The sequence below is a fragment of the Pseudonocardia sp. NPDC049635 genome (genome assembly GCF_040659795.1).
In the GTDB taxonomy this organism is placed as follows: Bacteria; Actinomycetota; Actinomycetes; order Mycobacteriales; family Pseudonocardiaceae; genus Pseudonocardia.
This window is the reverse complement of record NZ_JBFAON010000006.1, coordinates 54,514-110,733: the sequence shown is the minus strand read 5'-3', so window position 1 is coordinate 110,733 and position 56,220 is coordinate 54,514. Positions and strand designations below refer to the sequence as shown.

Below are 56,220 nucleotides of genomic sequence, written 5' to 3'. Positions count from 1 at the left end.
GTGAACGGGAAGGGCACCGTCACCAGCCTGGCCAGCGGGAAGCGGATCCCGGCCGACATGGTGATGTACTCGGCCGGCCGGCAGGGGATGACCGCCGAGCTGGACCTGGAGAAGGCGGGCCTGACGGCCGACCCGCGCGGCCGGATCACGGTGGACAAGCAGTTCCGGTCCGCGGTCGAGCACATCGCCGCGGTCGGCGACGTGATCGGCTTCCCGGCACTCGCCTCGACCAGCATGGACCAGGGCAGGCTGGCCGCCTACCACCTGTTCGACGAGCCGGTCCGCGAGCTGCACGAGCTGCAGCCGATCGGCATCTACACGATCCCGGAGATCTCGTTCTGCGGGCGCACCGAGGCCGAGCTGACCTCGGCGGCCGTCCCCTACGAGACCGGGCTCGCCCGGTACCGCGAGCTGGCGCGCGGTGCGATCGTCGGCGACTCCTACGGCATGCTCAAGCTGCTGGTGTCCGCGGAGGACCGGACACTGCTCGGCGTGCACGTCTTCGGGACGAACGCGACCGATCTGGTGCACATCGGGCAGGCGGTGATGGGCTGCGGCGGGACGGTCGACTACCTGGTCGACACCGTCTTCAACTACCCCACGCTGTCCGAGGCGTACAAGGTGGCCGCCCTGGACGCGACGAACAAGATCCGCGCGCTGGAGAGCGTGCAGGCCTCCTGATCAGGTGTAGGAGAAGCCCCTGGCGTCCAGCCACGGCTTGGGGTTGATCTTCTTCCCGCTCGGGTCGACCACCTCGATGTGCAGGTGCGGCCCGGTCGACTGGCCCCGGTTGCCGACCTCAGCGATCTGCTGCCCCGCGGCGACCCGCTCACCCACCGACACCAGCGAGCGGTTGATGTGGCCGTAGACGGTGATGGTCCCGTCGTCGTGCTGCACCCGGACCCACAGGCCGAAGCCGCTCGCCGGGCCGGAGCTGATCACGGTGCCGGCGATCGGGACGTTGATCGGGGTGCCGATCGGCGCGGCGATGTCCAGGCCCATGTGCTGGGAGCCCCAGCGCGAACCGAACCCGGAGGTGACCCGGCCCGCCACGATCGACACGGCGCCGCCTCCGGCCGCTGCGGACGCCTGCGTGGCGCTGCTGGCACCCGCGGCGCGGGCGGCCTCGGCGGCGCGGGCCCGCTCGGCGGCGGCCTCCTGCACCTTCGTGATCGACGCGACGGCACCGTCGACGGCGTCCGCGGCGCTGGAGTGCACACCGGCACCGGCGATGACGGTCTGCGCGGCGACCGAGGCACCGTCGGCCGCCGGGGTCGCCAGCGCGGCGATCGTGCCCGGATCGGCGATCGGGGCGGAGGCGGGGACCGCCTCGGGCACCGAGACGCCGGCCGCCGCGCCGCCACCGTTGAACGCCGCCGAGGCGGTGTCCAGCCAGCCGGTCACCGGTGCGCTGAGCAGGTCGCCGCCGACGGACGCGTGCGCGGCACCGGCGATGCCGCCGACCGCGACGACCGCGGCCGCGATCCGGGTGCCGGCCGAGTACCGGGAGCTCTCGTCGGACCGGTCGGCGCGGCGGGAGTGTCGCACGTGCGGACCGGACGGGACGCCTGCCATGCCTGCGACCCCTGCCACCGCGAACTGCGGTGACAGGAGCCCGAGGCTCGTGGGCCGACCCTGGGGGGAGCGATGCCGTGCCACGTCTTCCTTCCGGATCGCGGAGCGGCGGACAACCCGTGGGGAGCGGGGCAGCCCGTGGGGAGTCGGGCCGCGTCCGGTTCGTGACCGTTCCGTGATCTGGGGCCGACGTTAACCCGGCACGCCACGGCGGCAAACCCGAAGGAGTGATGACGAGACCACTGGAACCCGACGGGCGGTGAGCGGACGCTGCGTGACGAGAGCGGTCATCATCTGCCGTTCACCGCAGGGACGACCGGCCGATGCACCCGGGAACCGTCCCCCTAGCTGCGACGACGCACCCGCCTCTCGATCGGACGAGTGGTACGTCCGTTTGCCGATGAGTGTCGGTGGTCACTCGCAGTGGTCGCACCGGCAGTGCGTGGAGCGGGCCGGACCCGGGTGCCCGTCCCGGGCGGCGGGCCCGGCACACCCGTTCGGTCCACCCGTCCCGCACGTCCCGTACCGCCACTCACCCGGAACCGCGATTGCCCGGCCGTCCCCCGCCCGGTTGGCTGGAGCGCGTGCGCCGACTCCTGGTCCCCGTGCTGGCCGTGCTGCTGCTCGTCGGTCCCGCCCCCGTGGCGCTCGCCGCGCCGGGTCCGTCAGCGCGGTCCGCCACCCACTACGTCGCCCTCGGCGACTCCTACGCGGCCGGTGTCGGGGCCACGAGCGACCCGGCGAGCGGCGAGTGCCTGCGCGGGCCCGACGCCTACCCGGCGCTCTGGGCGCAGCGCCGTGCGCCGGCGTCGTTCACCTCCGTCGCCTGCAGCGGGGCGACCAGCAGCGAGGTGGTCGCGCGCCAGGTCAGGACGGTCGCCGCCGACACGACGCTGGTCACGATCACCGTGGGCGGCAACGACACCGGTTTCGGTCCGGTGCTGGCCACCTGCAGCACCGCCCCGGACGACGAGACCTGCCTGCGGGCGATCCGCGGTGGTGAACGGATCGCGGAGCTGTTCGCACCGGGCGGGCTGATCTCGGTGATCGTCGGGGTGCGGCTGCAGGCGCCGGATGCGCGGATACTCGTCCTCGGATATCCGCGGTTGTTCGAACCCGGCCCCGCGTGCGACGTCCCCGGCGTCCCGAACGCCACCCGCCGCGCCGCGCTGAACCGGGCCGCCGACACCCTCGACGACGCCCTTGCCGACGCAGCGCAACGCTTCCGCGGGCAGTTCGTCGACGTCCGCGACGCGTTCGCCGGGCACGGGCTCTGCGGTGCCGACCCGTGGATCAACCCGCCGGGTGCGGGCAGCCCGGCCGCCTACCACCCGACGGCCGCCGGGTACCGCGCCGGTTACCTGCCCGCCCTGGACGCGGCCGCCGCCCGGCCGTGAGCCACGCGCGGTTCGCCGCGGTGTCCACGGGGCGTCGACCGGCGTGCACCGGCCGGACCGTCCGGTCCGGCAGGGTCGCGGTATGCGTCGCCTCCTCGGCACCCTGCTCGTACCGGCCGCCCTGCTGGCCCTCTCCCCCGTCGCGTCCGCTGCACCGGACGGTGACGGCGGCGTCGAGGTGGTCGCGCACCGCGGCGCCTCCGCCGACGCCCCCGAGAACACCCTGGCCGCCGTGGACGAGGCGATCCGGCAGGGCGCCGACTCGATCGAGGTCGACGTGCAACGGACGGCCGACGGGCACCTGGTGTTGCTGCACGACACCACCCTCGTCCGCACCACCGACGTCGCGAGCGTCTTCCCGGGCCGCGCCACGGCGCCGGTCGGCACGTTCACGCTCGCCGAGCTGCAGCGACTCGACGCGGGATCCTGGTTCGCCCCGGAGTTCACCGGTGAACCGATCCCCACCCTCGACGAGCTGATCGAGCGCACCGCGGGCCGGGCCGGGTTGCTGATCGAGCTGAAGGACCCGTCGTCGTACCCGGGAATCGAGCGGCAGGTCGCCGACGCGATCGGGGCGCCGCGCCCCGACGTCGTCGTGCAGTCGTTCGACCACGACGCGATGCGCCGGTTCGCCGCGACCGCCCCGGAGGTCCCCGCCGGCTGGCTGTTCGCCACCCGGCCCACCGACGCACAGCTCGACGCCGCCGCGGCCGTCGCCGACCAGACGAACCCGAGCTTCCGCGTCACCGACGCCGCACTGGTCACGGCGGTGCGGTCCCGCGGCATGGAGGCCGGGGTGTACACGGTCAACTCCGAGACCGACATGCGCCGCATGATCGACGCCGGGGTGCAGCGGATCATCACCGACGTCCCGGCCACGCTGCGGGCCGTGCTCGGCTGACCGCGCGGCCGCCCCACCCGCCCGGGAGGACCGCGACACCCGCCACACAGCCCCGGACCTAGACTCGGGGCACCCCGATCGGTGGTGGTGAGTGGAGGGACCCGATGACGGCTGTGCGGCGGTTCGCGCTGCTCGTTCCGGTGGCGCTGGTGCTGCTCGCCGGCTGCGGCGGTTCACTCGCGACCCAGCCCGGGACCTCACGCCCGGCGCCGACCACCCAGGCCAGGGCGAGTACACCGTTCTGTGACGCCGTACAGGCCAGCCGCGATGCCACCCGGCCGGTCGGCGGGATCGGTCTGGGCCGCGCCGTGGAGGACGTCGAGTCGGTCGCCGCGAACGTCCGGCGGGCCAACCAGCAGGTCACCGGGCTGGCACCGCAGGAACTCAGGTCCGACTTCGACCGGGTGAACCAGGTCGTGGAACGTCAGCTGCAGCTGCTCGAGGCGAACGGCGGCGACACGATCGCCGTCGCCAGGGACCCGGGCATCGCCGAGGCCCGCAGCGACCCCGAGTACCAGGCGGCCAGCCAACGGATCAACGACTACGTCCGGTCGACCTGCGCGACCTGACCACCGTCGACGACGACCGGCGAACCGGTGCGCCACCCGAGGTAGCGGTCGGCCTCGACCAGCAGCGCGCCACCCAGCCACATCGCGACGATCGCGTCGTCGCCGAGGCCGAACACCGTCAGGAACGCCTCCGGCACCAGGTCCACCGGCGAGATCAGATAGGCCAGCGCGAGCAGGAACAGCGCGAGCCGGCCCTTCCCCAGGTGCGGGTAGCTGCCGCGCCAGGCGTCGCCCAGCATCGAGGGCAGTGCCCGCAGCCGCTGCGCGGGCCCGGGCTCACCGGATCCGCCACGGCGGGTGAGGGCACGGAAGAGCGTCGCGAACGCGGCCGTACGGCCGGCGCGACGACCCGCGGTCGAAGCAGATGCAGCGCTCATGTCGGGTGCAACGCCCGGGCCGCCCCCGGCGTTCCCAGGCGCCACGGTGACGCGTCGCTCCACCTGTCCCGCGCAGCCGTACCGCTCAGTGGTGCGATGCATCAGTGCGGTGCCGTGTGTCAGCGCGGTGCCGCGTGTCAGTGCGATGCGATGTAGATGTCGCGCAGCACACCGGCTTCGGTGGTCATCTCCGCCAGCCGCTGCTTCACCACGTCACCGATGCTGACCATGCCGCACAGCTTCCCGCGCGCCACGACCGGGAGATGGCGGTGCCGCCAACGGTTCATCAGGGCCATCATCTCGACCAGCGAGTCGTCCGGAGAGCAGGTGACCACCGACCGGGTCATCACGTCGGCGACGGTGAGCCGGGTCAGCCCGGCCCCCTCCGTGGCGAACCGCCGGACGATGTCGCGTTCGGAGATGATGCCGGCGATCCGTTCCCGGAACCCGTCGTCGGACACCACGAGGGCCCCGATCGCGGGCGGCCCGGCCAGCCGGGCGGCGGCCTCGCCGATCGTGTTCCACGGGAGCACCGTGTGCACGGTGTCGCCCTTGATCCGCAGGATGTCGGAGACCTTCATGTGACCCTCCGTCGCCGTCGCCGGACCACTGAGTGTCCGCCCACCGGACAGCGTTGCGAAAGCTAACGGGCGGGTCTCCTCCACGTCCGTGCCCTGCGCGCGCACCGCGTCACCAGCGCGGCACCGATTCCGACCACCACCGCCCCGCCGGCGAACGGAGCAACGGACCGCGCGATCTCACCGGCCCGCACGACGAGGGCCTCCCTGCGGTGGGCGATGCCCGCCGCCAGTCGGTCCAGGCTCGCTCGCAGCTCGGTGGCCGCCTGCACGACCCGGTCGTCACGGCCGTCGGCGTGTGCGGAGAGCCGGTCGCGCAACGCCGAAGGGGACACCTCGGTGAGGTCGAGCTCCTCGGCCGAGTCGGTGCCCTCGGCGGCCGCACCGGCATCGTCGGCCCCGGTGGGCTCCCGCCGGTCGTGACGTCCCACGGCGATCCTCCACTCGTCCGGCCCGGCCGGTCCGGGCCCGCCCGGCCAGTCAACGACATCGAGGCCGGTCCGGCCAGCGGTGGCCACGCCGGGCGCGTGGCCGACACATCTCGTTGCAACGCGATCGGTTTCGATATATCGTGATGGCACACGAGCCGGTCGAAAGGGAGGCTCCGACGAAAGGCTGCCCATCATGACGACGCGAGAAGGACACGTTCACCGGAGGCCGTTCGGCCGGTCCGGGCGGTTCGGGCGACCCGGCCCCTGCGGCCACGAGGAGGCACCCATGCACGACGAGCACCCGGACCACGAGGCCGGCGCGGCCCACGAAGGACACGGGGACCCGCACCGCGACGGACCGCGCAGGCGCGGACGCGGCCGGGGCGGCCCGGGGGGGCCGTTCGGCCGTGGCGGACCGGGCCCGTTCGGCGGTCCCGGCGGGTTCGGGCCCGGCGGCCCGTTCGGACCCGGCGGGCCGTTCGGACCGGGCGGGCCGGGGCGCGGCTTCGGCAGGCGCGGCAGGCGGACCGCCCGCGGCGACGTGCGGACGGCGGTGCTCGCCGTCGTCTCCGACGGCCCGCGACACGGCTACGAGATCATCCAGGAGATCACCGCCCGGACCGGCGGCCGGTGGAAGCCGAGCCCCGGCTCGGTCTACCCGATGCTCTCCCAGCTGGAGGACGAGGGGCTGGTCCGGTCCGAGCAGGCCGACGGGCGCCGCGTCGTCCACCTCACCGAGGAGGGCACCCGGCACGTCGCGGAGCGTCGCGCGGAGCTGGACGCGGTGTGGGCGCCGTTCGCCGACGACGCGGAGTCCGCGTCCGGGGACCCGGCCACCGGCCTCGGCGACGAACTGGCCCGGCTGCACGCCGCCGCAGCCCAGGTCGCCACCGCCGGCACACCCGCGCAGATCACCGCGGCGACCGATGCACTGGCCGCCGCCCGCAAGGCGCTCTACCGGCTGTTGGCCGAGTGACCGATCACGGGGTCCGCCGGCGCCGGCGCAGCACCTCGCGCAGCGGCGGGACGACCGTGCCCTCCTCCGCCAGAACCCGGCGCGCCTTGCGGCGGGTGATCAGCACCCCGGCGACGGTGACCGCCCAGATCGGGAACTGCACGAGCCAGGCGATCCGGAAGGCCTCCGGGGTGTATCCGCCCGCGATCCCGAGCACGGCGCCGACCAGCAGTGTCGTCAGCAGTGACGCGGTGAAACCGCCGACGTTGACGATGCCGACGGCCGTCCCGCGCCGGTGCTCGGGATTGAACGTGCGGGCGTAGTCGAATCCGACCGCCGAGCACGGCCCGTTCGCCGCGAGCACCACCACCAGCAGCACCAGCAGCCACAGCGGGGCAGGCGGCGGCACCAGCAGCACGACCGCCCACACCAGTGCGGTCGACCCGATGACCGCCAGCACCAGCCACGACCGGCGCAGCGGGTGCCGCGCGGTGAACTCACCGAACACCGGGCCGGCCACCGCGCCGGCCGCGACCAGCAGGGTCAGCATCACCGAGGCACCCGCGGGGCTCATGCCCTGCCCGGCGACCAGGTAGGGCACGCCCCACAGCAGCGCGAACACCAGCCCGGAGAACTGGGTCCCGGCGTGCGACCACAGTCCGAGCCGGGTGCCCGGATGCCGCCAGGCCGCGACCAGGCCGTCCAGTACCTCGCGTGGGCTCGCCGCCGGGGCCGGTGCCGGGCTGCCCGGCGGGCGGTTCTTGAACACGGCCAGCACCGCGATCGTCGCGACCAGCCCGGCCGCCGCGGCGGCGAGGAACGCGGTCGTCCAGCCGTAGCCGTGCAACAGGGTCGCCAACGGGACCGCCGACAGCACCTGCCCGAACTGCCCGAACAGTGCCGTCAGCTGCGTCATCAGCGGTACCCGGCGGGCCGGGAACCAGACCGACACCACCGAGAGCACCGAGATGAACGTCAGCGCGTCGCCGATCCCGACCAGCACCCTGGCCGCGATCGCCAACGGCAACGCCGTCGCCAGCGCGACCATGACCTGGGCGGCGGTCATGGTCACCGCGCCGGCCAGCACCATCGTCCGGGCACCGAACCGGTCGAGCAGCAGACCCACCGGAACCTGCAGCGCGGCGTACACCAGGAGCTGCAGCACCAGGAACCCGGCCAGCACGGTCGGGGAGGCGTCGAACCGCTCCGCGGCGTCCAGCCCGGCCACTCCGAACGAGCTGCGCTGCAGCACCGCCACCGTGTAGGCGAGCAGACCGGCGGACCAGACCAGGTAGGCGCCGCGCGGCGCCGGGAACGTTGCCATGACGAACGTCCATTCTGCGCCATCCGGGCCGGACGCACCCGCGGGGGCCGACCAGCGTCACACCGGGCCGGGGCCACGCCCCCGGCGGCACCGGCCGCCGTCGGGCTAGGGTCGGGCGGGCGGCGGACCCCGGCCGCCCGCGGACGCCACCACACGGAGGACCCGGTGCTCGATCCCGCTCAGCTCTACCAGGTCGATCCGGCCGCGCCGCGCCTCGACGAGCCCGTGCTCATCGTCGTGCTGGACGGGTTCGTCGACGCCGGCAACGCGGGCGCGCTGGCCGTCGGCGCGATGAAGGACGAGCGGGAGGTCAACCGGGTCGCGACCTTCGACGTCGATCAGCTCGTCGACTACCGGTCGCGGCGGCCGCCGCTGCGCTTCGAGACCGACCGCTGGGCCGACTACGACCCGCCCACGCTCGACGTCGTCGCGCTCTCGGACACCGGCGACACCCAGTACCTGCTGCTGGCCGGGCCCGAGCCGGACACCCAGTGGGAGCGGTTCGTCGCGGCGGTCGGCCTGCTGGTCGAGCAGCTCGGCATCCGGCTGGTGATCACCCTGCAGGGCATCCCGATGGCGGTACCGCACACCCGCCCGATCGGCGTCACCGCGCACGCGACACGGCCGGAACTCGTCGAGGGGCACCAGCCGTGGTTCGCCACCGCCGACGTCCCGGGCAGCGCGGCCGCGTTGCTGGAGTTCCGGCTCGGCCAGGCCGGACAGGACGCGATGGGCTTCGCGGTGCACGTCCCGCACTACCTCGCCCGCTCGGCCTACCCGCAGGCGGCGCGGGTCCTGCTCGACCACGCGGGCCTCGCGGCGGGCCTCTACCTGCCGACCGAGACCCTGACCCGCGCCGCGGAGCAGGCCGACTCCGAGATCGCCGAGCAGATGGCCGAGTCCGACGAGGTCGTCCAGGTCGTGAAGGCGCTGGAGGAGCAGTACGACCAGGTCGCCGCGGCGCGCGAGGCCGGCGACCTGACCGACGGGCTGGAGGGCGGCAAGCTGCCCAGCGGCGACGAGCTCGCCGCGGAGTTCGAACGGTTCCTCGCCGAGGGCGGCGAGGAACCGCCGCGCGAGCCGCCCACCACCTGACCCCGCGGGCGCGGCCGTTCCCTACAGCAGGTCCGTCGCCGCCCCCACGACGGCGTCCGCGTCCAGTCCGTGGTGGGCGTAGACCGATGCGAGATCACCGGACTGCCCGAACCGGGTCACGCCCAGGTGGGTCGCGGTCACCCGGTTGATCCCGGCCAGGAACGCCAGTGTGTGCGGGTGCCCGTCGAGCAGGGTGACCAGCGGCGCCGCCCGCCGCGCCGGGAACGCCGACTCCAGCACCCACGGCTCCGCCTGCGGCCGGGCCGGACGGCCCGCCCTGGCCTGCACGGCGTCGAACAGCAGCCCGGGTGAGGTCACGCAGACCACGTCCACCGCGTGGCCGAGCTCGGTGAGACGGTCCGCCGCGGTGAGCGCCTCGGTCAGCAACGGCCCCATCGCGGCGATCGTCAGGTCCGGTGCGGTGCGTGCACGACGCAGCGGGTAGGCCCCGGCGACGACCTGGCGGCGGCGCCGCTCGCGGGCCGCCGGGTCCGCCGGCACGGCGGCCAGCGACTGGTCCACCGGCCGGGTCGACAGCCGCAGGTAGGCCGACGTCCCGTCCGGGCGACCGAGCCGGGCCAGCGACGCCAGCAGCGTCCACTCGACGTCGATCGCGAACGCCGGCTCGTAGGTCACACAACCCGGCTGCTCCAACCCCACCGACGGGGTGGTGATCGACTGGTGGGCGCCGCCCTCCGGAGCGAGGGACACCCCGGACGGGGTCCCCACCAGGATCGACTGACCACCGGCGTAGATCCCGAACGACCACGGTTCCAGTGCCCGCTCGACGAACGGGTCGTAGAGCACCCCGATCGGCAGCACCGGACGGCCCCAACGCGACCAGGTGGCACCCAGCTCACCGAGCGCGCCGACCAGGTTCCCCTCGGCGATGCCCAGCTCGAGGTGCTGCCCGGTCGGGCGCTCGCGCCAGTGCAGGATCGTCTCCGGGTCGTCGTCGAACCAGTCCCGGCGCTCGTCGCTCGACCACACGCCGACCTTGTTCACCCAGCCGCCCAGGTTCGTCGAGGACGACACGTCCGGGCACAGCGTGACGACCCGCCCGGCTGCCTCGGGTGCCTCCCGGGTCAGGTCGAGCAGGGCCCGGCCGAGCGCGGCCTGGGTGGTGGCCCGCCCGGAGGGGGTGCGGCCGATGTCGGTCGGCAGCTCGGGCACCGGCTCCGGGACCGGGGCCTCGCGGTGCAGCCGCTGTGCGGTCCCGGTGCACAGCCGGCCGGCCGGGCTCGCCGGGTCGAACCGCTGCCACGGGTCGTCGACGTCGACGCCGACCGCGTCGGCCAGCTCGCGCATCTGCTCGGCGGACAGCAGCGAACCGTGGTTCTGCGGATGGCCTGCGGTCGCCAGACCGTGCCCCTTGACCGTGTAGGCGAGGATCACCGTGGGGCGGGTGTCGTCGATCGCCTCGAACGCCTCACCCAGTGCGGCCGGATCGTGCCCACCCAGGTTCCGGACGGCGGCGAGCAGCGTCGCGTCGTCGAGCCCGTCGATCAGTCCGGCGAGTCCCGCCTCGTCGGGCACACCGTCCGGGAGCCGTTTGCGGACCTCGGCGGCGTCGCAGCGCAGCAGCCGCTGGTACTCCGGGTTCGGCATGGCGTCGATACGTTCGCGCAGCGCCTCGCCGCCGGGCCGGGCGAACAGCTCGTGCAGCAGCCGTCCGTACTTCACGGTGAGCACCTGCCAGCCCGCGGCGCCGAACATGCCCTCGAGCCGGGGCGCGCCGATGTTGGGCACCACCCGGTCCAGGGACTGCCGGTTCAGGTCGACGACCCAGACGACCTCGCCGAGCTCGCCGACCATCGGGTCGAGGATCGCCTCCCAGACCGCGCCCTCGTCCAGCTCGGCGTCACCGACCAGGGAGTACTGCCGGCCCCGCCCCGCGCCGCCGAAGTGCGAGTCGACGTAGCGACGGGCCAGCGCACCCCAGATCGGGGCGGTCGCGCCGATGCCGACCGAGCCGGTCGAGTAGTCGACGGGATCGGGGTCCTTGGACCGCGACGGGTAGGACTGCAGACCGCCGAACGCGCGCAACGTCGGCAGGTACGCCTCGTCCAGCTCACCGAGCAGGTAGTTGATCGCGTGCAGCACCGGCGAGGCGTGCGGCTTCACCGAGACCCGGTCCTCGGCCCGCAGGTGTTCGAACCACAGCGTGGTCATGATCGTCACCATGGACGCCGACGACGCCTGGTGCCCGCCCACCTTCAGTCCGCTCGGATCGCCGCGCCGGTTGGCGGCGTCGATGATGGCGGTGGACAACCACAGCACCCGCTGCTCGATGTCGGCGATGGTCTCGCGGTCGGTGTTGCTCATCGGTGTCTTCAGCTCCCTCGCCGGCGTAGTGACCGTCGGCCACGCACGATGCGCCAGCAGCCCACCACTGCATCGACTGACTGCACAACTGTGACGTCGATCGATGAGCAGAATGCTCAAGCAAGCACTGGACAGGGTGGCCTCCGGGCGGCAGAGTGCGCATCGCGGGACGTTCCGGCAGGAGGGCAGCGCGATGAGCGACGGGACGCGGGCCGCCCGCAGCGACCTCGACGGGCACGACGCCCGCCTGCTGCTCGCACTCGCCGAGGACCCGCGGGCGACCGTGCTGGCCCTCGCCGAGCGGATCGGAATCTCCCGCAACACGGTGCAGGCGCGGCTCGCCAAGCTGGACCGGCTCGGTGCGCTCGACACCTTCGAACGCCGGGTCGACCCGGCCGCGCTGGGCTACCCGCTCACCGCTTTCGTGACCGTCCGGGTGGTGCAGCGCGAGCTGGCCGCGGTCGCCGCCGCGCTCGACCGCGTCCCCGAGGTGCTGGAAGTGCACGGCGTCTCCGGCGCCGAGGACCTGCTGGTGCACCTGGTGGCCCGCGACGCCGACGACCTCTACCGGATCGCCGGGCACCTGCTCGCGATCGACGGCGTGGAGCGGACCTCCACGTCGCTGGTCATGCGGTCGCTGGTCGAGTTCCGCACCGCCCCGCTGCTGCGACGGCTGATCGGGGAGGGCCGGTGAGCGGCTTCGATCCCGGCTTCCTGGGCGTACCGGCACCGATGCCGGTCGCGGCCCGCGACGTCGCGACGGTGCCGCTGGACTACACACACTTCTCCGTCCTGCACCGGCCGGACCGCAGGCTGGCCGCGGCGACCGCGGTGATGATCGACGGCGCGGCCCTGCGCCAGGTGCGGCGCTCCGACGACTGGCGGCTCGACGACCGGATCCCGGCCGCCGGCCAGGCCGGTCCGCAGATCTACACCGACAACGATCTCGACCGCGGGCACCTGGTCCGGCGCGCCGACCCGGCGTGGGGCGAGCCGTCGGTGGCGCAGCGGGCCAGCGACGACACGTTCCACTACACCAACGCCGCACCGCAGGCGTCGTCGTTCAACCAGGACCGCGAGCTGTGGCTCGGACTCGAGGACCACCTGCTCGACCATGCCGGTGACCACGACCGCAGGCTGGTGGTGTTCACCGGGCCGGTGCTCGCCGACGACGACCCGGAGTACCGCGGGCTGCGGATCCCGCGACTGTTCTGGAAGATCGGCGGATTCCGGACCGCCGGAGAGCTGGGCACCGCCGCCTTCCTGCTGGATCAGACCCCGCAGCTCGGTGACCTGCGCCGGCCCGTGCCGGGGGAACCGCCTCCGCTGGGCGGCTTCCGGACGTTCCAGGTGCCGGTCGCCCGGATCGCCGAGCTCACCGGTCTCGATCTGGGGCCGCTGACCGGTGCCGACCGGATGCCGGTGCCCGGCGCCGTCCGGATCACCGCGCACTCCCGCATCGCGCTCTGAGCGCCCCGGCTACCGTCGTCGCGTGCTCCCCTCGACCCAACGCACCCTGCTCGCCCGCGTCGCCCGTGCCCAGCGCGACGGCCGTGTCCCCTCGCTCGTCGCCGGTGTCGTCCGCGACGGCGCGCTGGCCTGGCACGCCGGCCGTGGGGCCTTCCCGGACGGTGTGGCGCACGACGACGTCCAGTACCGGATCGGCTCGATCACCAAGACGGTCTGCGCCGTGACCGTGCTGCGACTGCGCGACGAGGGCGTTCTCGATCTCGACGACCGTCTGGAGCAGCACCTGCCCGGCACGCCGCTCGGCGACCGGACGCTGGGCCAGCTGCTGTCGCACCTGGCCGGGGCCGGCTCGGAGAGCCCCGGGCAGTGGTGGGAGCGCGCGCCCGGCGGCACGCTCGACGAGCTGGGCCTCGGTGAGGCCGACCGGGTGCTGCCCGCGGCACGCCGGTTCCACTACTCCAACCTCGGGTTCGGCCTGCTCGGCGAGGTGGTCGCCCGGGCCCGCGGGCAGGCCTGGTCCGACGTCGCGCGCGAGGAGGTCCTGCTGCCGCTCGGGATGACCCGCACCTCGCCCCGGCCGCAGGCACCGGCGGCCCAGGGCCGCGCCGTGCACCCGTGGGCCGAGCTCACGCTGCCCGAGCCCGAGCACGACGCGGGGGTGATGGCCCCGGCCGGGCAGCTCTGGTGCACCGCCCGCGACCTGGCTCGGCTCGGCGCGTTCCTGCTCGGCGACACCAGCGGGGTGCTGGCGCCGTCCACGGTCGAGGAGATGACGCTGCCCGCGGGCATCGACTCGTCGTCCCCGGCGTGGGCGGGTTACGGGCTGGGCGTGCAGGTGTTGCGCGTCGAGGGCGGGGCGACGCTGGTCGGCCACGGCGGCTCCATGCCCGGGTTCCTGGCCGGGCTGTGGGTGGACCGCGAGGAGGGCGTCGGGGCGCTCGCGATGGGCAACACCACCTCCGGGCTGGACTCGGGCCTGGCCGCCGGACTGCTCGCCGACGTGAAGGCAGCCGAACCCCGGATCGTGGAGGCCTGGGCACCGGAACCCTCGCCCGTGGACCCGTCGCTGCTCGGGCCGTGGTTCTGGGGCCCGTCGCCGTACGCGCTGCGGGCGATCCCGGGCGGGATGCTGCACCTGGGCGGTCTCGGGCGCCCGGGGCGTTCCTCGCGGTTCCGGCCGGGCCCCGACGGCACCTGGATCGGCCTGGACGGCTACTTCGCCGGGGAGACGCTGCGCATCTCCGACGACCACCTGTGGCTGGCCACCTTCGTGTTCACCCGGACACCCTACGATCCGGCCGCGCCGGTGCCGGGCGGTGTCGACGACGCCGGATGGCGATAAACCCGAACAAATCGGACAAGTTATAACGATATCGCATTGAAACTGTTCGGCGCACCTCGCTGACCTGCACCGACGATTTCGGGTGACCGCCCCGGCACCACGGGAACGTCCCATTTTCCTACACTCCCCCGGCAAGGATGTGCACGGTCGTGCGTACTCGACCAGGGAGGGGGATGCGCCCCGAGGGGCGTGACCTGGAATGACACAGGTGGAGGGTCGGTCGCGCACCGACTGGACGATCTTCGGGATCGGCGCGGCACTCGCGCTGTTGTTCGTGGTCTGGGGGATCGTGTCCCCGGCGAGCCTCGGTTCGACCGCTCAGACGATGCTCGACGGACTGATGCGCGGCGGCGGATGGGGCTTCGTGCTCGCCGCGACCGCCTTCGTGGCGTTCGCGCTGTTCCTGGCGTTCAGCCGATTCGGGCGGATCAAGCTCGGCACCGACGTGGAGCAGCCCGAGTTCCGCACGGTGTCGTGGATCGCGATGATGTTCTCCGCCGGGATGGGCATCGGGTTGATGTTCTTCGGCGTGAACGAGCCGCTCTCGTTCTTCACGACCTCGACCCCGCCCGGTGCCGCGGAGCCCGGCACCACCGAGGCGATGCAGGTCGCGATGGCGACGTCACTGTTCCACTGGACACTGCACCCCTGGGCGATCTACGCCGTGGTCGGTCTCGCGATCGCGTACTCGACCTTCCGCAAGGGCCGGCGGCAGCTGATCAGCCAGGCCTTCGTCCCGCTGATCGGGCGCCGCGCCGCCGAGGGCCCGATCGGCAAGGCCATCGACATCCTGGCGATCTTCGCCACGCTCTTCGGGTCGGCCGCGTCGCTGGGCCTCGGCGCCTACCAGATCGGCGGCGGCATGCAGATCGTCGGCTGGTCCGACGGGCCGGTCGGCTCCGGCACGCTGGCCGCGATCATCGTCGTGCTGACCGCGGCCTTCGTGCTGTCCGCGGTCTCCGGCATCGCGCGCGGCATCCAGTGGCTGTCCAACACCAACATGATCCTGGCCGGCGTGCTGGCGCTGTTCGTGTTCGTCGTCGGCCCGACGGTGATCATCCTGGACCTGATCCCCACCTCGATCGGCGCCTACTTCTCGCAGTTCTTCGACATGGTCGGGCGCACCGAGGCGGTCGGCGGCGAGCCGATGCTCGAATGGCTGTCCAGCTGGACGATCTTCTACTGGGCGTGGTGGATCTCCTGGACCCCGTTCGTCGGGATGTTCCTGGCCCGGATCTCCCGCGGTCGCACCATCCGCGAGTTCGTCGGCGGCGTCATCCTGGCCCCGTCGCTGGTCTCACTGGTCTGGTTCTGCATCTTCGGCGGCACCGCGATCACCCAGGCCCAGCAGGGCGTGCAGTTCTCCGAGGACTCCAACGTCCAGCTGTTCCAGATGCTGGGCGCCTACCCCTGGGCCACGGCCACCGGCATCCTGGTGATGATCCTGGTCGGGATCTTCTTCGTCTCCGGCGCCGACGCCGCCTCGATCGTGATGGGGACCCTGTCCCAGCGCGGCACCATCGAACCCAGTCGCTGGGTCGTCATCTTCTGGGGCGCCGTGATGGGCGCCGTCGCCGTCCTGATGCTGCTGACCGGCGGTGAGGACGCGCTGGGCGGCATCCAGAACCTGACCATCCTGGTCGCCGCCCCGTTCGTGATCATCATGGTGCTGCTGTGTCTCGCGCTGTTCCGCGATCTGCGCCGGGACCCGGTGGTGCTGCGCGAGCTCAAGGGTGCCGAGGTGATCGAGCAGGCCGTGGACTGGGCCACCGACCGGCACGGCGACGACTTCTACGTCAAGGTCGGTGCCTTCCCGAAGGACCGCACCGACGAGGAGACGGCGCTCGACCGGTACCGCAACGGGCCCGGCACCGGGCCCGGTTACACGATGATCGAACCCGGTGAGGGGCCCGCCGACGGTGACGCCGGACGAAAGGGCAGCCCGGTCGGCGGCGACTGAGCGACCCGCCGACACCGCTCGGCGCACACGACGGCGGCCGGATACCCGAGGCGGGTGTCCGGCCGCTGTCGTCCGTGGGAAGGTCTGGGGACGGTCGCGGGAGGGGGAGCGATCGGATCGAGGGGGGAGAGTCCAGCGGCCCGGCGTGACCCACGCCGGGCGCGCTCGTTGCACCAGTTGCGACCCGGCGTGCGGGCCCCCGCGCGCGCCGCAGATCATCAGCGTGCGCTCAGCCGCACCCGGGGCGGATCACCGAGCCACCCCGGAACCGAACGGACGGAGGGACCTGACACAGTGGGCCGGATGCGTCTCGTGTTCACCCCCGGGGACGATCAGGGGTACGCCGAGGCCCGGAGCCGCCTGCTGGAGCAGTTCCTCGTGTGGGCCCGGCGGCACCGGGTCGAGGTCGACACCGCGCTCGTCGCTGCCGCCGTGGACTACAAGTACGCGCGCGACCGAAGGCTCGGCAGGTGGACCCGCGCACACATCGCCGACGCGCTCGGCATGTGGTTCCCGCGCAAGGTGACCGTCCTGGAGCCCGACGACGTCGCGCCCGCGTTCCACGCATTGATCGACTTCCTGGGCGACCACGACTGGTTCGACCCGCAGTCGTCGTCGATCGACGCATTGCACCGACAGGTCCTCGACTCCACGCCCGCGCTGCACGACGGGCTCGCCGACGAGCGCAACTACGATCTCGGCAAGTTCTGGGGTGTCCAGCTGCACCGCAACGGGATCGACCCGGCCGACCCGGTGGCCGTCCAGCGGTTCCTGGACCGGGCCGGGTCCGGTGAGGCAGACGTCGACCGGCACGCGCTCGCCGAGATCATGCGCCGGGAGGCCGAGCGCCCGGCGCGCGCCGAGTGGAGCCCGGAACTCCCGCCGGTGCCGATGCCGAGCGCCGCGGCGCTGGTGGAGGCCGCCGAGCGGTCCGAGGCGCTCGACCTGCTGCGGAAGCTGACCGTCTGGGTACGGGCGGGGCGCAGGCTGACCTCCGACGGCAGGCTCGGCCGGGCGGACGCACTCGATCTCGCCGCGCACCTGCAGCTCGACCACATCTACCGCGAGACCGCCCGCACCAGCGACGACCTGCCCGAGGTCTCGTTGCTGCTGCGGTGGGCCCGGGCCGCGCGGCTGGTGCGCGTCGTCCGGGGCAGGCTGCTTCCGGTGAAGAGCGCCGGGCCGTTGTTGAACCGGCCCATCGAGCTGTGGCGCAGGGTCTTCGAGTCGGTCGGCCGGCTCGGTGACAACCTGGGCGGCACGGACGTGTTCGGTGCCCCGTCGCTGTTCGGGATGTCGATGTCCGAGGCGTTTCCGATGCTCTGGGTCGGCCTCTACGCCACCGGCGGCGGGCCGGTCCCGCTGGAGCACTTCCACCGGCACGTCCGCGACACGGTCAACGAGGACGCGGGCTGCGTCGTGGACGACCTGGCGGGCGACGTCGAGCAGCGGCTCTGGCGTCGCGACGTCACCGCCCTGCTCGACGCCTGCGAGCTGCTCGGAGCCATCGAGCTGAGCGAGACCCTCGACGCCGACGAACTGGACGAGCTGTCCCAGGTCGCGCACCGCGACGACCCCGATCCCACGGTCGTCGCGCTGACCCCGATGGGCTTGTGGGCGGTGCACGAGTACCTGCTGGAACAGGGCATGCACGTGCCCGCGCCGGGCGAGCTGGCCGACGAGGACATCGAGTACCTGTGCGTGCGGATGGGCGGGGTGCGCGAGGAGATCGCCCGTGCCGAGGTCGTGCTGTGGGCGACATCGCGGGAACCCGGGGAGGCGGTCCGCGAGCTCGACCGGTTCCTGCGGCGCTGTGAGGTCCCCGCGCACCGGGCGCTGGCGTTGCACGCGCTCGGGGAGACCGGGGCCGCCGGCCGCGCGCTGGCCGCGCGGCACCGGCTGCACGTGGCCGAGCCAGGCCCGGCGATGCCGCCGCCCGGTTGGTCCGGACCGGCTCCGGCGCCGCGCGACCCGGGTGCGGCCCGCCCTGCCGCGGCGCCGCACCCCAGGACCCCGGTCCGGCGCAACCTCGAACCGGCGGGTTGAGGGCCGGCCCGCCCCGTCAGACCTCGAGGACGACCTTGCCGGTCACCACCCGGTCATCGATCCGGGACAGCGCGGCGCCGGCGTCGTCCAGGCCGAATCGCTCGCTGATCAGCGGGTCCAGCGCGCCGGAGCGCAGATGCGGGACCAGCGCATCCCATTCGTCGCGGACGAAACCGTCACGGGCCAGCGCGTAGGCGCCCCAGCCGACTCCGCGGACGTCGATGTTGTTCAGCAGCAGCCGGTTCACCTTCACGGTCGGGATGTCACCCGCGGTGAACCCGACGACCATCAGCCGGCCCAGCGGCGCGAGGCAGCGCAGCGAGTCGGTGAACCGGTCACCACCGACCGGGTCGACGACCATGTCGACGCCCGCACCGTCGGTGATCTCCTTGACCGCGTCCTTGAACCCGTCGACGCCGACCGTGTGCGCGGCACCGGCCCGCTTCGCCACCTCCGCCTTGGCCTCGGTGGAGGCGACGCCGATCACGGTCGCGCCGAGCGCGGCCGCGAGCTGGACGACGGCGGTGCCGACCCCACCGGCCGCACCCTGGACGAGCACCGTCTCCCCCGACTTCAACGAACCCCGGGTCTGCAGGGTGAAGTGCGCCGTCAGGTAGTTCATCGGCAGGCAGGCGCCCTCGGCGAAGCCGACCTCGTCGGGCAGCGGGAGCACGGTGGTCCCGGGGACCGAGACGGTCTCGGCGAACACGCCCGACATCGTGAAGGCGACGACCCGGTCGCCGGGGGCGAACCCGCTCCCCGGGTCCGCCTCGCGGACGGTGCCCGCACACTCGGAGCCGAGTGTGAACGGCGGGTCCGGCCGGTACTGGTACTGGCCCCGGGTGAGCAGGAGATCCGGGAAGTTGACCCCGGCGGCGGCGACGTCGATCAGTACCTCGCCGGCGCCGCGCGCCGGGGGCTCCACGTCGTTCACCCGGACCGCGGACGGCCCCTCCAGCTCGACGACCTGTACTGCACGCACGTGTTCTCCCCTGCTGTCGCTCGACGGCGGTGTCCCCACCATCGAACCACGCGTACCAGGGGCCGGTCTCAGATCGGTTGGGCGTCGCCGTAGCGCAGGGTGCGTGGCTCGCTCAGCGCGTCGCACAGCTCGGAGAGCCGGTGGTCGATGCGGTCCTGCACGCGTTCCAGCGCGTCGAGCTCCAGCATGAGGTCGAGCGCGTGGCCGGTGCTGTCCCCGGCCAGTGCCCGCTCCAGCTCGGCGCGACGTTCGGCGGTACGGCGCCGGCAGGCGTCGGCGGTCGCCTTGTGCGCGGCGAGCCGGGCACGGGCGGTGTCGGCGAGATCGGGACCACCGGAGACGGTGGCGACTCGTTCCTCCAGCAGGTGCGGGTTCACTGGACCCCCTGGTACGTCGGTGTGGTGGTGAACCGCGTCGGGTTCGAGAGCGGCCGTAGGGGTGACCGCCACCACACCCACGCTAGACGATCAGCGTGTGCTCCGCATCACATCGCGGGTCATCAGTCGCCACGGCGCGGGCGCGGGATCAGCTCCGTCGTGCCACGACGCCGCTCGGCGACCAGATCCGTGGTCAGGTGGAAGTGCCCACGCCGCGACCGGCGGCACAGATAGGCCCGCTGCGGCCGGCCGCCCAGGACCTCGAGCTCACGGGCCGCACACTCGGCAGCGTCCCGGTCCGGGTAGATGACCTTGCCGTCGCTTCCGGGAGCCGTCCCGGTGCCGAAGCGCTCCCGCTCCTCGATCTCCCGGCGACCGGGCCGGCAGACCTCCGGCCGCCCGGACCGCATCAGCCGGGCGTATCGAGCCAGCACCCTCCCCCGGCCGGCGTCCGCCACGCCACGACCGGACGGGAGGGTCTCCACCGAGCGCCGCGCAGCCGGGATCAGGCCCGGGTGCACCGCCGGGGTGCCGTCGAACTGTCCGTCCATGTCGCCTCCACGTCGCCGTCACTTGTGGATCGCTGGACTCATCCTGCCTCGTTACCGGCCCCCGTGGCGTCCCACGATCGTGTCATGCATCACCGACGATCCACCCGATTCGGTGACGGTGCGTGATGGACGGCCGCTGTCCGGCGCACCGGACCGGCCGCTCGTGGCAGCACCGGCGGGGTTGTCACACCACCGGGTACGGCTCGGTGCGGCGGACCGTACGCCCGTTCGTACGCACGTATCCTGATCCCTCCGACTCTTCCGTGACCTCACTCGACGGGGGAGCGGGGTGATGATCGGTCCGGGGGACGAGAGATGGCGGTTCAGCCCGATACAGGTGTCGGCGGCGGTGCGGCCGGGGGGCCGCGCTGGGACGAGGTGTTCACCCTCTCCGACCTCGGGAGCGGGGTGTTCGACGTCCGCTGGGACCTGCGTCCCCGGTTGCGCCGCTGGCTGGCCGCGCAGGATCTGCCGACCGCGTCCGGCCGGGAGGCCCATCGGCCCGCGATCGACGCCTGGGCGCTGCTCGACGGCGGGGTGATCGCGGTGTCCGCGGTGAGCCTGCCCGGCACCGGTGGCCCCGTCCCCGCGCCGGCGGCCCCGTTGCTCGGCCCGGGCATGCGGGTGATCGGCTACCGGACGCTGCGGCTGTTGATCGAGCGGCTGGGACTGCCCGGCCCCGCGCAGGCGCTGCCCGGGGAGCATCTCGACGTGCCCGGACTCGTCGCGGACCTGTTCGACGCCCGCCGGAACGACGCGGCGGCGCTCGAACAGGCCGAGCTGCTGGCGAGCTGCACCGACCGCTCGACCCTGCGTTGGGTGGTCGCCGCGCTGCGGGTCTGATCCGGAATCGCCCGGTGCGCTACGGGACGGTGCAACGCCAACTCGGAGGCTGCGGAGAGATCGACACTCCCCGCTCATGGCGTCGGCCGCAGCCCTGCACGACCCGGGGATCGACTGCACTGTTCCTGGTCAGGTCGCGGCGGTAGAGGCGGCTGCCGCGGGTCTCTCCGCTCCGGCCGCGTCGATCACTGCGGGCCAGGCCGACACGGCCGTCGCCGGAGCGGCCGCGGTGGCCGCGACCGCACTCGCGCTGCAGTCCGCGCTGACCTCCGACGCGCCACGCGACGGACTGGTGTGGGCCGCGGTCCGTGCCCGGGACGACCGACCGGCCATGGCCCAGCGGGCCGGGGCCGTGGCGAGGGCCGCCGAGGACCGGGTCGATGGCCACCGGACGAGGGCCCGGGAGCTGCGCACCCCGCCACCCGCGCCCATCAGCAGCGGTCCGCGATCCTCCACGGGAAGCACCGGCGGCCCCACGAGCGCGCCCCGGCAGTCGACGACCACCCGGCAACGACCCGTGCCCGTGCCCGCGCCGGCACCCGACACACGCGACTCCGGTGGTTCCGGTGGTCCGCCCGGATACACCGGTCCGCGCTGCTACGCGCCCGGTGGGCAGACCTGGAAGCCCTGCTGAAAACGACCCAAGCCCCCACCCCTACGGGTGGGCCCACCCCTCCCCTCTTCCTCGCATGGTGTGTGCACGGACACATCCAGCGGACGAGGAAAGGGACCGTCGATGACGACATCTCCAACCACCGATTCCGACACGACCACCGTCGAGCAGCTCGACGCCGTGGTCCTTGGCGCCGGCGTCGCCGGGCTCTACCAGCTGCACCAGCTGCGGGAACAGGGCCTGAACGTCCGCGCCTTCGACGCCGCGGGCGACGTCGGCGGCACCTGGTGGTGGAACCGCTACCCGGGTGCCCGGTTCGACTCCGAGGGCTACATCTACCAGTACCTGTTCGACGAGAAGCTCTACACCGACTGGAGCTGGAGCGAGAAGTTCCCCGGCCAGCCGGAGATCGAGCGGTGGCTGCACTACGTCACCGACCGACTCGACCTGCGCCGGCACATCACGTTCGACACGAGGATCACCAGCGCGCACTACGACGAGTCCCGTGGTCGCTGGACCGTCCGTACCGACGCCGGCCATGTCCTCGACACCCAGTTCTTCGTGTCCTGTGCGGGAATGCTGTCGGCGCCGTTGACCAACCAGTTCGAGGGGCAGGACTCGTTCTCCGGGCAGCTGGTCTACACCTCGTCGTACCCGGAGGGCGGGGTCGACGTCGCCGGGAAACGGGTCGGGGTGGTCGGGATCGGCGCGACCGGCATCCAGGTGATCCAGACGATCGCGCCGGACGTCGGGCACCTGACCGTGTTCGCCCGCACGCCGCAGTACGTGCTGCCGATGAAGAACCCGTCCTACACCGCGGCCGACCAGCAGGCCTACAAGGCCCGGTTCGCCGAGCTGAAGGCCACGATCCCGCACACCTTCACCGGTTTCGAGTACGACTTCGAACACGCCTGGGCCGACTGCACGCCCGAGCAGCGCCTCGAGATCCTGGAGAACGTCTACCAGGACGGGTCCCTGAAGCTGTGGCTCGCCGGGTTCGGGGAGATCTTCTTCTCCGAAGAGGTCTCCGAGGAGGTCTCGGAGTTCGTCCGCGGCAAGATGCGCGAACGTCTGCGCGACCAGAAGCTGATCGACGTCCTGGTGCCGACCGACTACGGCTTCGGCACCCACCGGGTGCCCCTGGAGAACGGCTACCTCGAGGTCTACCACCAGGACAACGTCGATCTGATCGGGGTGCGGGACAACCCGATCGCCCGGATCCGGCCGGAGGGTGTCGAGCTCACCGACGGCACCGTCGTCGAGCTGGACGTGATCATCCTGGCGACCGGTTTCGACGCCGGCACCGGCGCGCTCACCAGGATCGACATCCGCGGCCGGGACGGTCGGTCGCTGGCCGAGGAGTGGGGCCGCGACATCCGCACGACGATGGGTCTGGCCAAGCACGGCTACCCGAACCTGCTGACCACCGCCGCACCGCTGGCACCGTCGGCGGCGCTGTGCAACATGACGACCTGCCTGCAGCAGCAGACCGAGTGGATCACCCGAGCCATCCGGGACCTGCGGGTCGAGGGCAGGTCGACGATCGAGCCGACGCTCGAGGGCGAGGACGCCTGGGTCGCCCACCACGAGGAAGTCGCCGGCGCCACCATCGTCATGAACACCGAGTCCTGGTACCTGGGTTCGAACGTGCCCGGCAAGCCACGCCGGCTGCTGTCCTACATCGGCGGTGTCGGCACCTACCGCCAGCTCTGCGAGAAGGAGGCAGCGGAGGGCTACCCGGCCTTCGAACGCCGGTGAGTCAGGCCAGCAGACCGCGCCTGCGGGCGACCGACACGGCCTCGGTCCGGTTGCGGGCACCGAGCTTGCCGTAGATGTTCTTCAGGTACCACTTCACCGTGTTCACGGTGACCGACAGCGACCGGGCCACCTGCTGGTTGGTCCGGCCGGTGTCGATCATTCGCAGGATCTCCAGCTCACGGCCCGTGAGGTCCACCGGCGTGTCGGTCGCGGTGACGGCACGTTCCCCGAGCAGGGCCTCCACCTGCTCGGGGAGCGGTGCCCTGCCGACCGGCCAGCTCCCCGCCCGGGCTCGCGCGGCGAGCCGCTGCGCCACCGCCCGGACGGCCGGGCCGCCGTCCCGCACGAGCTGGGGCACCCCCTCGGTGAGGACGCGGTCCAGCACGCCTGCGAGCGTCCGTTCGGCGGCCATCCGCAGGGCGGCCCGTTCCTGCACGCCGGCCAGCTGGACCGACAGCACGGTCGCCGACCGGACGCAGCCGCGTGCGGTGTCGGACCCGACCAGGTTCTCCAGCAGTGCGGCAGCGGCGTCGTGGTCGCCCTCCGCGGACAGGACCGCGGCCAGCGAGGAGGTGCGGAGCCGGTCGACCGCCTCGGCGATCCCGCCGTGCCGGCACGACCCGTCGGGCAGCTCCTGGGCGACCCTGCGGGCGTCGCGGACCTTGCCCGCGTCGAGCAGCTGCGCGATGCGTTCCGCACCGATCGCCGCCCGCAACCGGACCAGGCCGAGTCGCTCGGCGACCTGTGCGCCCTCGGCGAGCAGTTCGGCGGCCTCCGCGCGGGCGCCGTGGCGGGCCCTGATCCGGGCCCGCAGGGCGTAGCCGGCGGCCATGAACTCGACGACGCCGCTCTCCGCACCCAGCTCGCCGCTCTCCTCCAGGAGACGCTCCGCCTCGTCGATCCGGCCGCGCATGTAGTGCAGCTCGCCGAGCAGCGCCGCGGCCAGCCGGGCCGCGTGCGAGCGGCGCCCGGCCGAGCGGCGGGCCAGCTCCACGGCGTCGGTGAGCTGCTCCTCGGCGGCGTCGACGTCGAGCTGGGCCAGTGCGGCGATACCGGCGAAGCACCGCCCGTAGACGGCTGCGAACGGCCCGGTGGTGCGGTCGTGGAAGGGGCGCGCCCAGCGCTGGCGCTCGCGGGCGTCGCCGTGCCGGGTCGCGTGCATGTCGCAGAAGGTCTGGATGTTCGCCCCGACGGCCACCACCCAGGGCCGGTGTTCCCACGGCCGGTCCAGGCTGCGCCGGACCAGCTCCTCCGCCCGGTCGGTGCGGTCGTTGTAGATGTCGATGCAGGCCTGCACGACATCGGACTCGATCTCCATGGGGGCGTCGCCACTGGGCAGCGCCGTACGCAGCAGGTCCAACGCGGCCTGCGCCGCGGCGGTGCGCTGGAGCAGGCAGTTCGCCCAGGCCACGGCCATCAGCAGCCGGGGCCGGTCGTCGGCGGCCGTCGGCGGGAGCCGGTTCATCAGGCCGAGCAGGCTGACCATCCGGCTGTGCTCGACCAACGACATGGCGTGCTGCTCGACCAGGTCGGTGGCCCGCCCGACCTCACCCGCGGCGAGCGCATGACTGACCGCCTCCGGCGCGAGCCCCGCCCGGGCGAACCAGTCGCTCGCCCGCAGGTGCAGCACGGCGACCCGGTCCGGGTGGTCACGTCGCAGCCGTCGTCGCAGGTGGTCGGCGAACAGGTGGTGGTAGCGGAACCACTCGCGCTCGTCGTCGAGCGGGCGCAGGAACAGGTTGCGGATCTCCAGCTCCTCCAGCACCGCCTGTCCGTCGCCGCGGCCGGTCAGCTCACCGGCGAGTTCACCGCAGAGCCGGTCGCACACCGACGTCACCAGCAGCGCCTCGAGGACCTCCGGCGGCAGGGCGTCGAGCACGTTCTCGGTCAGGTACTCCCCCACCGAGTGGTGCCGGCCGGAGAAGCCGCGGATCAGCGCCTCGGGGTCCGCACAGTCGCGCAGCGACAACGAGACCAGCTGCAACGCGGCGACCCAACCGTCGGTGCCCGCCGAGAGCCGGGCGACGTCGTCACGGTCGAGCGCGAGCCCGTTCAGCTCGACCAGGAACTCGCGGGCCTCGGCCAGGTCGAAGCGCAGCGCATCCGCGTCGATCTCGACGAGCTGGCCGCGCACCCGCAATCGGGACATCGGCAGCTGCGGGCGACGCCGGCTGGTCAGGACGACCGAGAGGTTCGGTGGCGCGAAGTCCAGCAGGTGCACCAGCGCATGGTGCACCGCGGCGTCGTCGATCAGGTGCCAGTCGTCGAAGGTCAGGACGACCGGTGCGGCGGTGCCGCCGAGCAGATCCAGCAGGGTGGACAGCACGTAGCGCTGGGTGTCCTCGGCGTTCTGCTCGATGAGCTCGGCGAGATCGCGCAGGGGCTCGTCGGATCCGGGCAGCACCCTGCGCAGCGCACCGAGCAGGTGCGACAGGAACCAGTGCGGGGCGTTGTCGTCGTCGTGCAGCCCCAGCCAGGCGACCAGTGCACCGCTCGCCTCGAGCTCGCGCAGGCGCTGCACGGCCAGCGTCGTCTTGCCGTAACCGGCCGGGGCGTGGATGACCACCAGCCGGGCGGACCCGTCGGTCCGCAACCGTTCCAGCAACCGCTCGCGGGCGATCACGTTGTGCACGTGGGTCGGCGCGCGGAACCGTGTGGAGACGGTGCGGGGAACCGTGCGACCTGCCGGCTCCAGAGCCGTCATCGGCCCCACCTCCGTGTGAGGGTCACCCGGCGTCCCGGCCAGAGCACAGATGGTACGCAGTCGGCGCCGCCGCGACCCACCCCTTCGGGCGGGTGCACCGGGTCAGGAACACTTCGGCAGGTGACGACGTGGACGGCCGACGAGTGTGCCGAGCAGTGGGGCGTCCAGGTGGGGACCTGGAACTCCTACGTGAGCCGTGGCCAGGCTCCGCCGCCGCTACCCGACCCCGACGACGCCGGGCGGCGGCTCTGGGACGCCGCAGCCGTCCGGGCCTTCCCCCGTCCGGGCGTCGGACACCGACGCTCGTCGGAGGCCGCGGACGCGCTGCTGGCCGAGATGAGCGAGGTCGGGGCACGGATGGCGGAGCTGCGCGAGCGCCAGCGCGAACTGCTGCGAGCCGGACGCGACGCGGGCTGCGAGATCCGCGCGATGGCCGAGGCGCTCGGGATCTCCCGGCAGACCGCCTACGCCTGGTTGAAGGACTGACGACCGTCGCCGGCGCTTCCCCGGATCGGGATCATCAGGATCGACGAAATCCTGACAGGGTCCTCCCAATTCGGCGCACCATGGACGCACCGGGCGACGAGGGGTTCGTCCGGTACGACCGGGGGCGACGATGGACATCGCGACGATCCTTCTCCTGTTGCTCGGGGGTGCCGGAGGCTTCTTCGTCGGCCGGTGGAGCGCGGAGACACGTCGGGCGCACTTCGACCGCAGAGCGGTGTGGAACAACCGCAAGCGATACCGGGACGGCTGAGCGCCGACCGGTGTCAGTAGCCGATCGCCGAGGTGTAGTCGGCCGCGCCGAAGCCGACCGCCGCCGCGACGATCGCGAGGGTGATCAGCGCGAACGGCCAGGAGATCCGGCGTTCGACGATGCGCAGCACGGTCATCGCGAGCCCCGCGATCCCGGCTGCCGCCGCGACCACCAGTGATCCGACCACCGACACCATGATCCGCGAGGAGCTGCAGGTCTGCGGCGGGCAGTAGTCCAGGAAGGCGAGCAGGAAGACGCCGCCGAACACGCCGAGCGCGACCAGCATCCCGGTCAGCGCCAACGCGATCCCGGACAACGCGACGTCCCACCTGATCACGGGAGGACGGTCCGCGCCGGCCCGCGGGGACCCTGCCGACAGCATGTGTCAACGGTACTCGTATCGCCCGGAGCGGGACAGATCGGACACCGAGCCGGGCGACCCGCCAGCCCGGCATCACCCTCCGCGCACCGGCCGCGCCGGCCGCGCTCCGCGACCGGCACGGCCGGTGCCGGATCAGGACCGGTCAGCGGTCGCCTGCCGGCGGCCGATCACCGGGACGGCGCCGCCACGGGACACCACCAGCCGGTCCACCGAGAACCGGCCCGGACCGGTGGCGGCGAGCGCGAGGGCCAGCGCGGCGATCACACCGACCAGCTCCCAGCCACCGTCGGACACGAAGACGGCGGCCCCGAGGTGCGCGAACAGGAAGGCGCCGGCCATGGCAACCACGGTCGCCAGCGCGGCCACCGTGGTGGCGGCGCCGACGAGCAGCAGGATCCCGCCGAGCGTCTCGACGGTCATCACGAACAGCGCGGACAGGGTCGGGAGCGGGACCCCCATCCCGCTGAAGCCGTCGGCGACGCCACCGACACCCCGGCCGAGCTTCTGGACGCCGTGCGCGACGAGCACGACACCGAGCAGGAGACGGGAGAGCAACAGGGCGATGTCGGACGCAGGCGCGGGGAGCGGGCGCATGTGGCGAACCTCTCGATGGTTGAACATTCACTGACCCGTTCGACGGTACCGACATCCGCCGTTCGGGTGTCGCCGTGCGGAGTGACGTTCGTCCGGCCCGCTCCGGCGGTCCGGACTTGCCCCGGCGCCCCCGGTCGGATGATCTGTGCCGGTGAGCCATTCGACGCTGTCCCACCTGGAGTGTTCCCGCGAGGGGACCCGGCACGACGCCGATGTCGTCCAGGGCACCTCGCCGGTGGGTGGGCCGCTGCCCGCTACGACCTCGACCGTGCGCGGTCGCTGGTGGGCCCGGCCGAGATCGCCGGCCGCCCGCCCGACCTGTGGCGCTACCACGAGCTCCTTCCGGTACGTGACCCCCGCCATGTGGTGACGATGGGTGAGGGCATGACCCCGCTCCTGCCGCTCCCCCGTGCCGGGGCGCGACTCGGACTTCCCCGGCTGCTGATGAAGGACGAGGGGCTGATCCCGACCGGGGCCTTCAAGGCCCGCGGCGCCGCGGTCGGCGTCTCCCGGGCGGCCGAGCTCGGCGTGCGCGCCGTGGCGATGCCGACCAACGGCAACGCCGGTGCCGCCTGGGCCTGCTACGCGGCCCGGGCCGGGCTCGGCGCGCTGATCGCGATGCCGGTCGACGCCCCGGAGATCACCCGGCGCGAGGTCGTCGTCTCCGGTGCGGAGCTGTACCTGGTGGACGGCCACATCGGGGACGCCGGACGGCTGGTCGCCGACGCCGTCGTCCGACGCGAGGGCTACCAGGACACCTCGACGTTGCGCGAGCCGTACCGGATCGAGGGCAAGAAGACGATGGGCTACGAAATCGTCGAGCAGCTCGGCTGGCGCGCCCCGGACGTCATCCTGTACCCGACCGGCGGCGGTGTCGGGATCATCGCGATCCACAAGGCGCTGCAGGAGATGCGCGAGCTGGGCTGGCTGACCGGGCCGATGCCCCGGCTGGTGGCGGTGCAGGCCGCCGGGTGCGCCCCGATCGTCGAGGCGTTCGACGCCGGCCTGCGCACCTCCCGGGCCCCCGCGGATCCGCGTACGGTCGCCTTCGGCATCACCGTGCCGAAGGCACTCGGCGACTTCCTGGTACTGGACGCGGTCGACGCCACCGGCGGCACGGCCGTCGCGGTCACCGACGACGAGCTGCTGGCCGCCCAGCACGCATTGGCCCGCGACGAGGGCACCTGGATCTGCCCGGAGGGCGCGGCATGCGTCGCCGCGGCGGGCCGGCTGCGCGAGTCGGGCCTGCTCGACGGTCACGAGGAGGTCGTCGTCCTCAACACCGGCAGCGGACTGATCTACCCGGGCACCGTCACCGTCGACGTACCGGTGCTCGCGAAGGACGGGGCCGTCCCCTGATCGACGGGCCCGGACCGGGGTGCCCGGGCCCGCCGGGCATCGGGCACCCTGTACCCGTGGCACTGCTCCGACCCGCGGCCGAGCCGCCGCCCGCGCCGTTGTCGCGGTACTGGAAGGCCTATGTGACCGACTGCACCGAGCAGGTCACCCGCTTCCACCGCATCACCGCCGTGGTGGGCGCGTCGCAGGTGCGGACCTGGCTCGGCGAGATCGGCAAGCGGCTCGACTCCGAGCTCGAGGCGGTGCACCGGCTCGCCGCCGTCGGCGACTCGATCGAACCGGCCCGCTTCCGGATCACCGAGCCGCCCGCGAAGCGCATCGCGAACCGGCTCGGCAAGGCGAAGGCGTCACTGAAGCAGTCGGTCGACCAGGCCGCCGAGATCGCCGAGCAGGCGGTGCTCGACCCCACCCACGACGACGTCCGGGTGCACCTGAACGTGCTCAACGAGCAGGTCGGCCGGCTGGCGATCGCAGCACCGCTGGCCGAGGAGCCGGAGCCGGGGCCCCGCCGCCGCCGGTGGCGCCGCCCCGGCTCCTGACGGTCGCCGGACCGCGGTCAGAAGGGCCGGTCCCCCGCGATCGCGACCCGCTCGGCCACCCGCCGGTGCGGGTGGTAGTCGCCGACCGCGTAGTGCTGGGTGGCCCGGTTGTCCCAGAACGCGAGCGTGCCCTCGCTCCAGCGGTACCGGACCTGGTACTCGGGCACGTGGGCCTGGGCGAACAGGTGGCGCAGCAGCGCGTCGGACTCCGCCACCGGCAGGCCGACGATCCGGGTGGTGAACGACGCGTTCACGTTCAGCGTGCGCCGCCCGGTCTCCGGGTGGTTCCGCACCACCGGGTGGGTGACCGGCGGGAACCGGTCCTGCAGCCGCTGGAGCTTCACCGGGTCCAGGAAGCGGGCGAAACCGGGCACCATGTCGTGCACCGCGGCGGCGTCGTCGATCACGACCCGCACCTCGGCGGACAGGTTGTCGTAGGCGGCGGCCATGTCGGCCCAGAGGGTGTCACCACCGAACGGCGGAGCCTGCACCATCCGCAGCACCGCGCCCATCGCGGGCGCCTCCCGGAACGTCGTGTCGGCGTGCCAGATGTTCTCGAACGTCCGGGCCCCGGTGCCGAACCGGACCACATCGGCCGTGTCGCCCGCGTCGAGCATCGGGTTGGTCTCCAGCTCACCCCACAGCAGGCCGAAGTCGCGTTGCTGGGTGCTGCTCAGGTCCTGACCGGGGAAGAACAGCACCTTCCACTCCAGCAACGCGCGATGCAGCTCGGAGCGCAGTTTCCCGTGCGGGACGGTGCGCAGGTCGATCCCGGTGATCTCGGCACCAAGGGTGCGGCCGAGCGGGGTGAGGACGAACAGCTCGTACGGGTGGTCCGGGCCGTCGCCGGGCAGCCGGCACAGCCGCCGCTCACCCTCCAGGAGGTCGACGGCGGGGGTGGACCGGGGCCGGCTGACCGGCGTGTCGAGCTGAATCGTCACGCCCCGATGTTGCGTCCGGGTATCCCGTGCCGACAACCGGGCGTCCACGGACCGGAGAGATGTCCGGTCACCCCGGGCTGACGGGCGCCGGAGCGGGCCCGGCCGCCTCGAAACCGTCGGACCCGGCAGGCAGGATGGAGCCATGACGACCACCGAGCCCGCCCCGGGAACCCGACGCTCCGGTCTCGACCTCACCTGGGTCGACCCGCAGGTGCGCCCGCAGGACGATCTGTTCGCCCACGTCAACGGCCGGTGGCTGGCGACCCACGAGATCCCCGAGGACCGCGCCCAGGACGGTGCCTTCCGGGTGTTGCGCGACCGTGCCGAGGCACAGGTGCGGGCGATCGTCGAGGAGTGCGCGGCGGGGTCCGCCGAGCCGGGCACCGACGCCCGCCGGATCGGTGACCTCTACACCTCGTTCATGGACACCGAGCGGGTCGAGCAGCTCGGGGTCGAGCCGCTGCGCCCGCTGCTCGACGAGATCTACGCCGCCACCGGGAAGGCCGAGCTGGCCGCGGTGCTGGGCCGCCGACAGCGCGAGGGCCGCGCTGCCCTGTTCGGCGAGTTCATCGCCACCGACCTGAAGGACTCGTCCCGCTACCTGGTCAACCTCAACCAGTCCGGTCTGGGCCTGCCGGACGAGGCGTACTACCGCGAGGAGGGTTCCGCCGAGATCCGTGCCGCCTACGTCGAGCACCTGCAGCGCCTCGCCGAGCTGGTCGGTCTCGCCGAGCCGGCCCGGGTCGCCGAGCAGGTGATGGAGCTGGAGACGGCGCTGGCCGCCGCGAGCTGGGACAACGTCACCAACCGGGACGCCGAGAAGACCTACACCCTGCTCACCCGCGAGCAACTCCGCGAGACCGGGCCCGGCTTCGACTGGGCCGAGTGGGAGTCTGCGCTCGGTGTCCCGGCGCACTCCTACGACGAGGTGATCGTCCGGCAGCCCGGCTTCGTCACCGAGGCGGGCGCGCTGTGGGCGGACCGGCCGCTGGAGCAGTGGCAGGCCTGGCTCGCGCTGCACGTGACCTCCGCCTGCGCCGACCATCTGTCCTCCGACCTCGTCGAGGAGGACTTCGCGTTCTACGGGCGCACCCTGTCCGGCACCCCGGAGCTGCGGGAACGCTGGAAGCGGGGCGTGTCGCTGGTGGAGGGCGCGCTCGGTGAGGCGGTCGCCCAGATCTACGTGCAGCGGCACTTCCCGCCGAAGGCGAAGGAGCGCATCGAGGAGCTCGTGGCCAATGTCGTGGAGGCCTACCGGCAGTCGATCACGACGCTGGACTGGATGAGCCCGGAGACCCGTGAGCGGGCGCTGGACAAGCTCGGCAAGTTCACCCCGAAGGTCGGCTACCCGAAGAAGTGGAAGGACTACTCGGCCCTCCACATCGACCCGACCGACCTGTTCGGCAACGCCGGCCGGGCGGCGGAGTGGCGGCACGACCACGAGTACTCGAAACTCGGCGGGCCGGTGGACCGCCAGGAATGGCTGATGACCCCTCAGACGGTCAACGCCTACTACCACCCGCGGCTCAACGAGATCGTGTTCCCGGCCGCGATCCTGCAGCCCCCGTTCTTCGACGCCGACGCCGACGACGCCGCCAACTACGGGGGCATCGGCGCGGTCATCGGGCACGAGATCGGCCACGGGTTCGACGACCAGGGCTCCCGCTACGACGGCGAGGGCAACCTCACCGACTGGTGGGAGGCCGCGGACCGGGAGGAGTTCGAGTCCCGCGCGCAGATGCTGATCGACCAGTACTCGGCGCTGTCCCCGAGGGGACTGCCGGACCACAAGGTCAACGGGGCGCTCACCGTCGGCGAGAACATCGGCGACCTCGGCGGGCTGACGATCGCGCTGAAGGCCTACGCGATCGCCAACGAGGGCACCGAGCCCCCGGTGATCGACGGGCTGACCGGCGAGCAGCGGGTGCTGTTCGGCTGGGCCCAGGTGTGGCGGGCGGTCACCCGTGACGCCGAGGCGATCCGCCGGCTGGCGACCGACCCGCACTCGCCGCCGGATCTGCGCTGCAACGCGGTCGTGACGAACCTGGACACCTTCCACGAGGCGTTCGGCGTCACCGAGGACGACGCCCTGTTCACCGACCCGGGCCGGCGCGTCCGGATCTGGTGACAGCACCCTCCTGGCCGCGGGAGCTCATCCCGCGGTCAGGAGGTCCACGTCGTAGGCGGTCAGCCGGAGGTCGGCCGTGACCAGGGTCAGCCTCTCGACCCGGGCCTGGGCGACGAGCATCCGGTCGAAGGGGTCGCGGTGGTGCAGAGGGAGCACGCCGACCTCCGCCGCATGGGTCCCCAGGATCGGGAGCTCGTCGAAACCCTCGACCTCGAACTGGTCACGCAGGTCGCCGTCGATGACGAGCTTGCCGATCGACTGCTTGACCGCCAGTTCCCACAGCGTGGCGACGGACACGACGGCGTCGTTGCCGCCGTCCGCGATCGCCTCCGTGGCAGCGGTTCCCAGCCGTTCGTCACCCGCCAGCCACCAGAGGACGACGTGCGAGTCCAGGAGCAGTCGCACTATCGGATTCCCTGATCGTCGGCCACTGCCTCCTCGCCGAGCATCAGCTCGGCGATCTCGTCGTCGCCCTCGTTGATACCTCCGGCCATTCGGATCCTTCCGCGCAGGGCACCCGGAACCCGAGCCGCCCGTCGCCGCTGAGCCGGCACGAGGCGCGCGACCGGGCGGCCGTTCCTGGCGATGACGATCTCCTCACCCGATTCGACACGCTCGATCAACCGGGACAGGTTCGTCTTCGCGTCGTAGATGTTCACCTGGTCCGACACCCTTCCAGCGTAATCACCCTGACCAGGTCTGACCAGGTCCAGGTATCTGACGGCCCGCGCTCAGGCTTCGTCCGACGACGGCGACGGCGCGTGGTAGCTGTGCCCGGTCGGCGTGGTGGTGCGCACCCCGTCGGGGGTCCGGTGGACCTGCCACCCGGGTTGCTCGCGCACGTGGTTGTGGAACTCGCAGGTGCCGCGCCCGTTGTCGAGCGTGGTGCGGCCATCGTCGGCGACGCGCCGGATGTGGTCGATGTGCCGGATCGGTGCGTCGCAGTACGGCTCGGCGCAGCGGTTGCCATCCCGGGCGCGGACCAGCTCGGCGAGCAGACCGGTGAAGGCGCGGCGCCGTGAGTCGCCGCCGATGACGGTGCCCGCCCGGGTGAGCAACTGCCGCACGGTCTTCCGGCCGGTGGCGGTGGCGAGCAACTCGACCGGGACCGGGCCGTGGCCGGGAATCTCGGCGGGAAGCGGCGACGCGGTATCGAGCAGGGCCTCGACGGGTACCACGACCTGCACGTCGACATCGATGTCGGTCGCCTTCGACCGGCCGGTGAGACGCTCGACGAGCGTGTCCGCCAGCACCTGCCCCCGGCTCCACGTCAGCGGCGCCGGATCGACAGAGGCCTGCACGAACGCCTTCTGCAGAGAGGCCAGGCAGGCGACTCCCTGCTCGACGGGGAGGTACCCGGTCAAGTAGACCATGGCGTCCGGTGCCGGGCGCAGCGTGACGCGGCGCTCCGCGCGGGCGGCGTCGACCCGGGCCCGGAACTTCTCCGGCGCGATCTCCGCGGCGAGCCTGCGGACGAGATCCCGCAGCCGCCCGATGCCGAGCCTGGTCAGGTCGTGCTGCGCGAGCCGGGCGTCGACCCACGCACGCTCGGCGGGATCGAGATCGGAGCACGCGGCCACGACCGCGCCGACCTTGGTGGCGCTCAGCCGCCCCGAAGTGAATGCCTCCCGGACGTGGTCGAGCCCCTCCCTCATGTCGCGGGCCGCCCGTATCCGCGCCCGCGCGTCGGCCGGCGACGTGTGGCAGGCCAGCGCGACCTGCGCGACCGCGCCGCGCTCGAGGCGCTCCGGGTCGGTCCGCCCGGCGGCGATGGCGTTGCCGACGTGTTCGCGGGCGAACGCGTGGATCCGGGACGCCTGCAGCGCGGCGACGCAGTTCTGCAGGGAGTCGATCTGCTGGATCTGGTCGATCAGCTCCGCCTCGGTGCAGCCCGACGGCTCGGCGGCACGGGCGGCCTGCTCGATCACGAGCTGGATGAGGGCGAGATCGATCCGTGGGAACCCGGGCTCGTCAACACCCGGGGTGCCGGTCGGGAGTGGAGGGTCGTGGACCGCGGTCATGGGATCGAGACTACTCGAACATACGTTCGCAGTCGAGTCCGCGTTCGCAATCGCAAAGCCCTGACCTGCGGCGATGCAGCGCCTCGCTCGCCTCGTTCCCCCCGCTCGGCGAGCCGGGCGAGCAGCGCCTCGTACAGCGCCCGCCCGGTGCCCCGTCCGCGGGCGTCCGGGGCCAGGTAGACACTGACCTCGCAGGTCCAGCGGTAGGCCGCACGGCCCCTGAACGGCGCACCGTAGGCGTAGCCGGCGACCCGGCAGTCGTCGCCGGTGACGACCAGCCAGGCGTGCCGCTGCTGGGCCTCGGCGATCCGCTCGGCCATCTCCACCGGTCCGGGCGGCTCGGTCTCGAAGCTGATCGCGGTGTCCCGGACGTACGGTGCGTAGACCGCCGCGCAGGAGTCGGCGTCGGCAGCGGTGGCGTCCCGGATCCTCACCCGCCCATCCAACCGGAACCGGGCTGCCCACGGCCGGAGCCATGGGTGAGGATCTGACGGTGACGCCGCCCTCCCCGGTCCGTACCGGACTGCTCTCGGTGGTGCTGGGACTGTTGTTCGGCCTGGCCGGCCTGTCCACCTCCGGGGTCACCGTCGCCCTGCCGCAACTGGCCGCGGACCTGGACGTCAGCACGGCGGTCTCGACCTGGATGGTCACCGGCTACACGGTCGCGCTGGCCGTCGCGACGCCGGTGCACGGGCGTCTCGCCGATGCCGTCGGCATCCGCGGCCCGCTCTGCGCCGGCGTCGCACTGCTGGGGTTCGGAGCACTCGCCGCGGCGCTGGCACCGAACTTCGGGTCGCTCATGGCGGCGCGGGTGGTGCAGGGTCTCGGATCGGCAGCGGTACCGGTCCTCGCGACGGCGCTGCTCAGCGCCCGGCTGCCGGCGGAACGACGCGCCCGGGCGCTGGGCAGGCTGGCCGGCACCTCGGCGCTGCTGGCCACGCTCGGTCCACTGGTCGGTGGTGCGCTGACCGTCGCCGGGGGCTGGCGGGCGGCCGTCGCGCTGCCCGTCGTCGCCCTGCTGGCCGTGCCGTACCTGTGGCGGCGCTCGGTCGTCCGTGGTGACGGGATCCGGCCGGACGTGGTCGGCGCCGCGATCGTGGCGGTCGCGGTGACCGGGTTGGTGCTGCTCGTCCAGTCCCCGAGCGCGGGGGCCACCACCGCGGTCGTCGGTGCGGTGCTGCTCGCGCTCGGCGTCCCGGCCACCGCTGGCTGGGTGCGGCGCCGTCCCGACGGCTTCCTCCCCCGCGCGGTGATCCGCAACTCCGATGTGGTGCGCAGCTCGCTGTGCGCCGCGCTCATCCCGGTCGCCTGGTTCGCGTTGCTGCTGGGCATCCCGCTGGAGCTGGCCGAACGCGGCTGGACGCCGCTGAGCACCGGTCTGGTCCTGGTCCCGTCGGCACTCGTGGCGCTCGCCTGTCCGTCCCTGTCGGCCATCCTGCAGGCACGGGTCGGGGCCCGGCGCACGCTGGCCGCTGCCTGCGCGACGACCACGGTCGGCCTGCTCGCTGCCGCCGGCGGCGTCACCTGGCACCTGCCGTGGTTGCTCGCAGTCGCGCCGATGCTGGTGACGCTGGCGTTCGGCACCGGCCAACCCGCGATGATGGCCGCGGTCGGTGTCGCCGTCCCCGACGAGCGGCGCAGCGGCGCGATCGGCGTCGCGACGCTGTGCTTCCTGACCGGCGCCGGGATCGGCGCCGCGACGATCGGGGGCATCGCCCCGGTCCTCGGGTTGCCGGCGGCGTTCGGGTTGCTCGCCGCGGTGGCACTCGCCGTCAGCGCCGTCGCCGGCTACGCGCGTTCCACCTGAACCTTCGTGTCGGAGAAGGTCGGTGCGTGACCGAGGTCGGCGAACCCGGTCGGGTTGATCGCGTTCACCGTCGCCTGGCCCTTGGTCTGCGCCCGCCAGGCCCCCATGCTCGCCATCACCACCCCGCGGGTGACGTCGGCGGTGACGACCGCCCTGACCAGGATCCCACCGCGGTCGTTGAAGATCCGGAGCAGGTCACCGTCGGCCACCTGACGGTCGGCGGCGTCGTCGGGGTGCAGCCAGCCCGACGGCTCGCCCTGCGCGCGCTGCTGGGCGGGCAGGTTCGCGTAGCTGGAGTTGATGTAGGCGTGCGACTTGGGCGAGATCAGCGATAGCGGGTGCACGCCGTCGGTGCCGACGGGCGGGACGTAGCGGGGCAGCGGATCGACGACGCCGCCCGGCTGGAACTCGTTCGATCCCTGCCGGAACAGCGGGAGCACGAAGTCCCCGCCCGCCGCGGCCCCGGACAGGAACTCGTGCCGTCCCGACGGTGTCGGGAAACCGCCCTCGGCGTGCGGGGCGTACTCGTCCGGGCCGGGCAGGTTCAGCCGTGCCCACCCGGTCTCGGCGAGCGAGGCCGGGGTGATGCCCGCCAGCGCCGGTGCCGACCAGTCGTAGGCGGCGGCGATGAGCTCGTCGTCGGTCATCCGGAAGCAGTCGTCGTCGTACCCCATCGCGGCGGCCAGCCGCCGGAACAGCTCGACGTTGCTGATCGCGTCGCCGACCGGTGGGATCGACGGCCGGTTCAACCCGATGTAGAAGTGCCCCCAGGAGAACATGACGTCGGTCTGTTCCAGCTGGGTGGCGGCGGGCAGCACGATGTCGGCGTAGAGCGCGGTGTCGGTGAGGAACTGCTCGGAGACGACGGTGAACAGGTCGTCGCGGGCCAGCCCGGCGAGCACCTTCTCCTGGTCGGGGCAGACGACGACCGGGTTCGAGTTGTAGACCATCAGCGCCTTCACCGGCGGCCCGTCGATCTCCCCGGCCAGCGCCCGCCCGAGGTGGAACTGGTTGACGACCCGGGTCCCCTCGGGGCGGAGCTCGGGCCGCGACAGCGCGTCCCAGTTCACCGGGAACGCCCACAGCGGCAGCGCGAGCAGCCCGCCGCCCGGCTTGCGCCACGCCCCGACCAGGCCGGGCAGGCAGGAGATCGCCCGGACGGTGGAGCCACCACCGGGATGACGTTCGATCGCCACCCCGATCCGGATCATCGACGGCTGCCCGGCCGCGTACTCGCGCGCCAGGGTCCGGATGTCCTCTGCCGGGATCCCGGTCTCCGCCTCGGCCCACTCCGGGGTGCAGTCGCGGGCCCGCTCGGCGAGCTCGTCGATGCCGAGGGTGTGCTGCTCCACGTAGTCGCGGTCGGTCAGCCCCTCGGTGACGATCACGTGGATCAGCGCCATCGCGAGCGCGCCGTCGGTTCCGGGGCGGATCGCGATGTGCCAGTCGGCGCGGGCAGCGGTGCGGTGCTTGACCGGGTCGATCACCACGACCTTCGCCCCGTTGCGCTGCGCCTGCGCCACGAACGGCCACAGGTGCAGGTTCGTCGACACCATGTTGCAGGCCCAGATGACGATGTAGCGGGAGTGCACGAGGCTCTCCGGGTCGACGCCCGCGGTGGGTCCGACGCTCATCACGTACGCGGTGGACGCCCCGGAGTCACAGTAGGTGCGCTCACTGACAGTGGCCCCCATCCGGTTGAAGAACGGGTCGCCGACGTTGAGCCCGTTCAGCGTGCCCTGGGTGCCGAGGTAGCTGACCGGCATCACGGCCTCGGGTCCGTGCTCGTCGATCACCTGCTTCCAGGTGCCGGTGACGGTGTCGAGGGCGTCGGCCCAGGTGATCAGCTCGAACCGGCCGGAGCCCTTCGGCCCGGTGCGCCGCAGCGGCGTGGTGACCCGGTCCGGGCTGTACACCCGGTCGACGTAGTTGTTGACCTTCACGCAGAGTCCGCCCCGGGTGAAGGGGTGCTCCTTGTCGCCGCGGACGGCGATCGCCCGGCCGTTCTCGACGGTGACCGTCATCGCACAGCCGTCCGGGCAGTCGTGCGGGCAGATCGCACGGCGGGTGCCGGATCCGTTCAGGTCGATCAGCGGGAGCTCGGGGGTGGTGGTCATCGCGGGACTCCTCCGGTGGTGGTGCGACCAGCATCGGGCCCGGTGGCGACGCGCGTTTCGCGCAGCGTGCCGGTTTGTTGCCACTGGGCGACAGGCATTGACCCTGCGGTGTCCTGGCGGTGGACTCGGCCCGACGGTCGAGCGATGCGGAGGTGGCCCGTGGTCCTGTCCCCCGGTGCGGCACCGGTCGCGTCCCGGACCCGGCGCTGTGACGAGTGGCGGGAGGCGCTGCGGCACGATTTCGTCGCGCTGGACGTGGCTCCCGACCGGCGGCGCGGCGGTGCGTTCACCGGTGCGGTCCACAGCGCGACGCTGGCCCACCTGCAGGTCTCCCGGGTCTCGTCGGTGGCACAGACCTGTCGGCGGACCCGGCAGCTGGCCGGCCGCGAGGACCGGAGGTTCCTGCAGGTCGGAATGCTGTCCCGGGGGACGGCGGTGCTCGAGCAGGACGGGCGACGTGCCCTGCTCCATCCGGGCCACCTCGCCCTCTACGAGACGGAGCGGCCGTTCACCTGGACCCTCGGCGGGAGCTGGGAGCTGCTGGTCTTCACCTGGCCGCGCGACGCGATCGACCTCACCGCCGCCGAGTCGGCGAGTGCCACTGCACGGAGGTTCGACGCCGGGGCGGGCCTGGGGCCCGTGGTCGCCGGGGTGTTGCACGGGCTCGCCTGCGGGCTGCCGTCGCTGAGTGCGCCGGGCGCCGTGCGGGTCGCCGACGAGGTCGGTGGGTTGGTCGGAACCCTGGCCGGCGAGCTGGTGCCGCCCACCCCCGGCGGACGGGCACACGCCGATCTGCGTGAGCGGGTCGAACGCTACCTGGACGAGCATCTCGCCGATCCCGAGCTGGGGCCCGCCTCGGTCGCCGCCGCGCATTTCGTCTCCACCCGGCAGCTGCACCGCCTGTTCGCCGGATCCGGCGAGTCGGTGACCCGGCGGATCCGGCGGGCCCGCCTGGACCGGGCCCGCCGCGAGCTCGCCGACCCGCGGCTCGCCGACACGCCCGTCGGGGAGATCGCCCGGCGGAACGGCTTCACCGAGCCGGCCGGCTTCAGCCGGGCGTTCCGGGCGGCCTTCGGGGTCGCCCCGAGCGCCTACCGTCCGCGACCCTGAGCGGTGTCGCGGTAGACAAGCCTGCGCAGACCCGCCTCGGCGGGGCCGGGTTTCCCGCGCCGCTCCAGCAGGACCGCGTACGCCAGGGTGACCAGCCAGACCCCGGTCGCGAACAACGCCATCGTCGCGCTGCCGAGCACCGCACCCCAGCCCAGCCCCCAGGCCGCCAGCAGCGGTGCACACAGCACCGACTGACCCAGGTAGCTGGTCAGCGAACGCTTCCCGACCGCACTGATCGCGAACCCGACCGGCCCGGGAGCCCGGCCGGCGAGCCGGTCCCCGATCAGCCCGAACAGCGCGACGTAGCCGATGCCGCAGGCCAGCCCGGTGACCAGCTGTGTCGCGGCGAACACCCACATGATCTGGTCGAAACCGCCGAGCACCCCGACGTGCGCCAGCGCGTGCGGGAGCCCGCCGAGCCAGCCGATCGCGATCCCACCGACCGCGGTGATCCGCAACAGCCGACGGTGCTCACCCGGCTGTTCCAGGATCCGGCGCCGAGCCGCCCAGAAACCGAGCAGGATCGCCACCGGCACGGCGAGCCCCAGCAGCCCCTGTACCAGCACGATGAACGGCCACAGGAGCATCCGCGCTCCCATCGCGCCGAGCACGCTCTCCGACGACGCGGAGCCGGTCACGAAGTCCGGGATCCCTCCGGCGGCCTGTGCCGGCATCCCGCTCGCCACCGTGGCCCAGGCACCGATCGCCGACATCACCGCGAGCAGCAACAGCACGCCGGTCCCGATCCCGGCCCACACCAGCAGCGTCCGGTCCGCGCGCCGGACGAACAGCCACACCAGCACCAGTCCGCACAGGCCGTAGGCACCGAGCACGTCGCCGCCCCACAGCAGCAGTGCGTGCACGAACCCGAACACCAGCAGCCACAGGTTGCGCCGCTGCAGCAGCCGGAACGCCTCGCGCTCCGGTACCCCGTTCTCGCCCTGCCGCCGGTAGATCACCGCGAGGCCGTAGCCGAACAGGAACGCGAACATCGGGTACACCCGCATGTCGACGCCCGTGATCAGCACGGCCTGCACGATCCGGTCGGCGACGGAGCCGTCCACCGGATGGAAACCTGCCGCGGAGTGCTCCCGCCCGTACAGGTAGAAGGGCGTGTTGGCCAGCGCGATCAGCAGCAGCATGAAGCCCCGGGCCAGGTCCGGCGCCGGAGCCCGCCCGGTGAGCCCGACCGGGCCGGTCAGGCGTGGGCGTCCCCCCTCGAGCGTCATGTCCCTCCCCCTCGTCGATTCCCCTGTCCGCCAGACCGGGACGGCCCGGGGCCGTCAACCCGGAAAAGGGAGGTGTCGCGCGTGCACTACGGCACATCCCGCACCACCTTCCGGACCGCGGCGGTGAAGCGCGGACGCAGCTCCGGAACCGGCTCCGGATCCGTGTCTCCGGAGGTGAGCTCGTCGGCGTAGACCCGGAAGCAGCCCTGGATGCCACGCAGGAGGCCGTCGACCAGGAACGGCCCCGGCTCCGCCGGATCGAGAACGGTCCGCAGCATCCGATGCTCGGGCCCGTCCCCGGCCACCGTGTCCGGGCACACGACGAACAGCCCGCGGGCCGCCAGCACCGCCTCCTGCAGCAGGTCCCGGACGAGTTCGGTGTCGTCCAGCGGTTCCCCGCGGCCGTACTCCGGTTTCAGGACGTGCCGGGCGACCAGCAGGTCCTCGTGGTCGATCGCCTCGGCGAGCGCGACGACGTCGGCGACGGGATGCCCGACGACCGTCGACACGTGTGCCGCCGCGGCGCGCAGCCAGCGCAGGGCGGCGATCGCCGCCGCGGTCGGCTCGACCGCGCTCAGCAGGGCCCGCGCCTCCAGCGGATCGTCGTGCAGCAGGCGATGCGCGAGAGCCAGCTGCTCGGCCGGCACACCGATCCGGACATGGGTGACGGCCTGGGCGGCCCGTCCGGTGAGTCGCCCGAGATCGGCGTCGATGACGGCGCCGATCTCGGCCCTGACCTCCCGGGCCACCGCGTCCGCGAAGGCCCGCCCCGGTGCCGCCGACACGATGCGCCCCAGGGCCTGGGTGATCCGCTCACGGTCGTCCTCCGGGCTCTCGGGCGGGCCGGTCACTGGGAACGTCGGAATGCGGACCGCCTCGACCAGCCGGAACGCCCGGATCTCGGTGACCTCGCCCTCGACGTAGGCCGACCAGAGCAGCTCGGAGAGCCGGGTGAGCAGGCCGGCGGTGCGGCGTGCGTGCACGGCGGGCCAGTCGCGGGGGACGCGGGCGACCCGGGCCGCGACGGTGCCGTCACCGGTCGGCCAGGTCGCGACGATCACGGACGCCGCCGGGTCGTGCGCGTAGACGGTCATCACGGGCCGTTCTCGGTGGGAGTCATACGGCTTGGACGGCGCCGGGCGGCGGCCGGTTCCGGTGGGATTCCGGTCGGGCACCGGGAGCCGCGGACATCGGACTCCGCACCACGCGGCAGGATCGCTCACCGACGGGCCGATCGTGGCCTGGGCAGTGCCGCCGAGGCGATCACCGCGGACCAGGGTCCACCACGGCAGGCCGAGGAGCTGCGCGGGCCGGTCCAGATCGTCCTGATCACGTCGTCCGGCGGCCGAGCCCGTTCCTCAGGACACCCGTCGGCAGCTCGACTCCGCCCGGTCGCGCCGACTCACCGAACCGACGCTCTCAGCCGATCGCGCCGAGGAGCTGGTGGCCGACGTCCAGATCTACGCCGCCGTCTCCGGCCACCCGCTGGGGTCGCCGGTCCGCGCGCTCTTCCCGGACGAGCCAGCCGCTGTCGCCGGGATCGGTTCGGTGCTCCTGCTCCCGGAGGTGCTCGCCAAGCCCCTGCGCGAGCGGCGTTCCGACGAGGTCGCCGCGCTGACGGGGCTGCTCAGCAGGCTCCGTCTACACCCGATGGACCCGGTGACGGCCGAGGTCGCCACCTCGCTCGCGGCCGCTTACCGGTTGCGAGCGGCCGAAGCGACGCACCTGGCCACGGCCGTGGTCGCCGGGTCGGACCGGTTCGTCGTCAGCGATCGGAAGGCCTTCGGGCCGGGCATCTCGGAGGTCGACGTCGTGCACCCGGAGCAGCTCCCCGGCTGACGGCTCGCTCAGAGCGTGCCGACCGCAGCAGCCCGGCCGGAACGGGCATCGCTCCGTCGAGGTCGGCCGGCCGTACCGCTGGGGCCGACGGAACTGTCGGGGGCCTTCCCTATCCTCACCCGTACCCGCCGTCCCAGGGAGGTGAGCACCGTCCACTCCGCCTTCGCGTACCTGTCCACGGAGAACGCGCGTCTCTACCGCGAGATCATGCTCGCCTTCGTCGCGGCCAAGCGCCGCTTCACGGTGCACCTGCGCCCCGGTGACGTGGTGGAGGCACTCGAGGGCCGGTCCGGTCCCGACACGGTCGCCCGTGCCCTCACCGCGCTCGAGGGCTGGGGGAACCTGCGCTCCGATCCGGACACCAGCCGGGTCACCAGCGTCGAGGACTTCCACCGGGCCCGGTTCCTCTACCAGCTCACCCGCGAGGGAGAGGCCGCCGAGGAGGCCCTGACCGTCTACGACGAGGCGCTCGGCCGGCGCGGCGCGCTGCAGGCCGTCGCGCTCACCGACATCGCCCCCCAGCTGCGGGCGCTGCTGGAGCTGGCCGGGGCCGCCGAGCCGGACCTGGCGAAGGTGCACCTGTCGTTGCGCGCGCTGGTCGACCGGTTCACCGATCTCGCGGCGAACGCGCAGGCGTTCATGGGGTCGCTGCAGCGCTCGATCGACCTGCAGGATGTCGACGCCGAGGCGTTCCGCGCGTACAAGGACCAGCTGATCGACTACCTGCAGCGGTTCATCGCCGATCTCGTCGCGACCGGCGCGGAGATCGCGGGACTGGTCGAGCGGATCGAGGAGGGCGCCGTCGACCGGCTGCTCGATCTCGCGGCGCGCCGCGAGGCGGTCGATGCGGCGCCCGGCGGACCGGCCGGATCGGGCACCGACGACCCACGTGAACAGGAGTACCGCACCCGCCGGGCACTCTGGCAGGAGCGCTGGTCCGGCTTCCGCGGCTGGTTCCTCAGCGCCCCCGGGCACCCGTGCCAGGCCAAGCTGCTCCGGTCGCAGGACCGTGCCGCGATCCCCCAGCTGCTGCACGTCGTCGCCGCGCTGAACGAGCGCCGGACCGGGCGTTCCGACCGATCGGCCGACCTGCGGTCGCTGGCGCTGTGGTTCGCCCAGGCCCCGACCGACGACGACCGGCACCGGCTGTGGCGCGCAGCGTTCGGGCTGTCCGCCGGCCGGCACCTCACGGTGGACGCGGAGACGCTCGCCGCCCGCGAGGCCGACCCGGTGCCGCCCGGCACGCCGTGGGCCGACGCACCTGCGCTGCAGATCAGCCCCCGGTTGCGCCGCACCGGCAGCTACGAGCGGCGCGGGAGGGTCTCCCGGGTGCTCGACCGCAGTGAGCAGCGCCGCCACCTCGCCGAGCTGGCCGCCCGGGAGGCCGAGCAGCTCGCCGCGGCGCGGGCCGCCCTGAGCACCGACGGACCGATCAGGCTGGGTGGTGTCGGGGAGCTGGACGGTGACGCGTTCCGGCTGTTCCTCGGCCTGCTCGGCGACGCGCTCGGTGCGCTCGCCCCGGGGCGCCGGGAGGTGTCGACGACGAGCTCGGACGGTTCGATGGCCATCCGTCTCACCGCGATCGCCGATGCCGGGGGGTCGTCGTCCGGACCCCGGACGGTGAGTTCCGCGGGCCCGACCACGTGCTGCACATCGTCGACCTGGTCGGCGGGGCCGTGTCGGAACGCAGCGCATGACCGGCCCCGGCCTGGCGGACGCGCTCGCCGAGACCCGCCGATCCGAGCAGGTGCGCGCGGCCCGCGCGCTGCTCCGCAGGCCGGTGCTGCGGGCCCGCGGGCCTGACTCCGAGGACCTCGCGCTGGTGCGCCGGTATGCGAGCACCCTGCGGGAGTGGTTCGAGCGCAACACCGGCTGGCGGCTGGTCGTGGAGAGCGAGGTCGCCCGGCTGGTGAAGGTCGTCGCCGACGTCGACGACCCGACCCACCCCGCCCGGGACCCGCGCAGCCGGTCCCCTTTCACCCGGCGCCGGTACGTGCTGACCTGCCTCGCGCTCGGGGTGCTCGAGCGGGCCGAGGCGCAGGTGACCCTCGGCCGGCTCGCCGAGCAGGTGCTGCTGGCGGTCGCGGATCCAGACCTCGCCGACGCCGGGATCACCCTCACCCTGGAACGGCGGGAGGAGCGGAGCGATCTGGTCGCCGTCGTCCGGCTGCTGATCGAGCTGGGTGCGCTGGCCCGGGTCGCGGGCGACGAGGACGCGTTCGTCCGGTCCGAGGGTGATGCGCTCTACGACGTGGACCGGCGGGTGCTCTCCACGCTGCTGGTGGCGCCGCGAGGTCCGTCCACGATCACCGCGACCGGTTTCGCCGACCGCCTCGCGTCGTCGAGCTGACCGGCCCGGTGACCGACCGCGGCGAGGCCGTCCGGCGCCGCGACGAGGCGTGGCGGCACGCCGTCGCACCGCTCGACGAGATCGTCCGCAAGCGCCCGGAGCTGGCCGGCTGGCACGACCACCTGCAACGCACCGGCCTGGTGCGGCGGCTCGCCCCGCAGGTCGAGGACGCCACGGTGCTGCTCGCCGAGCTGGCGAGGGCGATCACCGGGCTCCCCGCCGAGCCGCAGCCGATCGGCCGCTTCGCGGAGCGTGTCCTCGGCTCCGCGCACGCGCTCGACCAGGGGCGCCCGCTGACCACGCTGCTGTTCCGCGCGGCCGTCGAGATCGGCGGGGTCGGCGAGGGGCGCGGCGCCGCGTGGGACCGCGCGGTCTGGGCATCGGTCGGTCTGGTCCGCGACGAGCTGTCCAGTACCGCGCTGACGCTCAACCTGTCCGCCGACACCGGAGCCGGGACCGGCGGGATGCTCGCCGCGATGCCCGGCGAGCCTGCGCTGCTGACGCTGCGCCAGCTGGTCCGCGACCCGCCCCGGTGGAACCTCCGCGGCACCGTCGTATCGGTCTGCGAGAACTCGGTCGTCGTCGCGGAGGCCGCGGACCGGCTCGGAGCCGGTTCGGGCCCGCTGGTCTGCACCGCGGGTCAGCCGGGTGCCGCGGTGATGACAGTGCTGCGGGGCCTCGCCGAGGCCGGGGCGACGTTGCGGCACCACGGCGACTTCGACTGGGGCGGGCTGCGTATCGCGAACCTTCTCGTCGCCGCGCTGCCGATCGCCCCGTGGCGCTACGACGCGGCGACCTACCTGCGCTGGGTGGGCCGGGACGGCGAGGGCACACCGTTGCGCGGCACCCCGGTCGAGGCCGCCTGGGATCGCGCGCTCGCCCAGGAGATGACGAGGATCGGCCGCTCCGTCGAGGAGGAGCGGGTGGTCGACGAGCTGGTGTCGGATCTACGGGGCCGCTGACCGACGGCCGGAGTCGACCGGGCGACCCACGGCGGGCCCTGCTGCACCCGCCGCCGACGGTCAGACGTTCCCCGGCACCTCTACCGGCGCCCCCGGGCCCGGCACCCGCTCTCCGCTCGCGGGTGCGGGGATGCGCCGGGCCAGCACGGTGGCAACGGCCGCCAGCACGACGACGACAGCTCCGTAGAAGATCACCGTCGAGCGCAGCCCGACCGTCGTCGCTGCGACGCCGGCGACCATCGCGGGCACGCTGAACGCCAGGTAGGCGAGGGTGTAGGTGGCGGCGAACAGTTCACCGCGCTCGTGCGGGGCGGCCAGCGCGGACAGGGCCCCGAAGGTCGCGTAGGCGGCCGACCCGAACCCGACACCCGCCACGAGCGTCCCGACGGTGGCCACCGGAAGCAGCCCGGCAACCGTTCCGGCCAGGGTGACCGTCGTGCCGAGCCCGAGCAGCGCAGCGGCCGGTGCCAGCACCCGGGCCGGGTCCCGGCCCCGCAGGGCGACCGCGCTCGCGGCACCGGTCAGGCACAGTGCCGCCACCACCAGACCCCCGACGAGATGGTTGCGCACCCCGAACGGGCCGGCCACCACCGACGGGCCCAGCGACAGGTACAGCCCACCCAGCGCCCAGCTCGCCACCAGTGTCGGGACGACCGCACCGAACCCCGGGCGGATCCGTCTCGGCACGGCGAGGCGGGGGCGCAGCGAGGCGATCGCGCCGGGCCGGCGGGTGATCGTCTCCGGGACGAGCGCGATCAACAACATCGCGACCAGCAGGCCGCCGAGCAGCAGCGCCCACACCAGCCGGGTCGGGGCGGGTGCGAACTCGACGAGGGCACCGGTGGCGAGACCACCCAGCCCGAGCCCGGTGAGCGGCGCGGCACCGTTGACCAGACCGGCCCGCTCGGGTTTCGGCGCGAGATCGACCAGGGCTGCTGGCAGCGTCGCCGTCGCCGCACCGGTCGCGACCCCCTGCACGATCCGGGCCGCCAGCAGCCAGCCGACGTCGGCGGCGAACAGGAACAACACCAGTGCGACGATCTCCGTCGCGATCGCCGCGAGCAGCACCGGACGGCGGCCGACGTGGTCGGACAGCGCACCGACGACGAGGAGCGCCGCGATCAGCGCGAGGACGTAGACCGCGAATACCGCGGTCAGCGTGAACTCGGTGAACGCGAACCGCTCCTGGTAGACGACGTAGAGCGGGGACGGAGCAGACGACGCGGCCAGGAACCACAGGAACGTCGCCGCGACGACGGCGAAGGCGACCGGCGGCGGCAGGCGGAACCGGTGCACGACCCCTCCTCGGGTTCGTCGGCGTTGCTCCGACGTGACTGAGCAGTGCCAACGACATGCGACCGTGCGGCATTCCCGGCCGGCTGCGCGTCACAACGATCCTGCCGGAACGGCGTGGCTGGTGGCAGGCTGAGCGGGTGCTGCGTGCATCGCCGGCCCGGGTGGGGCTGTTCAGCGTCCGCTACGAGATCACCCAGGACGGGCGTCCGGTGACCGGTTGGACCGCCCGGAGCTGGCAGCCGCACCGCGACCTGGTGATCGACGGCCACCCGTACGCGCTGCGTTCGGAGGGGATCGCCCGGTTCGCCCTGGAGGGCGACATCCGCGCGTACATCCTGCGTACCGTCGACCATCCCTACGGCCCGCTGTCGTTACCGCACTGGAACATCGAGGTCGGCGACCTGAGCTACCGGCTCGCCGGGGCCGGGATCGGGCGCCGGTTCACGCTGCTCACCACGGCGGACGCGGCGAACGAGGCCGGGCAGGTCTGGCGGACCGGAGCGCTGCGCCCGTCATACGCCGCGCAGCTCCCCGCCGCGCTGGCGTTGCCGGTCCAGGTGTTCGTGCTCTGGTCGGCGATGGCGATCTGGCGGGCCAGCGCCGCGGCCGCCACCGCCGCGACCGCCCGCTGAGCAGTCCCCGGCCGGGCCGTCGCGGACCGCGACCGGCCCCGGGCGCCGTGTCGGCGCCCGGGGCCGGTGTTCGGCTCACGCCTCGCCGCGGTATCCGGCTGCCTGCGCCTGCCACATCCAGCGGGCCTCCTCCAGCGCACGACCCAGCTCGATGAGCAGGTCCTCGGTGAGCGGGTCGGTCTTGGCGACCTGCTCGATGCGCGGGCGGAGCCGGTCCACGGCGACGTCGACGGTCGCCGAGACGGTCAGCACGGTGTCGGCGTCGGACACGTAGCCCTCCGGGAACTCCGGGAGTCCGGTGTCACGACCGACGGTCCGCACCCGGCCGTCCGGCGCGACACCGATGGCCGCGGAGCGCTCGGCGACGTTGTCGCTGTGCTCGCGGGCCAGGTCGACGAGCTCGTCGAGGTGCAGGTGGATGTCGCGGAACTGCCGGCCGACCAGGTTCCAGTGTGCCTGCTTGGCGACCAGGGACAGATCGATCAGATCGACCAGTGTCTCCTGCAGCACGCGACCGGTGATGTCGCGTGCACCGTCGTCGAGCGGGCTCGTGATCGGGGTTGCCATGGTTCGCACGGCTCCTTTCGCGTCGGTCCGGGATACGAGTGCCGGCGGGGGTCCCCCGCCTTCACCGGGTACAACGCCGGCCTCGCTACCGGTATGCCCCGAACCGTCGGCCCGCATGCGGTTCCGTGACCGGACAGACAACCGGTGAGGTATGCCTGACCTGCGAAAAGGCCGACCTACCGGGCGGCGTGCGTGATCAGCACCGGCACCGGCGAGTCGAGGATGATGCGCTGCGCGACACTGCCGGTGAGCAGCTTCCCGACCGGGCTGCGCCGCCGGACCCCGATGACGAGCAGGGCCGCCCCCGACTCCGCGGCGAGGTCCAGGATCGCCTCGGCCGGGTCGCCGCCGTCGTCGATCACCCGGACGTCGGTCTCGGGATCCCCGTCGGCACGCAGCGCGGCGAGCCGGGTCTCGACCCGGTCCCGCAGCGGCCCGCCGTCGTCGGGTTCGGTGTCGTGTTCGAACCGCTCCTGGTGCTCGGTCGCGAGCGCGACCAGCCTCGCACCCCGCAGCCGGGACTCGCGGACCGCGAGGTCGAGCGCGGCGGTCCCCTCGGGCGTCGGGCCGTAGGCCACACAGATCGTCATGGTCGCTCCCCATCAAGCGCGTGCGGACGGCGCCGACCCTAGTCACGGAATGGACCGAAACCGGGAAAAGTTCGTTGTGTTCGCATCGGACATAGAGTTATCGAAGCCGGACATTGGTAACCGGCTCCACCTGTGATTACCGTTTCCGCCATGCCACGACGGCAGGTCATCGCAGCCCTGGGAATCGTAGTCGTCGCCGCGCTCGCGGTGGCCGCTTTCGCCGACGCCGCCCGGTCCGGGGAGGGTCAGGCGGCACGCTCCAACCTCACCATGATCGCCCCTGCAGCCGCGGGCGGTGGCTGGGATCTCGTCGCCCGCGAGTCCCAGCAGGCCATGCGTACCGGGAACATCGTGAACACCGTCCAGGTGGTCAACATCCCCGGTGCGGGCGGCACGATCGGACTGAACCAACTGGCCGGGCTCGCGGGCGAGGAGACCACGATGATGGTCACCGGAACCGTGATGCTCGGCGGCATCAGCCAGTCCAGCAGCCCGCTGAGCCTGGCGGACACCACGCCGATCGCCCGTCTCGCCGAGGACTTCGAGGTCGTCGTCGTACCGGCGGACTCGCCGTACACCACCCTCGAGGAGATGCTCGTCGCGTGGGAGGCCGATCCGGCCACGCTGCCCATCGGCGGAGGGTCCGCTGGCGGCATCGACCACATGGTCGCCGCCCAGCTCGCGCAGGCGCGTGGGATCCCGGTGGAGAACATGGTCTACACCCCGCACCCCGGTGGCGGCGAGCTCACACTCAGCCTGCTCTCCACCGCCGCGGGCACGGTCGGCGTCGGGGTCTCCGGTTACAACGACTTCCGCGACCTGGTCGAGTCCGGCCAGCTGCGGGTGCTGGCGGTCGTCTCACCGGAACGACTGGCCGGGGTCGACGCCCCCACCATGGAGGAGCTCGGCTTCGGCGAGGTGGACCTCGTGAACTGGCGTGGCCTGGTCGCGCCGGCCGGGATCACCCCCGAGGAGCGGGCCGAACTGGAGGCGATCACCCGCGAGATGGTGGCCACCGAGTCGTGGTCGGAAGCGGTCGAGCGCAACCGGTGGGTGCGCAGCGAGATCTACGGCGAGGACTTCGAGAAGTTCCTCGTCTCCGAGCAGAGCCGCATCGACGATCTTCTGAAGGAGCTGGGATTGGCATGAGCCGCCGTCCTGCACATCTCTCGAGGGGCGCGCTCGTCGTCCCGGCCATCCTCGCCGCGCTGGGTGTCTTCCTCGTCTACGGCACCATGACGATGGAGGTCGTCGGTGGCGGCGGCCTGTTCGGCCCGACGACGATGCCCTGGATCGTCGCCGTGCTGAGCTTCGTCATCGCCGCACTGCTGGCATTCGACATCCTCCGACCGCATGCGGAGTACGACCGTCCCACCACCGGGGCGGACGCCGTCGGCCCTGACCGGGCCGAGGGGACCGACGGGGCCGAGCCGGCCGCGGCCGAGGGCGTCAACGGTCCGGCCGTGCTCACCGCGATCGGTGGTGTGGCCGGCTTCATCGTCGTGCTGCCGTTCCTGGGCTGGATCCTCTCGGCGACCGCCCTGTTCATCACCGTCGCCTACGCGCTGGGCAACCGGCGATGGCCGGGCATCGTCCTGGGCGGGCTGGCGATCTCCGCGGCGATCCAGGTCGTGTTCAGCGGCCTGCTGGGCATCTCCCTGCCCGCCGGATTCGTCGGGGGTTTCTGAGATGGAACAGCTGTCCAACCTGCTCGGCGGATTCGCCGACATCATGAGCCCATCGGCGCTGCTGTTCGTGTTCCTGGGCGCGCTGATGGGTACCGCGGTCGGTGTTCTGCCCGGTCTCGGATCGGCCATGGCGGTCGCCCTGCTGCTGCCGCTGACGTTCGTCCTGGAACCGACCAGCGCGCTGATCATGTTCACCGGGATCTACTTCGGCGGACTGTTCGGCGATTCCATCGCCGGCTTCCTCATGAACACCCCCGGCAACTCCACGGCGATCGCCAGCACCTTCGAGGGCCACCGCATGGCGCTGCGCGGTAAAGCCGCACAGGCCCTCGCCACCGGCGCCATCGGCGCCTTCATCGGTGGCATGGTCGCCTCCACGCTGGTCGTGTTCTTCGCCCCGACCCTCGCCGGACTCGCCACCGGATTCGGCCCGGCCGAGTTCCTCGCTCTCGCCGTGTTCGCCTTCATCGCGATCTCCGCGGTCGTCGCCGACTCCGCGCTCCGCGGCATCGCGGCACTCGCGATCGGCCTGACGCTGGCGCTGATCGGTATCGACCAGCCGTCGGGCAGCCCGCGGTTCTCCTTCGGCTTCTCCCCGTTGCTCGACGGCATCTCGATCGTCGTGATCACGGTGTCGCTGCTCGCGCTGGGCGAGGTGTTCAGTCAGGCCGCGAAGGTCGGGCGCGCCGACGACCAGCAGGCTGTCATGCCGACCGGTCGATGGTGGTTGTCGAAGGGCGAGTTCCGGCAGGCCCTGCCCGCCTGGCTGCGCGGCACCGCGATCGGCGTCCCGTTCGGTGTCATCCCGGCCGGCGGCGCCGAGGTGCCCACGTTCCTCGCCTACGGCACCGAGCGGCGCCTCGACCGGCGCAAGCCGGAGCCGACGTTCGGCAAGGGGGCCATCGAGGGCGTCGCCGCCCCGGAGGCGGCCGGGAACGCCACCGCCGGCACCGCGATGGGCGCGCTGCTCGCGCTGGGCCTTCCCACCTCCGCGACGGCGGCGATCCTGCTCGCCGCGTTCCAGCAGTACGGTCTGCAACCGGGGCCGCTGCTGCTGGAACGCTCCGGTGAGATCGTCTGGGCGCTGCTCGCCGGGTTCTTCCTCGCGATGGTCGTGCTGCTGATCCTGAACCTGCCGTTCGCCCCGCTGTGGGCGCAGCTGCTGCGGGTGCCGAAGTCCCACCTGTACGCGGGCATCGCGGTGTTCGCCGCGTTCGGTGTGTACGCGGCCGGCGCGAGCACCGTGGACCTGGTGATCATGTTGGTGCTCGGGGTGCTCGGGCTCGTGATGCGGCTCTACGACATCCCGATCGCGCCCGTCCTGATCGCGGTGATCCTCGGTCCGCTCGCCGAGTACTCGCTGCGGGACGCGATGGGCAACTCCGACAACGACCCGGCGGTGCTGGTGTCGAGCCCGATCACGATCGTGCTCTACCTGCTGCTGATCGCCGGTCTGGTGTGGACGGCGTGGCGCCGGTTCGCCGAGAAGCGAGCTGCCGACGTCTGACCTCCGGCCCGGGGTGGGCGACACCCTGCGCTCCCCACGGGGTGCAGCCCGCCCCTTCCCCCACGAGCGGATCTTCCACGGCTCCTCCCCACGGAAGATCCGCTCGTGGCATGCGTGACGCGCGAACCGGTGGCGCGGGTGATCACGTGCCCAGCAACCGCCGGCCGGTGTCGAGCAGCGCGGCGTCCGCCTGCGGTGGGTGCACCCGGACGCACAGGACGTCGCGCAGGTGCCGTTCGAAAGGCTGGTGCCGGCTGAGCCCCGGGTTCCCCAGCGCGGCCACCGCGGTCTCCACCGCCGCGACCACCGAACGGGCGATCTGCACCTTCAGCACCGACAGCTGCGGAAAGTGCGTGGTGTCGCCGGACTCGATCCGCAGCAGCGCACCGAACAGCAGCGTCTCGGCCTGCGCGACGAGCGCGTCGATCTCCCCGGCGACGGTGCGGATCCGGTCGGTCTCGGCGATCGGCCGCCCGAGCGCGGCCGGGACCCGCTCGCGGGCGTAGCGGACGAACGCGGCCCGGGCCGCCCGGGCGACGCCCACGTACAGCGCGGGATGGCCGAAGCTCGCCGGACCGGCGACGGCGGCCGGGTCCCGGTAGACACCGTCGGCGCCGCGCGGAATCTCGACGAACGCGTCGGCGGGCAGCGCCACCTCGTCGTGCACGACGTCGTGCGTGTTCGACGCGCGCAGCCCCAGGTGGTCCCAGGTGTCGACCCAGCTGATCCCCGGCAGGTCCGCGGGCACGATCAGATGCCCGACCCGGGGCGCCTCCGGATCGCCGTCCGGTTCGTCGGCAGTGGCCCACACGACGTGGTAGGCCAGCGCCGTCCCGCCGGTCGCGTAGGACTTGCGGCCGGACAGCACCCAGCCGTCGCCGGTGCGCCGGGCGACGGTCGCGGGGAGCCCACCACGGGCCGGGGCGCCCAGCTCCGGTTCGGCCCGGACCGCGTTGACCAGGGTCGGCTCGCGGGCCGAGCGGCGCAGCACCTCGGTGTATCGGGCCGCGGGCCAGCTCCCGGCCGTGGCCTGACCCTGGTGGGTGGCGAGGGTGTTCGCCGCGAGCAGCGCGACCGACGGGTCACCCTCGCCCAGGGCGACCAGGATCCGGGCGGTGTCCCGCGCGGACGCGCCCGGCCCGCCGAACCGCTCGGCGACGGTCGCGGTGAGCAGCCCGGCGCGGTGCACGGCCTCGATCCCGGCGACCGGGATCTCCCCGCTGCGGTCGTAGCGTTCCGCCGTCGCCGCCAGCTCGGCGGTGACGGCGGCGAGGCCCTCCTCGGACAGGTCCGGGGCGGGGAGGGTCGTGATCCGCTCGTCCAGCGCCGTCATCGGGCACCGGCCAGTGCGTCGGCGTCGAACCCGGGTGCGAGCGCGCCCGGGTGCTCGGCCTGCAGGGTGCCGCGACGGCCGGTCGCGGCCCGGTGCGCCAGCTCCTGGCGGACCAGTGGCAGCACGTGGCGACCGTAGTCGGCGGCGTCGGCGAGGGTGTCGTAACCGCGGATCGAGACCAGGTCGGCACCCACGTCGACGTAGTCGACGATGGCGGCGGCGACCGTCTCCGAGGTGCCGACGAGCGCGGTCGCGGCCCCGCCGCCGTTGGTCACCGCCGCCGTCCGGGTCCACAGTGCACGGTCGTACACCTCGGCCCGGGCGGCGAACGCCAGCGCCCGCTGGGAGCCGACGTTCTGCGGCGCCCCCTTCGGCAGGTTGGCGCGGAACGCCCCGCGCTCGAAGGTGGCACCGATCTTCTCCGCGTAGTCGTAGGCCTTGCGCCAGGCCAGCTCGTCGGTGCGGTCGATGATCGGGCGGAAGGTCACCCAGATCCGCGGCCGGGGGCGGCCGACGGCGTCGGCGATGTCGTGCACCCGCTGGATCTGGGCCCGGATCTCGGTGAGCGGTTCGCCCCAGAAGCTGAACACGTCGGCCTGCCGACCACCGATCTCGAACGCCTCGTCGGACTGGCCGCCGATGGAGATCGGGATGGTGTCGCCGTGGGGCCGGAAGCCGGGGCCGAAGTCGTCGAACCGGTAGAACTCACCGTCGTGGGAGAACGGTTCGGTCTCCGACCAGGCCCGGCGCAGCAGCTCGACGAACTCGGCGGTGCGGGCGTAGCGGCGTGCCTTGGGCAGGTAGTCGCCCTGGCGGGCCTGCTCGGCGTCGTTGCCCCCGGAGATCAGGTGGACGACGGCGCGCCCCTCGGTGAGCTGGTCGAGGGTGGCCAGCTGCTGGGCGACGACCAGCGGGTGCGCGGTGTTCGGCCGGACCGCGACGATCGGCCGGAGCCGCTCGGTGAGCTGCCCGACGGCGGAGGCGACGACGAACGAGTCCGCCGACGACGAGCCGTAGGGCAGGAGCGTGTAGTCGTAGCCGGACTCCTCCAGGGTGTGGACGTAGCGGCGGAAATAGGCCAGGTCGATGCCGCGGGTCGGCCTGGGCGCCAGCTCGGTGGACGGGTTGAGGTGCGAGAGCGAGATGAACTCGACGGTGCGGGCCGCGGTCGGCGGCACGGCATCGGTGGGCAGGCTGTCGGTTGTCACGGTGTCTCCAGGGGTGGTCGGGCGCAGCCGGTCAGATCGCCTTGCCGGGATTGAGCACGCCGCGCGGGTCGAACACCGCGCGCAGCTGCTGTTGCAGGTCGACGACGTCGTCGCCCAGCTCGTCGCGCAGCCAGCGGCGCTTGAGCAGGCCGACGCCGTGCTCGCCGGTGAGGGTCCCGCCCAGGCGCAGCGCGGTCGTGAACACCTCGCCCGCGCACGCCCAGACCTGCTCGTCGAGCTCCCGACCGGGTTCGAGGACGAGGATCGGGTGCAGGTTGCCGTCGCCGGCGTGCGCCATCGTCGCGATCCGGATCCCACTGCGGTCGGAGATCGCCGCGATCTCACCGACCGCCTCGGCGAGCCGGGACCGGGGGACGGCGACGTCCTCGACCAGCACCCGGCCGAGGCGTTCCAGCGCGGGCAGCCCGGCCCGGCGGGTGACGAGCAGCTCCTCCGCGCCGGTCGGGTCGGCGGCCACCTCGACCGAGCCCGAGCCCGAGCCGGCGAACGGCTCCACCACCGCCCGGACGGCGTCGATCTCGGCGTCGGCGCCGAAGCCGTCGGTCTGCACCAGCAGGAACGCACCGCCGCGCGGGGCGGGCCCACCGGCGTCGGCGATCGCGGTCAGGCAGGCACTGTCGAGCAGCTCGGCCACCGAGGGCTGCAATCGGGCCGCGGTGATCGCGGCGGCGGCCGCCGCGGCCGGTTCGATCCCGTCGAACCAGGCCGCCAGGGTGGCCGTGGCCACCGGCGCCGGGCGCAGCCGCAGGGTCGCCCCCACGATCACCCCGAGGGTGCCCTCGGAGCCGACGAACAGGCCGGTCAGGTCGTACCCGGTGACGCCCTTCACGGTGCGCCGGCCGGTGGCGATCCGGCGACCGTCGGCGAGCACCACGTCCAGGCCGAGCACCGAGTCCCGGGTGACGCCGTACTTGGCGCAGCGCAGGCCCCCCGCGTTGGTGGCGATGTTCCCGCCGATCGTGGAGATCGCCAGGCTGGCCGGGTCGGGGGCGTAGCGCAGGCCGTGCGCGGCGGCGGCGTCGAGGTCGGCGGTGATCACGCCCGCCTCGACGACGGCGTACTCGTCGGCC

General features: G+C 73.1%; 54 protein-coding genes (2 of these 54 cut by a window edge). 28 read left to right on the top strand and 26 right to left on the bottom strand.

Features of this window, described 5'->3' with window-relative positions:
- Positions 1-681, top strand: partial view of a Si-specific NAD(P)(+) transhydrogenase gene (sthA, locus tag AB0J24_RS10125; RefSeq protein ID WP_358678388.1) — the 3' portion only. 753 nt of this gene lie to the left of the window's left edge; the window shows 681 of its 1,434 coding nt (coding positions 754-1,434); its start codon lies beyond the left edge, outside the window; its stop codon occupies positions 679-681.
- On the opposite strand, the gene AB0J24_RS10120 is transcribed toward sthA, so the two are convergent.
- Positions 682-1,548, bottom strand: coding sequence for a M23 family metallopeptidase (locus AB0J24_RS10120; RefSeq protein WP_358678385.1), 867 nt, complete (start codon positions 1,546-1,548; stop codon positions 682-684).
- Between the two features lie 611 nt (positions 1,549-2,159).
- On the opposite strand from AB0J24_RS10120, the gene AB0J24_RS10115 reads away from it, so the two are divergent.
- The 3 genes from AB0J24_RS10115 to AB0J24_RS10105 all read left to right on the top strand — a co-directional run bounded on the left by AB0J24_RS10115 (position 2,160) and on the right by AB0J24_RS10105 (position 4,442).
- Entirely contained in the window at positions 2,160-2,972 is an 813-nt protein-coding gene (locus AB0J24_RS10115) for an SGNH/GDSL hydrolase family protein (RefSeq protein ID WP_358678382.1), read from the top strand.
- Between the two features lie 82 nt (positions 2,973-3,054).
- Positions 3,055-3,873 (top strand): glycerophosphodiester phosphodiesterase family protein, encoded by an 819-nt coding sequence (locus AB0J24_RS10110; RefSeq protein WP_358678379.1) that lies wholly within the window; start codon positions 3,055-3,057, stop codon positions 3,871-3,873.
- Positions 3,874-3,977: 104 nt separating this feature from the next.
- Entirely contained in the window at positions 3,978-4,442 is a 465-nt protein-coding gene (locus tag AB0J24_RS10105) for a hypothetical protein (protein ID WP_358678377.1), read from the top strand.
- On the opposite strand, the gene AB0J24_RS10100 is transcribed toward AB0J24_RS10105, so the two are convergent.
- The 3 genes from AB0J24_RS10100 to AB0J24_RS10090 form a co-directional block, all read right to left on the bottom strand.
- Complete coding sequence (locus AB0J24_RS10100; protein ID WP_358678375.1) at positions 4,415-4,819, bottom strand: YkvA family protein; 405 nt, start codon at positions 4,817-4,819, stop codon at positions 4,415-4,417. The genes AB0J24_RS10105 and AB0J24_RS10100 overlap by 28 nt on opposite strands.
- A 137-nt stretch (positions 4,820-4,956) precedes the next feature.
- Positions 4,957-5,400 carry a CBS domain-containing protein gene (locus AB0J24_RS10095; RefSeq protein ID WP_358678373.1) on the bottom strand — a complete coding sequence of 148 codons (444 nt, stop codon included), beginning with the start codon at positions 5,398-5,400 and terminating at the stop codon, positions 4,957-4,959.
- 62 nt (positions 5,401-5,462) lie between these two features.
- Positions 5,463-5,828, bottom strand: coding sequence for a hypothetical protein (locus tag AB0J24_RS10090; protein WP_358678371.1), 366 nt, complete (start codon positions 5,826-5,828; stop codon positions 5,463-5,465).
- 286 nt (positions 5,829-6,114) lie between these two features.
- Here AB0J24_RS10090 and AB0J24_RS10085 point away from each other — a divergent pair, with 286 nt between their 5' ends.
- Entirely contained in the window at positions 6,115-6,804 is a 690-nt protein-coding gene (locus tag AB0J24_RS10085) for a PadR family transcriptional regulator (RefSeq protein WP_358678369.1), read from the top strand.
- Between the two features lie 4 nt (positions 6,805-6,808).
- Here the strand turns inward: AB0J24_RS10085 and AB0J24_RS10080 are convergent, their stop codons facing one another.
- A complete protein-coding gene (locus tag AB0J24_RS10080) occupies positions 6,809-8,107 on the bottom strand; it encodes an MFS transporter (protein WP_358678366.1) in 1,299 nt (432 codons plus the stop codon).
- Positions 8,108-8,272: 165 nt separating this feature from the next.
- Here AB0J24_RS10080 and AB0J24_RS10075 point away from each other — a divergent pair, with 165 nt between their 5' ends.
- Positions 8,273-9,202: a PAC2 family protein gene (locus AB0J24_RS10075; RefSeq protein WP_358678363.1), complete on the top strand. Its 930-nt coding sequence runs from the start codon at positions 8,273-8,275 to the stop codon at positions 9,200-9,202.
- Between the two features lie 21 nt (positions 9,203-9,223).
- On the opposite strand, the gene AB0J24_RS10070 is transcribed toward AB0J24_RS10075, so the two are convergent.
- Positions 9,224-11,527: a pyruvate dehydrogenase gene (locus tag AB0J24_RS10070; protein ID WP_358678360.1), complete on the bottom strand. Its 2,304-nt coding sequence runs from the start codon at positions 11,525-11,527 to the stop codon at positions 9,224-9,226.
- 193 nt (positions 11,528-11,720) lie between these two features.
- On the opposite strand from AB0J24_RS10070, the gene AB0J24_RS10065 reads away from it, so the two are divergent.
- The 5 genes from AB0J24_RS10065 (at position 11,721) to AB0J24_RS10045 (ending at position 18,345) form a co-directional block, all read left to right on the top strand.
- Complete coding sequence (locus AB0J24_RS10065) at positions 11,721-12,221, top strand: Lrp/AsnC family transcriptional regulator (protein WP_358678358.1); 501 nt, start codon at positions 11,721-11,723, stop codon at positions 12,219-12,221.
- Positions 12,218-12,997: a DNA/RNA non-specific endonuclease gene (locus tag AB0J24_RS10060; RefSeq protein ID WP_358678355.1), complete on the top strand. Its 780-nt coding sequence runs from the start codon at positions 12,218-12,220 to the stop codon at positions 12,995-12,997. Before AB0J24_RS10065 ends, AB0J24_RS10060 begins: the two co-directional genes overlap by 4 nt.
- A 22-nt stretch (positions 12,998-13,019) precedes the next feature.
- On the top strand, positions 13,020-14,339 hold the full coding sequence (locus tag AB0J24_RS10055) for a serine hydrolase domain-containing protein (protein WP_358678352.1): 1,320 nt from the start codon (positions 13,020-13,022) through the stop codon (positions 14,337-14,339).
- Between the two features lie 199 nt (positions 14,340-14,538).
- Entirely contained in the window at positions 14,539-16,299 is a 1,761-nt protein-coding gene (locus AB0J24_RS10050; RefSeq protein ID WP_358678350.1) for a BCCT family transporter, read from the top strand.
- A gap of 303 nt (positions 16,300-16,602) precedes the next feature.
- A complete protein-coding gene (locus AB0J24_RS10045) occupies positions 16,603-18,345 on the top strand; it encodes a hypothetical protein (protein ID WP_358678347.1) in 1,743 nt (580 codons plus the stop codon).
- A gap of 16 nt (positions 18,346-18,361) precedes the next feature.
- On the opposite strand, the gene AB0J24_RS10040 is transcribed toward AB0J24_RS10045, so the two are convergent.
- The 3 genes from AB0J24_RS10040 to AB0J24_RS10030 form a co-directional block, all read right to left on the bottom strand.
- Entirely contained in the window at positions 18,362-19,327 is a 966-nt protein-coding gene (locus AB0J24_RS10040; RefSeq protein ID WP_358678344.1) for an NADPH:quinone oxidoreductase family protein, read from the bottom strand.
- Between the two features lie 68 nt (positions 19,328-19,395).
- Complete coding sequence (locus AB0J24_RS10035) at positions 19,396-19,704, bottom strand: hypothetical protein (protein ID WP_358678341.1); 309 nt, start codon at positions 19,702-19,704, stop codon at positions 19,396-19,398.
- Between the two features lie 122 nt (positions 19,705-19,826).
- Complete coding sequence (locus AB0J24_RS10030) at positions 19,827-20,255, bottom strand: hypothetical protein (RefSeq protein ID WP_358678339.1); 429 nt, start codon at positions 20,253-20,255, stop codon at positions 19,827-19,829.
- A gap of 315 nt (positions 20,256-20,570) precedes the next feature.
- Between AB0J24_RS10030 and AB0J24_RS10025 the strand changes: the two genes are divergently transcribed.
- The 3 genes from AB0J24_RS10025 (at position 20,571) to AB0J24_RS10015 (ending at position 23,469) form a co-directional block, all read left to right on the top strand.
- A complete protein-coding gene (locus AB0J24_RS10025) occupies positions 20,571-21,098 on the top strand; it encodes a hypothetical protein (protein ID WP_358678336.1) in 528 nt (175 codons plus the stop codon).
- A 76-nt stretch (positions 21,099-21,174) separates the two neighbouring features.
- The gene (locus tag AB0J24_RS10020) at positions 21,175-21,732 is read left to right on the top strand and encodes a hypothetical protein (RefSeq protein ID WP_358678333.1); all 558 of its coding nucleotides are present in this window, start codon (positions 21,175-21,177) and stop codon (positions 21,730-21,732) included.
- 102 nt (positions 21,733-21,834) lie between these two features.
- Positions 21,835-23,469: an NAD(P)/FAD-dependent oxidoreductase gene (locus AB0J24_RS10015; protein ID WP_358678331.1), complete on the top strand. Its 1,635-nt coding sequence runs from the start codon at positions 21,835-21,837 to the stop codon at positions 23,467-23,469.
- A 1-nt stretch (position 23,470) separates the two neighbouring features.
- Here AB0J24_RS10015 and AB0J24_RS10010 read toward each other — a convergent pair whose 3' ends face one another.
- Complete coding sequence (locus tag AB0J24_RS10010) at positions 23,471-26,173, bottom strand: LuxR C-terminal-related transcriptional regulator (protein ID WP_358678328.1); 2,703 nt, start codon at positions 26,171-26,173, stop codon at positions 23,471-23,473.
- A 120-nt stretch (positions 26,174-26,293) separates the two neighbouring features.
- Here AB0J24_RS10010 and AB0J24_RS10005 point away from each other — a divergent pair, with 120 nt between their 5' ends.
- A complete protein-coding gene (locus tag AB0J24_RS10005) occupies positions 26,294-26,659 on the top strand; it encodes a hypothetical protein (RefSeq protein ID WP_358678325.1) in 366 nt (121 codons plus the stop codon).
- A gap of 284 nt (positions 26,660-26,943) precedes the next feature.
- On the opposite strand, the gene AB0J24_RS10000 is transcribed toward AB0J24_RS10005, so the two are convergent.
- Entirely contained in the window at positions 26,944-27,267 is a 324-nt protein-coding gene (locus tag AB0J24_RS10000; protein ID WP_358678322.1) for a hypothetical protein, read from the bottom strand.
- A gap of 177 nt (positions 27,268-27,444) precedes the next feature.
- Positions 27,445-27,906 carry a DoxX family protein gene (locus AB0J24_RS09995; RefSeq protein ID WP_358678319.1) on the bottom strand — a complete coding sequence of 154 codons (462 nt, stop codon included), beginning with the start codon at positions 27,904-27,906 and terminating at the stop codon, positions 27,445-27,447.
- A gap of 15 nt (positions 27,907-27,921) precedes the next feature.
- On the opposite strand from AB0J24_RS09995, the gene AB0J24_RS09990 reads away from it, so the two are divergent.
- A complete protein-coding gene (locus AB0J24_RS09990) occupies positions 27,922-29,265 on the top strand; it encodes a threonine synthase (RefSeq protein ID WP_358678316.1) in 1,344 nt (447 codons plus the stop codon).
- Positions 29,266-29,321: 56 nt separating this feature from the next.
- Positions 29,322-29,804: a hypothetical protein gene (locus tag AB0J24_RS09985; protein WP_358678314.1), complete on the top strand. Its 483-nt coding sequence runs from the start codon at positions 29,322-29,324 to the stop codon at positions 29,802-29,804.
- 17 nt (positions 29,805-29,821) lie between these two features.
- Here the strand turns inward: AB0J24_RS09985 and AB0J24_RS09980 are convergent, their stop codons facing one another.
- Positions 29,822-30,745 (bottom strand): TauD/TfdA family dioxygenase, encoded by a 924-nt coding sequence (locus AB0J24_RS09980; RefSeq protein WP_358678311.1) that lies wholly within the window; start codon positions 30,743-30,745, stop codon positions 29,822-29,824.
- Positions 30,746-30,887: 142 nt separating this feature from the next.
- Here AB0J24_RS09980 and AB0J24_RS09975 point away from each other — a divergent pair, with 142 nt between their 5' ends.
- Entirely contained in the window at positions 30,888-32,873 is a 1,986-nt protein-coding gene (locus AB0J24_RS09975; RefSeq protein WP_358678308.1) for a M13-type metalloendopeptidase, read from the top strand.
- A 24-nt stretch (positions 32,874-32,897) separates the two neighbouring features.
- Here the strand turns inward: AB0J24_RS09975 and AB0J24_RS09970 are convergent, their stop codons facing one another.
- The 4 genes from AB0J24_RS09970 to AB0J24_RS09955 are packed head-to-tail and all read right to left on the bottom strand — an operon-like array spanning position 32,898 to position 35,328.
- On the bottom strand, positions 32,898-33,278 hold the full coding sequence (locus tag AB0J24_RS09970) for a type II toxin-antitoxin system VapC family toxin (protein ID WP_358678305.1): 381 nt from the start codon (positions 33,276-33,278) through the stop codon (positions 32,898-32,900).
- Positions 33,278-33,544, bottom strand: a complete 267-nt coding sequence (locus AB0J24_RS09965; protein WP_358678303.1) for a type II toxin-antitoxin system Phd/YefM family antitoxin — start codon at positions 33,542-33,544, stop codon at positions 33,278-33,280. Before AB0J24_RS09965 ends, AB0J24_RS09970 begins: the two co-directional genes overlap by 1 nt.
- A 60-nt stretch (positions 33,545-33,604) precedes the next feature.
- Entirely contained in the window at positions 33,605-34,894 is a 1,290-nt protein-coding gene (locus AB0J24_RS09960) for a DUF222 domain-containing protein (protein WP_358678300.1), read from the bottom strand.
- Positions 34,891-35,328 (bottom strand): N-acetyltransferase family protein, encoded by a 438-nt coding sequence (locus AB0J24_RS09955; RefSeq protein WP_358678297.1) that lies wholly within the window; start codon positions 35,326-35,328, stop codon positions 34,891-34,893. The genes AB0J24_RS09960 and AB0J24_RS09955 overlap by 4 nt, the downstream gene beginning before the upstream one ends.
- Positions 35,329-35,387: 59 nt before the next feature.
- Here AB0J24_RS09955 and AB0J24_RS09950 point away from each other — a divergent pair, with 59 nt between their 5' ends.
- A complete protein-coding gene (locus AB0J24_RS09950) occupies positions 35,388-36,701 on the top strand; it encodes an MFS transporter (protein ID WP_358678294.1) in 1,314 nt (437 codons plus the stop codon).
- Here AB0J24_RS09950 and AB0J24_RS09945 read toward each other — a convergent pair.
- Entirely contained in the window at positions 36,683-38,818 is a 2,136-nt protein-coding gene (locus AB0J24_RS09945; protein ID WP_358678291.1) for a molybdopterin-dependent oxidoreductase, read from the bottom strand. The genes AB0J24_RS09950 and AB0J24_RS09945 overlap by 19 nt on opposite strands.
- A 144-nt stretch (positions 38,819-38,962) precedes the next feature.
- Here AB0J24_RS09945 and AB0J24_RS09940 point away from each other — a divergent pair, with 144 nt between their 5' ends.
- Positions 38,963-39,928: a helix-turn-helix domain-containing protein gene (locus tag AB0J24_RS09940; RefSeq protein ID WP_358678289.1), complete on the top strand. Its 966-nt coding sequence runs from the start codon at positions 38,963-38,965 to the stop codon at positions 39,926-39,928.
- Here the strand turns inward: AB0J24_RS09940 and AB0J24_RS09935 are convergent.
- Both AB0J24_RS09935 and AB0J24_RS09930 read right to left on the bottom strand, forming a co-directional pair.
- Entirely contained in the window at positions 39,910-41,157 is a 1,248-nt protein-coding gene (locus AB0J24_RS09935) for a DUF418 domain-containing protein (protein ID WP_358678286.1), read from the bottom strand. The genes AB0J24_RS09940 and AB0J24_RS09935 overlap by 19 nt on opposite strands.
- 86 nt (positions 41,158-41,243) lie before the next feature.
- Complete coding sequence (locus AB0J24_RS09930; RefSeq protein ID WP_358678283.1) at positions 41,244-42,251, bottom strand: hypothetical protein; 1,008 nt, start codon at positions 42,249-42,251, stop codon at positions 41,244-41,246.
- A gap of 349 nt (positions 42,252-42,600) precedes the next feature.
- Between AB0J24_RS09930 and AB0J24_RS09925 the strand changes: the two genes are divergently transcribed.
- The 4 genes from AB0J24_RS09925 to AB0J24_RS09910 all read left to right on the top strand — a co-directional run bounded on the left by AB0J24_RS09925 (position 42,601) and on the right by AB0J24_RS09910 (position 46,308).
- Positions 42,601-42,996 (top strand): PIN domain-containing protein, encoded by a 396-nt coding sequence (locus tag AB0J24_RS09925; RefSeq protein WP_358678280.1) that lies wholly within the window; start codon positions 42,601-42,603, stop codon positions 42,994-42,996.
- A gap of 141 nt (positions 42,997-43,137) precedes the next feature.
- Positions 43,138-44,799: a TIGR02677 family protein gene (locus AB0J24_RS09920; protein ID WP_358678277.1), complete on the top strand. Its 1,662-nt coding sequence runs from the start codon at positions 43,138-43,140 to the stop codon at positions 44,797-44,799.
- The gene (locus AB0J24_RS09915; protein WP_358678274.1) at positions 44,690-45,346 is read left to right on the top strand and encodes a TIGR02678 family protein; all 657 of its coding nucleotides are present in this window, start codon (positions 44,690-44,692) and stop codon (positions 45,344-45,346) included. Before AB0J24_RS09920 ends, AB0J24_RS09915 begins: the two co-directional genes overlap by 110 nt.
- An 8-nt stretch (positions 45,347-45,354) precedes the next feature.
- Positions 45,355-46,308 (top strand): TIGR02679 family protein, encoded by a 954-nt coding sequence (locus AB0J24_RS09910; protein WP_358678271.1) that lies wholly within the window; start codon positions 45,355-45,357, stop codon positions 46,306-46,308.
- 60 nt (positions 46,309-46,368) lie between these two features.
- Here the strand turns inward: AB0J24_RS09910 and AB0J24_RS09905 are convergent, their stop codons facing one another.
- Positions 46,369-47,604, bottom strand: coding sequence for an MFS transporter (locus tag AB0J24_RS09905; RefSeq protein ID WP_358678268.1), 1,236 nt, complete (start codon positions 47,602-47,604; stop codon positions 46,369-46,371).
- Between the two features lie 137 nt (positions 47,605-47,741).
- Between AB0J24_RS09905 and AB0J24_RS09900 the strand changes: the two genes are divergently transcribed.
- Positions 47,742-48,236, top strand: coding sequence for a hypothetical protein (locus tag AB0J24_RS09900; protein WP_358678266.1), 495 nt, complete (start codon positions 47,742-47,744; stop codon positions 48,234-48,236).
- Between the two features lie 75 nt (positions 48,237-48,311).
- On the opposite strand, the gene AB0J24_RS09895 is transcribed toward AB0J24_RS09900, so the two are convergent.
- Together AB0J24_RS09895 and AB0J24_RS09890 are read right to left on the bottom strand one after the other, a co-directional pair.
- Positions 48,312-48,803 carry a DNA starvation/stationary phase protection protein gene (locus AB0J24_RS09895; protein WP_358678264.1) on the bottom strand — a complete coding sequence of 164 codons (492 nt, stop codon included), beginning with the start codon at positions 48,801-48,803 and terminating at the stop codon, positions 48,312-48,314.
- Positions 48,804-48,979: 176 nt separating this feature from the next.
- On the bottom strand, positions 48,980-49,393 hold the full coding sequence (locus AB0J24_RS09890; RefSeq protein WP_358678261.1) for a universal stress protein: 414 nt from the start codon (positions 49,391-49,393) through the stop codon (positions 48,980-48,982).
- Between the two features lie 150 nt (positions 49,394-49,543).
- Here AB0J24_RS09890 and AB0J24_RS09885 point away from each other — a divergent pair, with 150 nt between their 5' ends.
- The 3 genes from AB0J24_RS09885 to AB0J24_RS09875 are packed head-to-tail and all read left to right on the top strand — an operon-like array spanning position 49,544 to position 52,588.
- Entirely contained in the window at positions 49,544-50,542 is a 999-nt protein-coding gene (locus AB0J24_RS09885) for a tripartite tricarboxylate transporter substrate-binding protein (protein ID WP_358678258.1), read from the top strand.
- The gene (locus tag AB0J24_RS09880) at positions 50,539-51,081 is read left to right on the top strand and encodes a tripartite tricarboxylate transporter TctB family protein (protein WP_358678255.1); all 543 of its coding nucleotides are present in this window, start codon (positions 50,539-50,541) and stop codon (positions 51,079-51,081) included. The genes AB0J24_RS09885 and AB0J24_RS09880 overlap by 4 nt, the downstream gene beginning before the upstream one ends.
- 1 nt (position 51,082) lies before the next feature.
- Positions 51,083-52,588, top strand: a complete 1,506-nt coding sequence (locus AB0J24_RS09875) for a tripartite tricarboxylate transporter permease (RefSeq protein ID WP_358678252.1) — start codon at positions 51,083-51,085, stop codon at positions 52,586-52,588.
- Between the two features lie 142 nt (positions 52,589-52,730).
- Here the strand turns inward: AB0J24_RS09875 and AB0J24_RS09870 are convergent, their stop codons facing one another.
- The 3 genes in view from AB0J24_RS09870 to AB0J24_RS09860 are tightly spaced (at most 31 nt apart) and all read right to left on the bottom strand, a layout consistent with a single transcriptional unit that may run on beyond the window.
- On the bottom strand, positions 52,731-53,921 hold the full coding sequence (locus tag AB0J24_RS09870) for an acyl-CoA dehydrogenase family protein (protein ID WP_358678249.1): 1,191 nt from the start codon (positions 53,919-53,921) through the stop codon (positions 52,731-52,733).
- Complete coding sequence (locus AB0J24_RS09865; RefSeq protein WP_358678246.1) at positions 53,918-55,129, bottom strand: LLM class flavin-dependent oxidoreductase; 1,212 nt, start codon at positions 55,127-55,129, stop codon at positions 53,918-53,920. Before AB0J24_RS09865 ends, AB0J24_RS09870 begins: the two co-directional genes overlap by 4 nt.
- 31 nt (positions 55,130-55,160) lie before the next feature.
- Positions 55,161-56,220 carry the 3' portion of an FAD-linked oxidase C-terminal domain-containing protein gene (locus AB0J24_RS09860; protein ID WP_358678243.1) on the bottom strand. Its footprint extends 293 nt past the window's final position, so the window shows 1,060 of its 1,353 coding nt (coding positions 294-1,353); its start codon lies beyond the right edge, outside the window; it ends in the stop codon at positions 55,161-55,163.

What these genes read in the sequence shown, in the direction of transcription:
- AB0J24_RS10110 (WP_358678379.1), top strand. Translation starts at nt 3,055, where the DNA reads ATGCGTCGCCTCCTCGGCACCCTGCTCGTACCGGCCGCCCTGCTGGCC.
- AB0J24_RS10105 (WP_358678377.1), top strand. Translation starts at nt 3,978, where the DNA reads ATGACGGCTGTGCGGCGGTTCGCGCTGCTCGTTCCGGTGGCGCTGGTG.
- AB0J24_RS10100 (WP_358678375.1), bottom strand. Translation starts at nt 4,819, where the DNA reads ATGAGCGCTGCATCTGCTTCGACCGCGGGTCGTCGCGCCGGCCGTACG.
- AB0J24_RS10095 (WP_358678373.1), bottom strand. Translation starts at nt 5,400, where the DNA reads ATGAAGGTCTCCGACATCCTGCGGATCAAGGGCGACACCGTGCACACG.
- AB0J24_RS10085 (WP_358678369.1), top strand. Translation starts at nt 6,115, where the DNA reads ATGCACGACGAGCACCCGGACCACGAGGCCGGCGCGGCCCACGAAGGA.
- AB0J24_RS10080 (WP_358678366.1), bottom strand. Translation starts at nt 8,107, where the DNA reads ATGGCAACGTTCCCGGCGCCGCGCGGCGCCTACCTGGTCTGGTCCGCC.
- AB0J24_RS10070 (WP_358678360.1), bottom strand. Translation starts at nt 11,527, where the DNA reads ATGAGCAACACCGACCGCGAGACCATCGCCGACATCGAGCAGCGGGTG.
- AB0J24_RS10065 (WP_358678358.1), top strand. Translation starts at nt 11,721, where the DNA reads ATGAGCGACGGGACGCGGGCCGCCCGCAGCGACCTCGACGGGCACGAC.
- AB0J24_RS10050 (WP_358678350.1), top strand. Translation starts at nt 14,539, where the DNA reads ATGACACAGGTGGAGGGTCGGTCGCGCACCGACTGGACGATCTTCGGG.
- AB0J24_RS10045 (WP_358678347.1), top strand. Translation starts at nt 16,603, where the DNA reads ATGCGTCTCGTGTTCACCCCCGGGGACGATCAGGGGTACGCCGAGGCC.
- AB0J24_RS10030 (WP_358678339.1), bottom strand. Translation starts at nt 20,255, where the DNA reads ATGGACGGACAGTTCGACGGCACCCCGGCGGTGCACCCGGGCCTGATC.
- AB0J24_RS10025 (WP_358678336.1), top strand. Translation starts at nt 20,571, where the DNA reads ATGGCGGTTCAGCCCGATACAGGTGTCGGCGGCGGTGCGGCCGGGGGG.
- AB0J24_RS10020 (WP_358678333.1), top strand. Translation starts at nt 21,175, where the DNA reads ATGGCGTCGGCCGCAGCCCTGCACGACCCGGGGATCGACTGCACTGTT.
- AB0J24_RS10015 (WP_358678331.1), top strand. Translation starts at nt 21,835, where the DNA reads ATGACGACATCTCCAACCACCGATTCCGACACGACCACCGTCGAGCAG.
- AB0J24_RS10010 (WP_358678328.1), bottom strand. Translation starts at nt 26,173, where the DNA reads ATGACGGCTCTGGAGCCGGCAGGTCGCACGGTTCCCCGCACCGTCTCC.
- AB0J24_RS09995 (WP_358678319.1), bottom strand. Translation starts at nt 27,906, where the DNA reads ATGCGCCCGCTCCCCGCGCCTGCGTCCGACATCGCCCTGTTGCTCTCC.
- AB0J24_RS09990 (WP_358678316.1), top strand. Translation starts at nt 27,922, where the DNA reads ATGGTTGAACATTCACTGACCCGTTCGACGGTACCGACATCCGCCGTT.
- AB0J24_RS09975 (WP_358678308.1), top strand. Translation starts at nt 30,888, where the DNA reads ATGACGACCACCGAGCCCGCCCCGGGAACCCGACGCTCCGGTCTCGAC.
- AB0J24_RS09960 (WP_358678300.1), bottom strand. Translation starts at nt 34,894, where the DNA reads ATGACCGCGGTCCACGACCCTCCACTCCCGACCGGCACCCCGGGTGTT.
- AB0J24_RS09945 (WP_358678291.1), bottom strand. Translation starts at nt 38,818, where the DNA reads ATGACCACCACCCCCGAGCTCCCGCTGATCGACCTGAACGGATCCGGC.
- AB0J24_RS09940 (WP_358678289.1), top strand. Translation starts at nt 38,963, where the DNA reads ATGCGGAGGTGGCCCGTGGTCCTGTCCCCCGGTGCGGCACCGGTCGCG.
- AB0J24_RS09935 (WP_358678286.1), bottom strand. Translation starts at nt 41,157, where the DNA reads ATGACGCTCGAGGGGGGACGCCCACGCCTGACCGGCCCGGTCGGGCTC.
- AB0J24_RS09930 (WP_358678283.1), bottom strand. Translation starts at nt 42,251, where the DNA reads ATGACCGTCTACGCGCACGACCCGGCGGCGTCCGTGATCGTCGCGACC.
- AB0J24_RS09915 (WP_358678274.1), top strand. Translation starts at nt 44,690, where the DNA reads ATGACCGGCCCCGGCCTGGCGGACGCGCTCGCCGAGACCCGCCGATCC.
- AB0J24_RS09895 (WP_358678264.1), bottom strand. Translation starts at nt 48,803, where the DNA reads ATGGCAACCCCGATCACGAGCCCGCTCGACGACGGTGCACGCGACATC.
- AB0J24_RS09890 (WP_358678261.1), bottom strand. Translation starts at nt 49,393, where the DNA reads ATGACGATCTGTGTGGCCTACGGCCCGACGCCCGAGGGGACCGCCGCG.
- AB0J24_RS09885 (WP_358678258.1), top strand. Translation starts at nt 49,544, where the DNA reads ATGCCACGACGGCAGGTCATCGCAGCCCTGGGAATCGTAGTCGTCGCC.
- AB0J24_RS09880 (WP_358678255.1), top strand. Translation starts at nt 50,539, where the DNA reads ATGAGCCGCCGTCCTGCACATCTCTCGAGGGGCGCGCTCGTCGTCCCG.
- AB0J24_RS09875 (WP_358678252.1), top strand. Translation starts at nt 51,083, where the DNA reads ATGGAACAGCTGTCCAACCTGCTCGGCGGATTCGCCGACATCATGAGC.
- AB0J24_RS09870 (WP_358678249.1), bottom strand. Translation starts at nt 53,921, where the DNA reads ATGACGGCGCTGGACGAGCGGATCACGACCCTCCCCGCCCCGGACCTG.